64 protein-coding genes, 1 tRNA gene, 1 pseudogene and 1 riboswitch (1 of these 67 running past the window's edge) are annotated in these 53,741 nt (G+C 63.0%); of the genes and pseudogenes, 12 read left to right on the top strand and 54 right to left on the bottom strand.

Going from position 1 to position 53,741, the window contains the following annotated elements:
• Together ACE3PP_RS05935 and ACE3PP_RS05930 are read left to right on the top strand one after the other, a co-directional pair.
• Positions 1-1,434, top strand: the 3' portion of a protein-coding gene (locus ACE3PP_RS05935; RefSeq protein WP_374379118.1) for a PHA/PHB synthase family protein. The gene continues 321 nt to the left of window position 1, outside the view; 1,434 of the gene's 1,755 nt are visible here — the last part of the coding sequence; the start codon falls outside the window, past its left edge; the stop codon is at positions 1,432-1,434.
• A 155-nt stretch (positions 1,435-1,589) separates the two neighbouring features.
• Entirely contained in the window at positions 1,590-2,249 is a 660-nt protein-coding gene (locus ACE3PP_RS05930; RefSeq protein WP_374379111.1) for an aquaporin, read from the top strand.
• 62 nt (positions 2,250-2,311) lie between these two features.
• Here the strand turns inward: ACE3PP_RS05930 and ACE3PP_RS05925 are convergent, their stop codons facing one another.
• Positions 2,312-2,890: a TMEM165/GDT1 family protein gene (locus ACE3PP_RS05925; RefSeq protein WP_374379108.1), complete on the bottom strand. Its 579-nt coding sequence runs from the start codon at positions 2,888-2,890 to the stop codon at positions 2,312-2,314.
• 6 nt (positions 2,891-2,896) lie between these two features.
• A riboswitch (yybP-ykoY riboswitch) is annotated at positions 2,897-3,075 on the bottom strand.
• An 80-nt stretch (positions 3,076-3,155) separates the two neighbouring features.
• Positions 3,156-5,189, bottom strand: coding sequence for an elongation factor G (locus tag ACE3PP_RS05920; protein ID WP_374379105.1), 2,034 nt, complete (start codon positions 5,187-5,189; stop codon positions 3,156-3,158).
• Between the two features lie 280 nt (positions 5,190-5,469).
• Between ACE3PP_RS05920 and ACE3PP_RS05915 the strand changes: the two genes are divergently transcribed.
• Both ACE3PP_RS05915 and ACE3PP_RS05910 read left to right on the top strand, forming a co-directional pair.
• Entirely contained in the window at positions 5,470-6,189 is a 720-nt protein-coding gene (locus tag ACE3PP_RS05915) for a TetR/AcrR family transcriptional regulator (RefSeq protein WP_374379102.1), read from the top strand.
• Positions 6,186-7,340, top strand: a complete 1,155-nt coding sequence (locus tag ACE3PP_RS05910; protein WP_374379099.1) for a glycosyltransferase family 2 protein — start codon at positions 6,186-6,188, stop codon at positions 7,338-7,340. The genes ACE3PP_RS05915 and ACE3PP_RS05910 overlap by 4 nt, the downstream gene beginning before the upstream one ends.
• A gap of 26 nt (positions 7,341-7,366) precedes the next feature.
• Here the strand turns inward: ACE3PP_RS05910 and ACE3PP_RS05905 are convergent, their stop codons facing one another.
• Positions 7,367-7,831 carry a hypothetical protein gene (locus ACE3PP_RS05905; protein ID WP_374379096.1) on the bottom strand — a complete coding sequence of 155 codons (465 nt, stop codon included), beginning with the start codon at positions 7,829-7,831 and terminating at the stop codon, positions 7,367-7,369.
• 116 nt (positions 7,832-7,947) lie between these two features.
• Between ACE3PP_RS05905 and ACE3PP_RS05900 the strand changes: the two genes are divergently transcribed.
• A complete protein-coding gene (locus ACE3PP_RS05900; protein WP_374379094.1) occupies positions 7,948-9,198 on the top strand; it encodes a D-amino acid dehydrogenase in 1,251 nt (416 codons plus the stop codon).
• A 42-nt stretch (positions 9,199-9,240) separates the two neighbouring features.
• Here the strand turns inward: ACE3PP_RS05900 and ACE3PP_RS05895 are convergent, their stop codons facing one another.
• Positions 9,241-9,843, bottom strand: coding sequence for a hypothetical protein (locus ACE3PP_RS05895; protein ID WP_374379091.1), 603 nt, complete (start codon positions 9,841-9,843; stop codon positions 9,241-9,243).
• 3 nt (positions 9,844-9,846) lie between these two features.
• The gene (locus ACE3PP_RS05890) at positions 9,847-10,650 is read right to left on the bottom strand and encodes an Asp/Glu racemase (RefSeq protein WP_374379088.1); all 804 of its coding nucleotides are present in this window, start codon (positions 10,648-10,650) and stop codon (positions 9,847-9,849) included.
• Between the two features lie 192 nt (positions 10,651-10,842).
• Here ACE3PP_RS05890 and ACE3PP_RS05885 point away from each other — a divergent pair, with 192 nt between their 5' ends.
• Entirely contained in the window at positions 10,843-11,454 is a 612-nt protein-coding gene (locus tag ACE3PP_RS05885; RefSeq protein ID WP_374379085.1) for a hypothetical protein, read from the top strand.
• Between the two features lie 8 nt (positions 11,455-11,462).
• On the opposite strand, the gene ACE3PP_RS05880 is transcribed toward ACE3PP_RS05885, so the two are convergent.
• The gene (locus ACE3PP_RS05880; RefSeq protein ID WP_374379083.1) at positions 11,463-12,344 is read right to left on the bottom strand and encodes an AEC family transporter; all 882 of its coding nucleotides are present in this window, start codon (positions 12,342-12,344) and stop codon (positions 11,463-11,465) included.
• 171 nt (positions 12,345-12,515) lie between these two features.
• On the opposite strand from ACE3PP_RS05880, the gene ACE3PP_RS05875 reads away from it, so the two are divergent.
• From ACE3PP_RS05875 to ACE3PP_RS05860, 4 genes are all read left to right on the top strand, one after another.
• Complete coding sequence (locus tag ACE3PP_RS05875; protein ID WP_374379080.1) at positions 12,516-14,120, top strand: 5-guanidino-2-oxopentanoate decarboxylase; 1,605 nt, start codon at positions 12,516-12,518, stop codon at positions 14,118-14,120.
• A 210-nt stretch (positions 14,121-14,330) separates the two neighbouring features.
• Entirely contained in the window at positions 14,331-14,603 is a 273-nt protein-coding gene (locus tag ACE3PP_RS05870) for a hypothetical protein (RefSeq protein WP_374379077.1), read from the top strand.
• 271 nt (positions 14,604-14,874) lie between these two features.
• A complete protein-coding gene (locus ACE3PP_RS05865; protein WP_374379074.1) occupies positions 14,875-15,399 on the top strand; it encodes a tetratricopeptide repeat protein in 525 nt (174 codons plus the stop codon).
• Positions 15,400-15,462: 63 nt separating this feature from the next.
• The gene (locus ACE3PP_RS05860; protein ID WP_374379071.1) at positions 15,463-15,813 is read left to right on the top strand and encodes a cupin domain-containing protein; all 351 of its coding nucleotides are present in this window, start codon (positions 15,463-15,465) and stop codon (positions 15,811-15,813) included.
• 339 nt (positions 15,814-16,152) lie between these two features.
• Here the strand turns inward: ACE3PP_RS05860 and ACE3PP_RS05855 are convergent, their stop codons facing one another.
• The 9 genes from ACE3PP_RS05855 to ACE3PP_RS05815 form a co-directional block, all read right to left on the bottom strand.
• On the bottom strand, positions 16,153-16,725 hold the full coding sequence (locus ACE3PP_RS05855) for a tetratricopeptide repeat protein (RefSeq protein ID WP_374379069.1): 573 nt from the start codon (positions 16,723-16,725) through the stop codon (positions 16,153-16,155).
• An 8-nt stretch (positions 16,726-16,733) separates the two neighbouring features.
• The gene (locus ACE3PP_RS05850) at positions 16,734-18,008 is read right to left on the bottom strand and encodes an ArgE/DapE family deacylase (RefSeq protein ID WP_374379066.1); all 1,275 of its coding nucleotides are present in this window, start codon (positions 18,006-18,008) and stop codon (positions 16,734-16,736) included.
• A gap of 23 nt (positions 18,009-18,031) precedes the next feature.
• On the bottom strand, positions 18,032-18,637 hold the full coding sequence (locus ACE3PP_RS05845) for a 2-hydroxychromene-2-carboxylate isomerase (RefSeq protein WP_374379064.1): 606 nt from the start codon (positions 18,635-18,637) through the stop codon (positions 18,032-18,034).
• A 5-nt stretch (positions 18,638-18,642) separates the two neighbouring features.
• A complete protein-coding gene (locus ACE3PP_RS05840) occupies positions 18,643-19,323 on the bottom strand; it encodes an SDR family oxidoreductase (RefSeq protein WP_374379062.1) in 681 nt (226 codons plus the stop codon).
• A gap of 10 nt (positions 19,324-19,333) precedes the next feature.
• A complete protein-coding gene (locus ACE3PP_RS05835) occupies positions 19,334-19,714 on the bottom strand; it encodes a RidA family protein (RefSeq protein ID WP_374379060.1) in 381 nt (126 codons plus the stop codon).
• Positions 19,715-19,733: 19 nt separating this feature from the next.
• The gene (locus ACE3PP_RS05830) at positions 19,734-20,897 is read right to left on the bottom strand and encodes an isovaleryl-CoA dehydrogenase (RefSeq protein ID WP_374379057.1); all 1,164 of its coding nucleotides are present in this window, start codon (positions 20,895-20,897) and stop codon (positions 19,734-19,736) included.
• A 42-nt stretch (positions 20,898-20,939) separates the two neighbouring features.
• A complete protein-coding gene (gene mgtE, locus ACE3PP_RS05825; RefSeq protein ID WP_374379054.1) occupies positions 20,940-22,364 on the bottom strand; it encodes a magnesium transporter in 1,425 nt (474 codons plus the stop codon).
• Positions 22,351-24,678 (bottom strand): NADP-dependent malic enzyme, encoded by a 2,328-nt coding sequence (locus tag ACE3PP_RS05820; protein WP_374379051.1) that lies wholly within the window; start codon positions 24,676-24,678, stop codon positions 22,351-22,353. The genes mgtE and ACE3PP_RS05820 overlap by 14 nt, the downstream gene beginning before the upstream one ends.
• A gap of 154 nt (positions 24,679-24,832) precedes the next feature.
• Positions 24,833-24,917 (bottom strand) — tRNA-Leu (locus ACE3PP_RS05815).
• Positions 24,918-25,041: 124 nt separating this feature from the next.
• Between ACE3PP_RS05815 and lipB the strand changes: the two genes are divergently transcribed.
• Both lipB and ACE3PP_RS05805 read left to right on the top strand, forming a co-directional pair.
• A complete protein-coding gene (gene lipB, locus ACE3PP_RS05810) occupies positions 25,042-25,686 on the top strand; it encodes a lipoyl(octanoyl) transferase LipB (protein ID WP_374379048.1) in 645 nt (214 codons plus the stop codon).
• Between the two features lie 138 nt (positions 25,687-25,824).
• Entirely contained in the window at positions 25,825-26,103 is a 279-nt protein-coding gene (locus ACE3PP_RS05805; RefSeq protein ID WP_374379045.1) for a DUF6455 family protein, read from the top strand.
• On the opposite strand, the gene ACE3PP_RS05800 is transcribed toward ACE3PP_RS05805, so the two are convergent.
• The 39 genes and pseudogenes from ACE3PP_RS05800 to tuf form a co-directional block, all read right to left on the bottom strand.
• Complete coding sequence (locus tag ACE3PP_RS05800) at positions 26,100-26,876, bottom strand: SDR family oxidoreductase (RefSeq protein WP_374379042.1); 777 nt, start codon at positions 26,874-26,876, stop codon at positions 26,100-26,102. The two genes, ACE3PP_RS05805 and ACE3PP_RS05800, sit on opposite strands and share 4 nt — an antisense overlap.
• 22 nt (positions 26,877-26,898) lie before the next feature.
• Positions 26,899-27,183 (bottom strand): acylphosphatase, encoded by a 285-nt coding sequence (locus tag ACE3PP_RS05795; protein ID WP_374379039.1) that lies wholly within the window; start codon positions 27,181-27,183, stop codon positions 26,899-26,901.
• On the bottom strand, positions 27,183-29,168 hold the full coding sequence (locus ACE3PP_RS05790) for an acetyl-CoA carboxylase biotin carboxylase subunit (RefSeq protein ID WP_374379036.1): 1,986 nt from the start codon (positions 29,166-29,168) through the stop codon (positions 27,183-27,185). The genes ACE3PP_RS05795 and ACE3PP_RS05790 overlap by 1 nt, the downstream gene beginning before the upstream one ends.
• Before the next feature lie 25 nt (positions 29,169-29,193).
• Entirely contained in the window at positions 29,194-30,726 is a 1,533-nt protein-coding gene (locus ACE3PP_RS05785) for an acyl-CoA carboxylase subunit beta (RefSeq protein ID WP_374379034.1), read from the bottom strand.
• A 173-nt stretch (positions 30,727-30,899) separates the two neighbouring features.
• A complete protein-coding gene (locus tag ACE3PP_RS05780; RefSeq protein ID WP_374379031.1) occupies positions 30,900-31,613 on the bottom strand; it encodes an ATP12 family chaperone protein in 714 nt (237 codons plus the stop codon).
• 2 nt (positions 31,614-31,615) lie between these two features.
• Positions 31,616-33,688, bottom strand: a complete 2,073-nt coding sequence (locus ACE3PP_RS05775; protein ID WP_374379028.1) for an AsmA family protein — start codon at positions 33,686-33,688, stop codon at positions 31,616-31,618.
• Between the two features lie 34 nt (positions 33,689-33,722).
• Positions 33,723-34,412 (bottom strand): HAD-IA family hydrolase, encoded by a 690-nt coding sequence (locus ACE3PP_RS05770; protein ID WP_374379025.1) that lies wholly within the window; start codon positions 34,410-34,412, stop codon positions 33,723-33,725.
• Between the two features lies 1 nt (position 34,413).
• A complete protein-coding gene (locus ACE3PP_RS05765; protein WP_374379023.1) occupies positions 34,414-35,427 on the bottom strand; it encodes an RluA family pseudouridine synthase in 1,014 nt (337 codons plus the stop codon).
• 25 nt (positions 35,428-35,452) lie between these two features.
• On the bottom strand, positions 35,453-36,109 hold the full coding sequence (locus tag ACE3PP_RS05760) for a cysteine hydrolase family protein (RefSeq protein WP_374379020.1): 657 nt from the start codon (positions 36,107-36,109) through the stop codon (positions 35,453-35,455).
• A 304-nt stretch (positions 36,110-36,413) separates the two neighbouring features.
• Positions 36,414-37,745 carry a replication-associated recombination protein A gene (locus ACE3PP_RS05755; RefSeq protein ID WP_374379017.1) on the bottom strand — a complete coding sequence of 444 codons (1,332 nt, stop codon included), beginning with the start codon at positions 37,743-37,745 and terminating at the stop codon, positions 36,414-36,416.
• 16 nt (positions 37,746-37,761) lie between these two features.
• Positions 37,762-39,168 (bottom strand): Do family serine endopeptidase, encoded by a 1,407-nt coding sequence (locus ACE3PP_RS05750; protein WP_374379015.1) that lies wholly within the window; start codon positions 39,166-39,168, stop codon positions 37,762-37,764.
• 118 nt (positions 39,169-39,286) lie between these two features.
• Positions 39,287-39,706 carry a 50S ribosomal protein L17 gene (gene rplQ, locus ACE3PP_RS05745; RefSeq protein ID WP_374379012.1) on the bottom strand — a complete coding sequence of 140 codons (420 nt, stop codon included), beginning with the start codon at positions 39,704-39,706 and terminating at the stop codon, positions 39,287-39,289.
• Positions 39,707-39,887: 181 nt separating this feature from the next.
• Positions 39,888-40,901 (bottom strand): DNA-directed RNA polymerase subunit alpha, encoded by a 1,014-nt coding sequence (locus tag ACE3PP_RS05740; protein ID WP_374379009.1) that lies wholly within the window; start codon positions 40,899-40,901, stop codon positions 39,888-39,890.
• Between the two features lie 162 nt (positions 40,902-41,063).
• Entirely contained in the window at positions 41,064-41,465 is a 402-nt protein-coding gene (rpsK, locus tag ACE3PP_RS05735; RefSeq protein ID WP_374379006.1) for a 30S ribosomal protein S11, read from the bottom strand.
• Between the two features lie 18 nt (positions 41,466-41,483).
• A complete protein-coding gene (rpsM, locus tag ACE3PP_RS05730; protein ID WP_374379003.1) occupies positions 41,484-41,861 on the bottom strand; it encodes a 30S ribosomal protein S13 in 378 nt (125 codons plus the stop codon).
• A 180-nt stretch (positions 41,862-42,041) separates the two neighbouring features.
• Positions 42,042-42,698: an adenylate kinase gene (locus ACE3PP_RS05725; RefSeq protein ID WP_374379000.1), complete on the bottom strand. Its 657-nt coding sequence runs from the start codon at positions 42,696-42,698 to the stop codon at positions 42,042-42,044.
• Positions 42,695-44,044: a preprotein translocase subunit SecY gene (secY, locus tag ACE3PP_RS05720; protein ID WP_374378997.1), complete on the bottom strand. Its 1,350-nt coding sequence runs from the start codon at positions 44,042-44,044 to the stop codon at positions 42,695-42,697. The genes ACE3PP_RS05725 and secY overlap by 4 nt, the downstream gene beginning before the upstream one ends.
• Positions 44,045-44,183: 139 nt before the next feature.
• Positions 44,184-44,675, bottom strand: coding sequence for a 50S ribosomal protein L15 (rplO, locus tag ACE3PP_RS05715; protein ID WP_374378994.1), 492 nt, complete (start codon positions 44,673-44,675; stop codon positions 44,184-44,186).
• A gap of 12 nt (positions 44,676-44,687) precedes the next feature.
• Entirely contained in the window at positions 44,688-44,873 is a 186-nt protein-coding gene (gene rpmD, locus ACE3PP_RS05710; protein WP_374378992.1) for a 50S ribosomal protein L30, read from the bottom strand.
• A gap of 15 nt (positions 44,874-44,888) precedes the next feature.
• On the bottom strand, positions 44,889-45,458 hold the full coding sequence (rpsE, locus tag ACE3PP_RS05705) for a 30S ribosomal protein S5 (protein ID WP_374378989.1): 570 nt from the start codon (positions 45,456-45,458) through the stop codon (positions 44,889-44,891).
• Positions 45,459-45,475: 17 nt separating this feature from the next.
• Positions 45,476-45,838 (bottom strand): 50S ribosomal protein L18, encoded by a 363-nt coding sequence (gene rplR, locus ACE3PP_RS05700; protein ID WP_374378986.1) that lies wholly within the window; start codon positions 45,836-45,838, stop codon positions 45,476-45,478.
• A 9-nt stretch (positions 45,839-45,847) separates the two neighbouring features.
• Positions 45,848-46,381: a 50S ribosomal protein L6 gene (gene rplF / locus ACE3PP_RS05695; RefSeq protein ID WP_374378983.1), complete on the bottom strand. Its 534-nt coding sequence runs from the start codon at positions 46,379-46,381 to the stop codon at positions 45,848-45,850.
• Positions 46,382-46,399: 18 nt separating this feature from the next.
• Entirely contained in the window at positions 46,400-46,795 is a 396-nt protein-coding gene (gene rpsH, locus ACE3PP_RS05690) for a 30S ribosomal protein S8 (RefSeq protein WP_374314197.1), read from the bottom strand.
• Between the two features lie 13 nt (positions 46,796-46,808).
• Positions 46,809-47,114 carry a 30S ribosomal protein S14 gene (rpsN, locus tag ACE3PP_RS05685; protein ID WP_133611794.1) on the bottom strand — a complete coding sequence of 102 codons (306 nt, stop codon included), beginning with the start codon at positions 47,112-47,114 and terminating at the stop codon, positions 46,809-46,811.
• Between the two features lie 20 nt (positions 47,115-47,134).
• Positions 47,135-47,680, bottom strand: a complete 546-nt coding sequence (gene rplE, locus ACE3PP_RS05680; RefSeq protein WP_374378980.1) for a 50S ribosomal protein L5 — start codon at positions 47,678-47,680, stop codon at positions 47,135-47,137.
• Positions 47,681-47,694: 14 nt separating this feature from the next.
• Entirely contained in the window at positions 47,695-48,012 is a 318-nt protein-coding gene (gene rplX / locus ACE3PP_RS05675; RefSeq protein ID WP_374378977.1) for a 50S ribosomal protein L24, read from the bottom strand.
• A gap of 23 nt (positions 48,013-48,035) precedes the next feature.
• Entirely contained in the window at positions 48,036-48,404 is a 369-nt protein-coding gene (gene rplN, locus ACE3PP_RS05670; protein ID WP_320502893.1) for a 50S ribosomal protein L14, read from the bottom strand.
• 40 nt (positions 48,405-48,444) lie between these two features.
• A complete protein-coding gene (gene rpsQ / locus ACE3PP_RS05665) occupies positions 48,445-48,690 on the bottom strand; it encodes a 30S ribosomal protein S17 (protein ID WP_374378973.1) in 246 nt (81 codons plus the stop codon).
• A gap of 11 nt (positions 48,691-48,701) precedes the next feature.
• Positions 48,702-48,899: a 50S ribosomal protein L29 gene (gene rpmC / locus ACE3PP_RS05660; protein ID WP_374378970.1), complete on the bottom strand. Its 198-nt coding sequence runs from the start codon at positions 48,897-48,899 to the stop codon at positions 48,702-48,704.
• An 18-nt stretch (positions 48,900-48,917) separates the two neighbouring features.
• Positions 48,918-49,334 (bottom strand): 50S ribosomal protein L16, encoded by a 417-nt coding sequence (gene rplP / locus ACE3PP_RS05655; protein ID WP_374378967.1) that lies wholly within the window; start codon positions 49,332-49,334, stop codon positions 48,918-48,920.
• A gap of 22 nt (positions 49,335-49,356) precedes the next feature.
• Positions 49,357-50,073: a 30S ribosomal protein S3 gene (rpsC, locus tag ACE3PP_RS05650; RefSeq protein ID WP_374378964.1), complete on the bottom strand. Its 717-nt coding sequence runs from the start codon at positions 50,071-50,073 to the stop codon at positions 49,357-49,359.
• Positions 50,073-50,465, bottom strand: a complete 393-nt coding sequence (gene rplV, locus ACE3PP_RS05645) for a 50S ribosomal protein L22 (RefSeq protein WP_374378961.1) — start codon at positions 50,463-50,465, stop codon at positions 50,073-50,075. Before rplV ends, rpsC begins: the two co-directional genes overlap by 1 nt.
• Before the next feature lie 3 nt (positions 50,466-50,468).
• Entirely contained in the window at positions 50,469-50,747 is a 279-nt protein-coding gene (gene rpsS / locus ACE3PP_RS05640; protein WP_374378959.1) for a 30S ribosomal protein S19, read from the bottom strand.
• 15 nt (positions 50,748-50,762) lie between these two features.
• Entirely contained in the window at positions 50,763-51,587 is an 825-nt protein-coding gene (rplB, locus tag ACE3PP_RS05635) for a 50S ribosomal protein L2 (protein WP_374378956.1), read from the bottom strand.
• A 3-nt stretch (positions 51,588-51,590) separates the two neighbouring features.
• Positions 51,591-51,869: a 50S ribosomal protein L23 gene (locus ACE3PP_RS05630; RefSeq protein WP_374379115.1), complete on the bottom strand. Its 279-nt coding sequence runs from the start codon at positions 51,867-51,869 to the stop codon at positions 51,591-51,593.
• Positions 51,870-51,919: 50 nt separating this feature from the next.
• Positions 51,920-52,549 (bottom strand): 50S ribosomal protein L4, encoded by a 630-nt coding sequence (gene rplD, locus ACE3PP_RS05625; protein WP_374378953.1) that lies wholly within the window; start codon positions 52,547-52,549, stop codon positions 51,920-51,922.
• Positions 52,550-52,560: 11 nt separating this feature from the next.
• The gene (rplC, locus tag ACE3PP_RS05620) at positions 52,561-53,253 is read right to left on the bottom strand and encodes a 50S ribosomal protein L3 (protein WP_374378950.1); all 693 of its coding nucleotides are present in this window, start codon (positions 53,251-53,253) and stop codon (positions 52,561-52,563) included.
• Between the two features lie 14 nt (positions 53,254-53,267).
• Positions 53,268-53,582, bottom strand: a complete 315-nt coding sequence (gene rpsJ, locus ACE3PP_RS05615) for a 30S ribosomal protein S10 (protein WP_298681953.1) — start codon at positions 53,580-53,582, stop codon at positions 53,268-53,270.
• A gap of 27 nt (positions 53,583-53,609) precedes the next feature.
• Positions 53,610-53,741, bottom strand: a pseudogene (gene tuf, locus ACE3PP_RS05610) (elongation factor Tu); the annotation flags it as partial.

Raw genomic sequence — 53,741 nt, 5'->3', positions numbered from 1 at the left:
ATCAAGCAATCCTATCTGCTGACCGCGCGCTGGTTGCAGAACACGGTGCGCACGGTCGACGGGCTCGACGACAAGACTGCGAAGAAGGTCGATTTCTACACGCGCCAATTCGTCGATGCGATGGCGCCCAGCAATTTCGTGATGACCAATCCCGAAGTGCTGCGCACCACGATCGAAAGCGGCGGCGAAAATCTGGTGAAGGGCCTCGAGAACCTGCTGCAGGATCTTGAGCGCGGCAACGGCAAGCTCAAGATCTCGATGACCGATGCCCAGGCCTTCGAGATCGGCAGGAACATCGCCGTGCAGCCGGGCAAGGTCGTCTTCCAGAACGATCTCATCCAGCTCATCCACTACACGCCGACCACAGCGAAAGTGGCGAAGCGCCCGCTTCTCGTCATTCCGCCCTGGATCAACAAGTTCTATATCCTCGATCTGAAACCGCAGAATTCCTTCGTCAAATGGGCGGTCGATCAGGGCCACAGCCTCTACATGATTTCCTGGGTCAATCCGGACGAGCGCCTCGCCCAGAAGACCTTCAGCGATTACATGCTGGAAGGACCGCTTGCCGCCATCGATGCCATCCTCAAGGACACCGGCGAGAAAGACGTCAACGTCATCGGCTATTGCCTGGGCGGCACGCTGCTCGCCTCGACGCTCGCTTATCTCGAGGCGAAGAAGAAATCGCACCTCATCGCCAGCGCCACTTTCTTCACCACGATGATCGACTTTGCCGATGCGGGCGAGCTTTCCGTCTTCATCGACGAGGAACAGCTGACGGCACTTGAGACCAAGATGAACGAACGCGGCTATCTGGAGGGGGCCGAGATGGCGGCCACCTTCAACATGCTGCGCGCCAACGATCTCATCTGGTCCTTCGTCATCAATAATTATCTCCTGGGCAAGGAGCCCTTCCCCTTCGACCTGCTTTACTGGAATTCCGATTCCACGCGCATGCCGGCGGCGATGCACAGCTTCTACCTGCGGAACATGTACCAGAAGAACGATCTCATCAAACCGGGCGGTGTCGAACTCGACGGCGTCAAGATCGACCTCACCACGATCAAGCAGCCGACTTTCGTGCTGGCAACGCGCGAGGACCATATCGCGCCCTGGATCGCCGCCTATGCGGCAACGCAGACCTATGCCGGCGACGTGACCTTCGTCCTCGCCGCCTCCGGGCATATTGCCGGCGTCGTCAATCCACCTGCTGCGGGCAAATATTGCCATTGGGTCGGCACGCAGAAGAACTATCCGAAAAAGCCGGAAGACTGGCTTGCCGGTGCCCAGCAACATGCCGGTTCCTGGTGGCCGGTCTGGGAAAAGTGGATCGCTGCCCATGCGGACGGCGAGGTGCCGGCGCGCGAGCCCGGTGCCGGCAAGTTGAAAGCGATCGAGGACGCTCCCGGCTCCTATGTGAAGGTCAAGGCGCAATAGACGCCGGCCGCTGATCGCCCGGAATACCGCGTCATTCCCGGACCGTTTCCCGGGGGTGACGATTTATCAGAACCCAGCTCTCCCCGACTCGCATCTTCTGATAGAATCCCCTCCCATCGCTAAAGCTTCGCGATCACAGCTCCAGGGGATGTGTCATGAACAAGCTTGTTGCGGAATTCATCGGAACGCTGTCACTCGTCCTGTTCGGCTGCGGCGCCGCCGTCTTGGGCGGCGAGCATGTCGGTCAGCTCGGCATCGCACTTGCGTTTGGATTTGCCATCGTCGCGATGGCCTACGGCATCGGTCCGATCTCCGGTTGTCACGTCAATCCGGCGGTCAGCCTCGGCGTCTTCATTGCCGGCCGCATGAATGCAAAAGACATGGTGCAGTACTGGATCGCCCAAATTCTCGGCGCCATCGCCGGCGCCTTCATCCTGATGGTCATCGCCGGCGGCACGGCAAACGGCCTCGGCCAGAACGGGTGGGGTCCGGGCTATCTCGGTGAATACGGCCTTGTGCAGGCACTGGTGTTCGAGATCGTCATGACGGCGCTTTTCGTCATCGTGATTCTCGGCGCGACCGGCCCCAAGGCGAATGCCGGATTTGCGGGCCTCGCCATCGGCATCACGCTGGCCGTCATCCACATCGTCGGCATCCAAGTGACCGGTGTTTCGGTCAACCCGGCGCGCAGCATCGGGCCCGCCCTTCTTGTCGGCGGTCAGGCACTGGCGCAGCTCTGGCTCTTCATCGTGGCGCCGGCCATCGGCGCCGTCATCGGCGGGACGCTCTACAAGCTCGATGTGTTGAAGGCATAAGCAGACCAGCCGGCCCTCTCCCCCTTGCACAGTGAGAGGGCCGGCTGGGAGTCCTTCGTCGGCTAGAATCCGAACCCTTTTCCGGCGCCCAGCAACGTCATCACGCCGAGAAGCGCAAAGAGGGCGGCCGCCGTGATGTGCACCGGCTTCATCGGAATCTTCTTGGCGAGCTTGTCGCCGACGAACACCGCCGGCACGTCGGCGATCAGCATGCCGAGCGTGGTGCCCGCCACGACCAGCAGGGGCGACGTGTAATGCGCTGCCATCGCGACCGTCGCCACCTGCGTCTTGTCTCCCATTTCAGCCAGGAAGAAGGTCACGAGCGTCGCCCCGAAGACGCCGAAGCGCGAGGCAATCTTCGCTTCCTCTTCTTCGATCTTGTCGGGGATGAGCGTCCAGCCCGCCATGCCGAGGAACGAGAGCCCCAGCACCCAGCGCAAGACATCCGGCCCCAGGACCGTTGTGATCCAGGTACCGAGCGCGCCGGCAATGCCGTGATTGAACAAGGTGGCGACGAGAATGCCGGCGATGATCGGCACGGGGCGCTTGAAGCGCGCGGCAAGGAGAAAGGCGAGCAACTGCGTCTTGTCGCCGATTTCGGCGAGCGTCACAATTCCGGTCGATACGAGAAAGGCTTCCATCTGGGTAGCTCCGGCCGGCAGTAAAGACGAATGACCATAAGCGCGTCCCCGGCCATTCGGAGGCACTCATGGTCAAAGGTCTTGCCAAGCTTGGAACTGCCAGCGCCATGGCCTATCGGCCAAGTGTGTTGACGCGGGCCTCTTCGATCAGTGTCGAAGAGCGGCTACTCCCCAATGACGGGCGGGTTCTAGCAGAGGCCGCCCGCTGCAGCAATAGCCGCCGATTCCCATTCCTGTCCGGCTGCGACTGAGAACGGTTCTTAGTTCACGCAGCACCCTTCTGCAGCAATCCCTGCCGTTGCTCGATCACCTTTTCGGCGAGGCGCCCGGAAAGCTCCTGCAGATGGTCGAAGCGGCAGGCGAAATGGCCGATCCCCAGCGTCAATGACCTGAGCTCGATGATCATGTCATGGAGTTCCGATTGCGGCACCAGCGCCTCGACCACTTCCCACCCGGTCCAATCCTCCTTGGCCTGGAAGTTGAGGATCTGCCCGCGCCGGCCCGTGACCAGATTATGGACGCGCGCCGTGAACTCAGCCGGCGCCGACACTTCGACCATGAAAATCGGTTCCAGCAGAACCGGTCCGCATTGCGGCAGGGATTCCTGCATCGCCTGCCGCGCCACCGTCTTGAATGCCATGTCCGACGAATCGACCGCGTGATACTGGCCGTCGAACAACGCCACGGCGACGTCGACGACCGGGAAGCCGAGTGGCCCACGCACGAGCGCTTCGCGCGCGCCATCCTCGACCGACCCGATGAACTGGCGCGGCACGGCACCCCCCACCACACGGTCATGGAATTCGAAACCCGTGCCCCGCTCCAGCGGCCAGATCTCGATATGGATATCGGCGAACTGGCCGTGCCCGCCGGATTGGCGTTTGAAGCGGCTGTGCTGCTTGACGCCGTGCCGGATCGTTTCCTTGTACGAGACTTGGGGGCGCCGATGCTTGGTCGGCAGACCGAACCGGCTCTTCAACCGGTCGGCGGCGATGGCGAGGTGGATCTCGCCTTGACCCGACAGCAACAGTTCATGCGTATCCTTGTCATGGGTGAAGGAAAGCGACGGGTCTTCCTCGATGAGTTTGGTGAGTGCCGCGGTGAGCTTCACCTCATCGGCCCGGTTCTCGACATCGATCGCCAGGGCAAAGAGCGGGTCGAGCGGTGCGGGCCAGGTGAAATCGGGATTCTTCTTCCCCGAAGCCGTCAGCAGGTCGCCGGTCTTCACTTCTTCCATGCGCGCCAGCGCCACCACTTCGCCGGTCTTCGCCTCGCTCACCTTGTCGAAGCCGTTGCCCTTCGGCTTCAAGACACCGGCAACGCGCGCACCGTTGAGCACCGAGCCTTCCGCGATTTTGCCGCCGAAGACGCGCGCCAGCGACAGTTTGCCGGCATGGGGCTGATGATAGGTCTTGAAGACCAGGGTCGAGGCATCGAACCCGGAAATGCCGAGCCGCTGGGCCGCTGCCTCGGGTCCCGGCACCTCATGTCGCAGCGCCTTCAGCAATCGCCGCACGCCGCCATCCTTTTCCGCCTCGCCGAGCAACACCGGCACGATGAGGTCGGCTGCCAGATCCTTGGCGAATTGCTGATAGATCTCTTCCCTGGGCGGTGCCACGTCGGAGAGAATCTCTTCCATCAGATGGTCGTCGAAATCGGCGAGCGATTCCAGCATGCGCGTGCGCGCTTCCTGTTCGCGCGGCAGGACTTCCTCAGGCATCTGGATCAGGTCGGATTCCTGTCCCGGATGGTATTTGTAGGCACGCTCGCTTACCAGATCGACATAGCCGGTGACGTCGCCGCCATCGGCGCCTGCGCCGCGGATCGGCACCTGGCGCAGCACCAGCGGCCGGCTGGAAACGCCTTGCAGCGCATCCAGCACCTCGCGCACGCGGTGCGTGCCCACGTCCATCTTATTGATGAACAGCAGGTGCGGGATCTGATGGTCGTCGAGGAATTTCAGGATCGGCGCCAGCATCAGCGCCTTGTCGATGAGCGGTTCGGCGACGACGATGGCGACATCGGCCGCCAGCAGCGCGTTGCGCGTTTCCTGCGCCAGCTCGACCGAGCCCGGGCAATCGAGGAAACACCAGCGCTCGCCGAGAAACTCTGCGGTGGCGGCGGTCACTTCGACCGACATCTTGCGCGCCCGCGCTTCCGCCGAACTGTCCGAAACCGTATTGCCTTCCTTGGCTGAACCCTTGCGCGATATGGCGCCGGTGACGAAGAGGAGACTTTCGAGAAGAGCGGTCTTGCCGCTCAAGTAGGGACCGACGATGGCGGCGCAACGTGGCGCCATCGGTTCTCTGCCGTTCGGGGTTCCAGTATTTTGCGGGACTGTCGCCATCATGACCTCCTTTGCTGCGGGGAAATTGAGCCTGAGAGGTCCGGTCTTCTTCGAGGGCCGGTAGAGCTTCAGTCTTCGCCTCCCCCGCATCGCTGGCAAGGATAAAAGCTGCGGCAAATCCGCTTCAATTTCTTTGCAACGCAATATGAAGGTGAGCCTTGCTGACGCTTGGCAAGCGGCGGCAGTTCGGGCAAGCTCGTGAACAATTGTTCACAGCTGCTTTGGGGAAAGCATGGCGCGCGGACTGGCCACCCGGAACCGGATCAAGGAAGCTGCCCTCGAACTCTTCGTCACCAAGGGCATCATCGGCACATCGGTACGCGATATCGCGGCGGCGGCGGAAATCGCCGAAGGCGGGCTCTATCGCCATTATGCGTCCAAGGAGGATCTCGCCTGGAAGCTCTTCTCCGAGAATTACGCGACCCTCGCCAAGGAACTTGCCGACCTCGCGAAGGCGAAAAGCAAGTTTGCGGATCGCCTTGCCACCATGATCCATCGTTTCGCCCGCTTCTTCGATGAAGAACCCCTGCTCTTCCGTTTCCTGCTGTTGAGCCAGCACCAGGAACTGCCGAAACTGAAATCGAAGGCGCAATCACCGGTCCAGGTCCTGCATCGCTTCATCTCCGACGCGCAAAAGAATGGCGAGATCGAGATTGCCAATCCGGATCTCGTCACGGCGCAGATCCTGGGCCTGTTGCTGCAGCCCGCCACCTTCATGGTCTACGGCCTTCTCGCCCCGGGTATGCAGCGCATCGAGGCGGAAACGCTGGCCGCGTGTTTGAAGGTGGTCTCCTCCCCCTCTCCCTTCAAGGGGAGGGCCGGGGTGGGGGTGGCCACCAGCGCCGCTCTGCGTAAATCATCACCCCCACCCACCCTCCCCCTGAAGGGAGAGGAGTTCGACCGAGTTGGCGCCAAGCGCCGAGCGCCTTCCCGTGCCCGGAGTGCGTCATGACCAGTGCCTGCGAACTCACCATCCTGATGCCGTGCCTCAACGAGGCGGAGACGCTGGCTGTCTGCATCCGCAAGGCGCGGAAGTTCCTGGCCGATTACGGCGTCTCCGGCGAAGTGCTCATCGCCGACAATGGCAGCACCGACGGCTCGCAGGAAATTGCGCGCAGTGAAGGTGCGCGCGTCGCCGACATTCCGGTCAAGGGCTATGGTGCTGCCCTCATCGGCGGGATCGAGGCGGCGGCCGGGCGTTTCGTCATCATGGGCGATTCCGACGATTCCTACGACTTCTCCAATCTGATGCCGTTCGTCGAGCGGCTGCGGGCCGGCGCCGATCTCGTCATGGGCAATCGCTTCAAGGGCGGCATCAAGCCCGGCGCCATGCCGCCGCTCCATCGCTATCTTGGCAATCCGGTGCTGACCGGCATCGGCAAGATCCTGTTCAACAGCCCGCTCGGCGATTTCCATTGCGGCCTGCGCGGCTTCTCGCGTGAGGCGATCCGCGCCCTCGATCTCCGCACCACGGGCATGGAGTTCGCCAGCGAGATGATCGTCAAAGCGACCTTGAACGGCCTCAAGATCGCCGAAGTGCCGACCACCCTGTCGCCCGACGGTCGCTCGCGCCCACCGCATCTGCGCAGCTGGCGCGACGGCTGGCGGCATTTGCGCTTCCTGCTGATGTTGAGCCCGGAATGGCTCTTCTTCTATCCCGGCCTCATCATCGGCTTCTGCGGCTTCCTCATGCTGGTGGCGCTGACCCTCGGCCCGCTGCGCATCGCCAACGTGACCTTCGACATCAACACGCTGCTCTTGGCCGGTATCGCCGTCATCGTCGGTGCCCAGGCGGTGGGCCTCGCCGTCCTCGCCAAGCAGTTCTGCATCGCCAACCGGCTGCTGCCGCCAAGTGCCCGCTTCCGGTCGCTCGCGGACCGCTTGTCACTGGAATTGCTGTTGGTGATCGGCGGGCTGCTGACCGTGGCCGGCCTCATCGGCATCGTTGTCGCCGTCTTGACCTGGCGGGAAGCGGGTTTCGGCAATCTCGATACGGCCAGCATGATGCGCCTGCTGGTCCCGGCCTCGACCTCACTCTGTGTCGGCCTGCAACTGGCCTTCACGGCTTTCTTCAAGGGCGTCCTGGGCCTCGCGCACCGCTGAGAGGCCCAGCCCTGCTCACAACAGCGTCAAGGCAGCGGGCAGACCAGATTCTGCTTCGCCTGATCGACATCATAGGCATAGCGCGGCCGGTTGACGCAGGTCGCCGTATATGACGCGGCAAGATCGTTGTAATCGCCCACCGCCTCATTGAGGGCGGGCCGCGTGTCGGACTGGATCAGATCGCGCAGGGCCGCCGATTGCGCCATGCTGTTCTTCAGCAATTCCTGACCGATGACGTCATTGGGGTCCAGCGTCTTGCGCCGGTCGGCGATCTGCGCATCCAGCGCATTGAGCTGCGCCTGCCGCTCATCCAGCATGGCGCGCCGGGTCGCGATCTCCTTGCGCGCGGCCTCCAGCTGCGGTTCCTGGCACAGGCAGGTCTTCAATTCCTCGACCGACAGAGCCGGGCCACTGGTGGCATTCTGGGCGAGGGCTGCGCCACTGGTCATGACGAGGGCGGCGAGGAGGGATGCTGCAAATCGATAGGTCATTCCAAGAGTTCCATCTTTTCTTCTGATTCTCAGACCTTATGCTCTAGCGCCGCTTTGTGGCAATGTTGCGACCACACAAGAAACCGACAATCCGACAATCGACAGGGTGGGGCTGAATGCGAATCATCGTTCTGGGCGCGGGCCTTCTGGGCGTTACCGCGGCCTATTATCTCGCCAAGGAGGGGCATGAGGTCACGGTCATCGACCGCCGGCCCGAGCCCGCGCGCGAAACCAGCTTTGCCAATGCCGGTCTGGTGACGCCGGGCCATGCCAGTTCCTGGGCCAGCCCCAAGGCGCCGCTCATCCTGCTGAAATCGCTGTGGCGCAACGACACGTCGCTGCGCTACCGCCTGCGCCTCGACCCGCGCATGTGGCTGTGGAGCCTGCAGTTTCTCAGGAATTGCACGTTGGCGCGCAACCGCCATGCGACGCGGGTCAAGATGAAGCTCTGCGTCTACAGCCAGGCCGAGACCTTGCGCGTCGGGCGCGAGGAAGGGCTTGAGTGGGACCGCACCGCCAAGGGCGCCATCTATCTCTACAGCGATCCCGCCGCCTACCGGGCCGGCAAGGAGAATATGCGTTTCCTGATGGATCAGGGCGTCGAGATGAACTTTCTCGATCCGGATCAATTGGTGGCGCTGGAACCCGGCCTGAAATACGCCAAGGACAAGCTGGCGGGCGGCATGCACACGCCAGGCGATGAATCGGGCGATGCGCGGAAATTCACGCTGGGCCTCGCCGAACGTTGCAAGGCGCTGGGCGTCACTTTCCGCTTTGCCGAGACCATCGAACGCATCGATATTCAGGGCAACCGCGTCACCGGCATCGCGACTGACAAGGGCAGTTTGAGCGGCGATCAATACGTCATGGCCCTCGGCTCCTATGCGCCGCTGCTCTCTCGCAAGATCGGCTTCAACCTGCCGATTTTCCCGGTGAAGGGCTATTCGGTGACGCTGCCCGTCGCCGATCCCGCCGACGCCCCCACCATCGGCGGCGTGCATGAAGAGCATCTCGTCGCCTTCTCGCGCTTGGGCGACCGGTTGCGCCTCACTGCCACCGCCGATTTCGCCGGCTACGATACCGAATTCGAACCGGGGAATTTCGCCCACATGCTGCGGGTGGCGCGGGAGCTTTTCCCGAAAGCCGCCCTCTATGACCGGCCGGATTATTGGGCGTGCCTCCGCCCCATGACCCCCGACGGCCCGCCGATCATGGGTCCCTCGCCGGTCTCCAACCTCTGGCTCAATGCCGGTCACGGTCACATGGGCTGGACGATGGCCTGCGGCTCGTCCCGGATCCTCACCGACCAGATGATGGGCCGGAAGCCGGAGATCGACGCCGAACCCTTCCTTTTCACCCGATATTGACCGCCGAAAAGGGCCCCGAAACGCCCTTTCGGGCCACCCTTTTCACCCCTTTTTCGCGATCCGCAGATGGACCAGAGCGTCGACCGGCAGGCGGCGCTGCTTGCCCCCACCGATCGGCGAGCGGACCGGCATCACGATGACTTTCTCGACCGAGGCGCCGGTCAAAACGTAGCCGTGGCGGGTCAGGACCTCGCGCAGCGGCCACAGGACATCACCATCCGCGACGGTCGTGGCAAAAGGCACCTTGCGATCACCTGAGATGAGGCGCGCCACGTAAGTGTTGTTGTTGCCGTCGCCCCGCGCCTTCCCCACCGCACCGTCCCAACGGCCGCCAGGCCGGTCGTCTTGCGCCGCGAGCTTCAATATCTTTTCGGCGATCCACGGATAATCCTGATAGCGGCCGAGGAAGATCAGTGCCAATTCGTCATGCGCAGCGATGCCGGCCTCAAGCGCCGCTGCAACATCATCGGCACGAACATCGCACGCGTTGGCAGTTTCCGAAAAGCGAAGGTGGAGGGAATAAACATCCGGCTCATATTGCGCCGTCACCTGACAAGCAACGTCAGGTTTGACGAGGATTTCCTGTGCAATGGCGGCACCGCTGACAGCAATTGTAAGCGCACACCCCAGCAACAGCGCCCGCATGCATCAAATCCGGAACAGGCGGCCCCAGCCTTCGATGGGTTCGGTGATGCCGGCAAGGCGCAGGGCGTGCCAGGCCATGGCGTGGTTGGAGGAAGTGACGGGCTTGCCGAGTTCGCGTTCGAGGCTCTCGGCGATTTCGGCGACGCGCAAGCTGGTGCAGGAAACGAAGACGCCATCGACGGACGGATGCCGGCCGAGCTCAAGGGCGGCGTTGTAGATCGAGCGGGTGGAGATGCGCGCGACCTCGTTATCGTCCTCGTGGTTGAAGGAGCCGATCACCGGCACTTCCAGCCCTTGCGCCTCGATATAGGTCTTGAAGCGCACATTGACGCTGTCGATATAGGGGGTGAGCAGCGCGATGCGCTTGGCGCCCAGCGCTTTCAAACCCTGGATGCCGCCAGTGATCGGCGTCGTGCATTTGGCTTCGGGCCGCGTCTCGTGGATGCGCTTGAAGACGTTCTGCTCGCCGATGACGACCGAGGCCGAGGTGCAGCCATAGCCGATAACGTCGAGCGGGATGCCGGGGAGGATCACGTCCGCCGCCGCCGAGAGGCCGGCTTCCATCGCGGCAAGGGTGGTCGGGTTTATTTCCGCCGCATTGCGGATGCGCGTGCCATAGAGGGCGACGCCCGGCATGGTGAATATCTTGCGGAACTCGTATTCGAGTGTGTGGTCGGTGGCGAGGACGATGAGGCCGATCCGCGCCCGTGCCGCGACCCCGCCGTCAAGTTCGAAGGGCAGATGCTTGCGGTTGACCAGCAGCCCATCCTGGGTTTCAGCCTCAACGCGCGCCTGAACGGGGGACATGCCGGCAAACTCCCTTCCATTTTAGGGCGATGAGCCATGCCAAACCGGCATGGGAGACGCCCACGGTCGAGTTTATGATGACCTTTGCCGGCAACTAAAGCAATTCCCGCTTGTTGTGCTGGTTGCCTGCTTTCCGCTATGTGAGACGGGAAGGAACCGGCAGTCGGCCGGACCGATACAAGGATTCGCGCGATGCCTTTTGCCACCTGGCGCCCTGCCCTGCTTTCGCTGCCCCTGGCCGCGGCACTCGCTATCGCCGCCGTGCCGGGCGTGGGCCGCGCGCAGTCCGACGAGAAGGTCGTGAGTTCGGCCACCATCAATGCCGTCTCCTATGAGCCCATACCGCCGGGAGCGGTGCTGGAGACCCAGCCCGAAACGCAGAGCCAGATGGATGACGATGCCTGGCGCCGGGCGGACAGCGACCTCAGCGGCCGCGGCTATACGATCGGCAGCGAGGGAAATCTGGTCCTGACCGTGGCGACGCAGCTGACCTCGCGCCTCAGCGCCGACCAATCGGTGGGCGAGGTCAATGCCAAGAAGACCGACCCCAAGAACGCCGCCCTCTTCAGCACCGAGGGCAATACGCTGCTCAACCCGCGCGATCCGGTCAACACGACCGACCGCGCCTTCCGCATCAACATCACCGTCTATGACCGGTCGACCGGCCATTACATCTGGCGCGGGTCCGCCGAGCGCGCGGATGCCAGCATCGATCCGGCGACGGCCATGCGCGAAATGCTGCCGGCCCTATTGGACCGTCTTGGCGAAACGGCCAAGGACGTGACCGTTCCCCTGGAGCAATAGAGACTGCCCTAGAGGATGAAATAGAGCAGCAGCGGCAGGGTCACGAAAGACAAGGCCGTCGTGATGACAACCATCGAGGCGACGTCGGCCGGTTCGCGGTTATAGTACTGCGCGAAGAGATAGTTGAAGACGGCCACCGGCATCGTGCTCTGGATGACCAGCACGCCGGTCGCCAGGGGCGAGGCGCCGATGAAATGGCCGACGCCGAAACCGACCAGCGCCCCGCCGCCCAACCGCACCAGCGACAGCAGCAGATTGCGCGGCAGCCGCGTCACGCGCAATTGCGCCAGCGACACGCCGAGCGCCAGCAGCATCAGCGGAATGGTGACGCCGCTCAGCAATTGCAGCGTGTTGCCGACATAGGCCGGCAGTTTCCAGCCGAAGGACAGCACCACCAGCGCGAAGATGATGGCGTAGATGAGCGGCATGCGCAGCAGGCGCCGCACGCTGAAACTGCCGGAGGCGAGCGACATGCCGATGGTGAATTGCGCCGTGATCGAAATCGCGAAGAAGACGACGGCAAAGGCCAAGCCTTCATTGCCGAAGGCAAAGAGCGCCAGCGGCAGGCCCATATTGCCGGTGTTGGGGAAGATGAGCGCCGGCAGATAGGAATGGCTGGGGAGCTTCATCGCCTTGAGCGTGACAAGCCCCAAGACAAGGAAGCCCGCGAAACAGAGCGCGGTGAGGCCGGCCATCTCGATCAAGGCCGAGGTTTCGACATGGATGCGCGTCAAGGCATCGGCCGCCAGTGCCGGCGTGCCGATATTGGTGACAAGCTGCGTCACGAAGCGGTTGTCGAACGGATTGCCGGATTTGGCCCAGATGAAACCGATGGCCGGCACCACCAGCACCGGCAGGATGATGGCGGCAAGTTGCTGCAGCAGATCCATGAAACGCACCTCTGCCGAATGTTCTAGCGCCCGGCCTCTATTGCTGCACAGAGCTTTGATGGGCTAGAGTTCCGCCACTTTTGCAGGGCCCCATGAGTGTAATGCAGGGTCCGCCCAAAATTTGACCAGCCTAAGAAAATCAACCAAATCAAACTCGTCGCAGGGGAACACATGAACGCGCATTCGAAGGGCAACCAGATCGGCGGTCACGCAGCCGTCGCTTTGCTGGAAACCTATGGTGTCGACACCGTCTTCGGCATTCCGGGTGTCCATACGCTGGATCTTTATCGGGGCCTGGCCGATCGCAAGATGCGGCATATCGGTGTGCGTCACGAACAGGGCGCCGGTTTCATGGCCGACGGCTATGCGCGCGCATCTGGTCGGCCCGGCGTCGCCTGCCTTATCACCGGCCCCGGTTTGATGAACGCGGCGACACCTATCGGCCAGGCTTTTTCCGATTCCGTTCCCATGCTGGTCATCTGCAGCGTCAATGCGAGCGGCGATCTGGGCAAGGGTCGCGGTCGCCTGCATGAGATCACCGACCAGCGCGCGGCGATCGCGCCGCTGACCGGCTTTGCCCGCACGGTGAAGAATGCGGCCGAATTGCCCGGCGCCGTCGCCGACGCCTTCAAATTGTTCGAGACGGGGCGACCGCGCCCGGTGGTGCTCGAATTCCCGCTGGACATGCTGGCAGCGGGCGCCGATGTCGCCCATGCCAAACGCGAGAAAGCGTCGCGCCCCGTGGCGAAGGCGGAGGACATCAAGGCAGCGGCTGCCTTGCTCGACGGTGCCAAGGCGCCGCTGCTCATCGTCGGCGGCGGCACGGTCGATTGCGCGGCCGAGGTGAAGGAATTTGTCGAGAAGTCGGGCATCCTCTGCGTCACGACGACGGCGGGGAAAGGCGTCCTTCCCGACAGCCATCCGCAATCGCTGGGGTCGACCCTGCTCCTCCCCACCACGCAGAAGATGCTGGCCGATGCCGACGTGATCCTGGCGGTCGGCACGGAAATGGCCGAGACGGATTCCTGGGTCGACCTGCTGACCATCAACGGCAAACTGATCCGCATCGATCTCGACGCCGCCACGATGGCCCGGGACTATACGCCGGCCGTCGGCCTGCTGGCGGATGCCGGCCCGACGCTCGCCGCCCTCACGGCCGCCATCAAGGGTGGACGGAAGCCGGACCTCGCCACCGCCGACGCCCACCGCCGCGCGGTGCGCAAGGACCTGTCACCGCTGCAGCAGAAGCATGTGAAGGTGCTGGACGCCATGCGGGCGGCCCTGCCGGCGGACGCCATCGTCGTCACCGACATGACGCAGATCGCCTATACCGCCAATTTCACCTTTCCCTGCGAACTGCCCCGCTGCTGGTTCCACCCCTGCGGGTTCGGGACCCTGGGCTATGCCGTGCCGGCGGCGATCGGTGCCAAGATCGCCTGCCCCGACCGCCCGGTCATCGCGGTCGCCGGCGATGGCGGCTTCATGTTCACGGTCCAGGATCTGGGCACGGCGGTCGAGCAATCGCTGCCGATCCCCATCATCGTCTGGAACAATGACGCGTTCGGGCAGATCGCCAAGGACATGATCGCGCTCGACATCCCCGAGCTGGGGGTGAAGCCCAAGAATCCCGACTATCAGGCGCTGGCCCGCGCCTTCCACGCCCGCGCCGTGCGGCCGGGGAGCCTTGCCGAGATGCAGGAGGCGATCAAGGCCGCCTTCAAGGCGGACGGGCCGACGCTCATCGAGATCCATGAGGGGTCGGATTTCCTGAAATGACGGTTGCGGGGGCCCTGGCCTAGGCGCCCGGCAAATCTTGCCGCCGCACCCGGCCCTGGCGGCACGTTAAGTACTTGTTATGACTCAGTCTCTTTAATCCACACCACGCCTCGACGGTTTTTCGGCCGGGACCCCCAAGATGCTGTCATGAACCCGTCATGGCACGGGGTTTGCTGGTATCCGGCCGATCTACCGTTCAAGGAGATGGCTATGGAGATCGCAGTGGCTCAGACCAAGGGGACGTCTTCGCCCCCCGTCACCGACGAAGAACAGCGCAAGCTGTGCTTCGACATGTTCAATGATTTCTGGGAAGACGCCTTCAACAAGGGCGTTCCGTTCGACACGATCGGGACCATGTCGATCTCGGCCGCGCTGTTTGCCCTGGTGGCGAAGCACGGCAAGGAGACGACGGCCGAATTCGTGCGCGACCTGGTTGCCAGCATCGAAACCGACGAATTCACCCGCCAGCGCAAGGCGAACTGACCTTCCGCCGGCCCTTTGCGGCCGGCTGGCGGCCATTCGCCCCACCTGTCACGGCATCATTCGTGGGTTGAACAGGCGAGCCTTCCGGCTTGGCCTGCGGTGATCGGTATTGCCAAATCGCCAGAGAGCCAGCCCGGCAGCGCCTGCTTGCCGTGATCGGCTTCGCGAGATCGGCTTTGGCTGTGACCCCGGTCACGCAATACTGGGTTTGGCACCGGGGGCGCTTGGCCACAGGTTGCGCCGCGCGCCAAGATCGGCAATTCTCCGCCCCATGTCCTGGAACCGATTCACCGCCCCCATGCTCGCGGCCGCGATCAGCGCCGCCACGCTCTTTCTCGCCCCCACTTTCGCTTCTGCCTCGCCGGAAGATCTCCAGCAGGTCATGAAGATGGAGCTCGAGGGCGACAAGGTCGGCGCCTATCTGAAGCTGAAGGAACTGGCGCCGCAGGGAGACCCGATCGCGCAATACAAGCTCGCCGGCTATTACCAATATGGCTGGGCGAGCCCCGCCAATTTCGGGCTGGCGCGACAATGGTACGGCCGTGCCGCCAAACAGGGCTCCCCCGACGCCATGCTGGGCCTCGCCATCATGGATGCGATGGGCCAGGGCGGGCCGGTCAACAAGAAATCCGCCTTCGTCTGGCTGACCATCGCGTCGCAGCAATTGAAGGACCCGAAGGAAATCAAGAACGTCAACGGCCTCAGGGACAAGTACAAGGCAGAGATGTCGAGCGCCGATCTCAACGCGGCACTCGCCGAAGCGATGGCCTTCCAGCCCGTCCTGGAACATCCCTGATACCGGAGCCTTCCTGATTCCAGCCGACTTCAATCGATTCAATCGCACCCAGGAGTACCCAAGATGATCAAGCGCCTTGCCAACACCGCCGGCCTTCCCTCGGCGGCCCTCGAAGATTGGGGCAAGGTCGCGGAACCGCTCGGTGAACCGGTCGCGCAATTGCGCGGCGTCTCGCCGACCGAGAAGGGCAAAGAACCTGATTTCGGCATCTGGGAATGCTCGCCCGGGAAATGGAACCGCCAGATCCGCAAGGCGGAATTCGCTCACTTCATCAGCGGCCGCGCCACCTTCCATGCCAAGAATGGCCAGGTGATCGAGATCAACGCCGGCGACGCGCTCTATTTCCCCGCCGAAAGCCTCGGCGTATGGGAGATCCACGAGACGGTGCGCAAGACCTACATCCTGCTGCCGTAAGGCAGGACGTATTCCTTCGATTGTCATGGTCCGCGCAGGCGGACCATCCACGAGTTTGCGGGCGGCTGACGAAAGCAACTCGTGGATCCTCCGCCGCAGCCAACCAATGTCGGCATTCGCCGACGTCGGGAGGATGACAATGAATCATCTAGTCACGTCACCTCTTCTCCACCCCGCACCAATCGGCCATGAAGAGGGCGATGCCTTGCGTGATCTTCTTCAAGGATGAGAGCGAGACGCGTTCGTCGAAGCCGTAAATGTCTTCCGAGAGCGGGCCATAGACGAGGGCCGGCGTGTCGGCGTAATGCGGGATTCATGTGCTCCAATCCCAGCACGGGACTATTTGCATTTCTTTTGGATGATGCCGCTCAGGCTTGCTTGCTTGTCATTCTGACCAAAGCGCGCTCTGTGTGCCTCCCCCAAGGACCTGGCAAGGTCGCAGCCACCGCTTTGCGCAAAAACAGCAACTGCCCCCAAATATGCAGCTTGATTATTTGGATCAAGCGAGATTGCCCGGACATAATCTACGCCTGCGATAGCGTAGCTGGCTGACGCCAGGGCATCGTCAAGGGCATTGTTCTTCTGCTGCGCTTCTAGTGCGAGGGCAGCTTCAGAATTCGCAAGCATGAAATATGCTTCAGCGTTGTCCGCATCCTGTTTGACAACCTCGTCGAAGTATATCTTTGCGGCGCTTGGATTGTCTTTTGACAAGTTTGCGGCGCCAGCTGCCATCAATGTGCCGACGCGTTGCACATCTCCCATCTGCTGCCGATCCATTAACGACATGCATTCATCCAGCGTCAGCGCTCCGCATGGTCCAGAATCTGCCTTAGTCGTACGCGCCGGCACCTGAGAGGCACAGGCTGTCAGCATGAACACCAGCACCTGCGCCAGAAGAGACTTTAGCAGCATTCCCGCCCTCACCTCTTCTCGACACCGCACCAATCGGCCATGAAGAGGGCGATGCCCTGCGTGATCTTCTTCAAGGATGAGAGCGAGACGCGTTCGTCGAAACCGTGAATGTCTTCCGAGAGCGGGCCATAGACGAGAGCCGGCGTGTCGGCATAGAGGCCGAAGAATCGCGCATCGGTCGTGGCCGTCGTTGCGATCTTGGGGAGCTCCGCATTGAAGGCCAAGCGGTGTGCGCCTTCGAGGCAGGCGATGGCGGCATCGCCGTTCTTCAGCACATAGGGTTCGGCCTGGAAGCCGTGATAGACCACCTGCGGCGGGTTGTTGGCGAGGTAGGAATGGCCGGCGGCCGCAGCGCGCACCGTATCCTCGACTTCCTGCCGCACGCGGGCAAGTTCCATCCCCGGAAAGAACGAGATGCGCATGTCGAAGGTGCACCAGGCGGGGACGCTTGAGGTCCAATCGCCGCCTTCGATCTTGGAGACGACGAAATTGATCGGGTGCTTGTGCTCGCCCCAGATTTCGTGGCGGTCTTTGTTCCAGCGCTCCTCCAGCGTGTGCAGCGCCTGGATGATAGGATAGGCGGCTTCGATGGCGTTGGAGCCGGTGCCGGCGTAAGCCACATGCACGGGTTTCCCCCGGAGCTTTACCTGGAACCACATGACGCCGAGCTGCGCCTTCAGCACCGCATCGCCCATCGGTTCCGGGATGATCGCCGCCTCGGCCCGGTAGCCGCGCTGCAGGCAAGCAAGTGCACCATTGCCGGTGCATTCCTCCTCGACGACCGATTGCAGATGGACGGGGGCGGCGGGGCGCAGACCCAGCCGGTCGAGCGCATCGAAGGCGGCGAGGCAGGCATAGAGGCCGGCCTTCATGTCGCCCGAGCCGCGGCCATAAAGCCAATCACCTTCGACATGCGGCTGGAACGGCGGGCGCGACCAGAGATCGTGCGGCCCCGTGGGCACCACATCGATATGGCCGTTGAGGATGAGCGAGCGGCCCTTCGCCTCGCGCGGGCGGTGCGTCCCCACCACGTTGAAGGCATTGTCATAGGAGATGGCGACCGGCGAGAAGCCCGGCAGATGCTCGATATCGGCGACGTTGATCTTCCAGTGATCGACCGCGAGGTTGCGCGCACGATAGCGTTCGGCCATGAAATCCTGCGCCGTTGCCTCCTGGCCGCGCAGAGACGGAAGTGCGGTCAAGGCCGCCGTTTCCGTCACCTGGGCATCGAAGCCGGCATTGACGGCGCCGATGATGTCGGCAGCGAGCGATTGGTCGAGCATGGTCTTTTCCTGTCCTGTGATTTCTACCAGCCGCCGGTGGCGAGCCAGTCCTTGAGGTCGGGGATGCGGTCATTGCCCCAGAACATCTCGCCGTCGACGACGAAGAAGGGGGAACCGAAAATGTTGCGGGCGATGGCGCCGTCGGTCTCGTCCTTGAGGCGCTGCTTCACGCCTCCGTCCTCGATGCCGGCGGCGACGGCGGCAGGGTCGAGACCGGCTTTCTCGGCGACATCCAGCACGCTCTCGCGGGTGCTGATATTGATGCCCTGGGCAAAGGCCGCATCGAACAAGGCGAGGGCCAGTTTCTTGGCGTCCTGGGGTGCTTGCGCTTCCAGCGCATAGAAGGCGCGGGCAGCGGCGATCGTCGCCATCGGGAAATCCGCAGGAAAGCAGAAGGGCAGCTTGAGGCGCCGGGCCGTGCGGAGGAGATCGTGCTTGTGATAGGGGCCGCGCAAGGGCTGGCTCACCAGCGGCGTCTGCCCGGTCGCCTTGAAGACGGCACCCAGCAGAATGGGGCGCCAAAGAACTTTGCGCCCGAAGGCTTCACCCACTTCCTCGATCCGGTGCGCGGCGAGATAGCCGTAGGGCGAGGAAAAGTCGAAGAAGAATTCGATGGGTCCGGCGGTCATGATTGTCACCAGGGGATCGTGTCGCCATTGTAATTGAAGAAGCCGCCGGACTTCGCGGCATCGAGCCCACCAATTACTTGAATGATCCCGGCGGCACTGTCCTGGACCGCGAGCGGCGCACTCTTGCCGCCCATGTCGGTCTTCACCCAGCCGGGGCTGATCGCCGCGGTGAGGATGCCCTTGGCCGACAGATCGTTGCCCAGATTCTTCATCACCATATTGAGCGCCGCCTTGGAGCTTCTGTAGGCATAGGAGCCGCCGTTGGCGCCGCTGGCGATCGAACCCATGCCGGAAGTGATGGCGACCATCTTCTTCTGCTTCGATTTCTTGACCAGCGGCCAGAAGCTCTCGGCCATCAGCAGCGGGCCCAGCGCATTGACCTGCATGACGGCGAGGAACTCCTTCGTCTCCGCCTTGCCGAAGCCGACGCGGCGCCCGAGGATGCCGGCATTGTTGAGAAGCACGTCGATGCCGCGCCATTTCAGCGCCGCAGTGAGCTTGGCGATCGAAGCAGGCTTGGCGACGTCGAGCGTCTTCACCTCGACCTTGCCCGTGAGCGCCTTGAGATCGCCCGCCTCCTTCGGCTTGCGGCAGCAGGCGATGACATCCCAGCCGGCGGCGGCATATTGCCGGGCCAGTTCCAGGCCGATCCCGCGATTGGCACCAGTGATGAGAACGGTCGCCATGGCTGCCCCCTTACTGGCGCTTGGCGGTGACTTCGATCTCGATCTTCATCTTCGCATCCACGAGGCCGCAGATGATGGCGGTCGAGGCCGGGCGCACGTCGCCGAAATACTGGCCGAAGACGGGGGCCACCTTCTCCCAATCGGCCGGGTTGACGATGATGTAGCGGGCCCGCACCACGTCCTTGAGGCTGGACCCCGCCTGCTTCAGCGCCGCGTCTATATTGCGGAAGGTCTGGTGGGTCTGCTCGACCACGTCCTCGGAGATGCTCATCTTGGCATAGTCGAAGCCGGTGGTGCCGGAAACGAAGATCCAGTCGCCATCAACCACGGCGCGGGAATAGCCGGCGACCTTTTCGAAGGCGGAACCGGAAGAAATCAATTGGCGGGGCATTTCACTTTCCTTGCTTCTGTCAGGCGGTTTCTTCGAACAATTCACGGCCGATCAGCATGCGGCGGATCTCCGACGTACCGGCGCCGATCTCATAGAGCTTGGCGTCGCGCAGCAGGCGGCCGGCCGGATAATCGTTGATATAGCCGTTGCCGCCAAGGGACTGAATCGCGTCGAGCGCCAGCTTCGTCGCCTTTTCTGCCGAAAAGAGGATGGCACCGGCCGCATCCTTGCGCGAGGTCCGACCCTTGTCGCAGGCCTTCGCCACCGCATAGACATAGGCGCGGGCGGCGTTCATCTCGGTATACATGTCGGCGATCTTGGCCTGCATCAGCTGGAAGGTGCCGATGGCTTGTCCGAACTGCCGGCGTGTGTGGACGTAGGGGATAACGAGGTCGAGGGCCGCCTGCATGATGCCGAGCGGCCCGCCGGAAAGCACCGCGCGCTCGTAATCGAGGCCGCTCATGAGGACGCGGACGCCGCCGTTGAGCGTGCCCAGCAGCCGTTCCTCGGGCAGGAAACAATCGGCGAAGACCAACTCGCCCGTGTTGGAACCGCGCATGCCCAACTTGTCGAGCTTCCGGGCACAGGAGAAGCCCTTGTCGCCCTTCTCGACGATGAAGGCACTGATGCCGCGGGGGCCAGCCGCGATATCGGTCTTGGCGTAGACGATGAGCGTGTCGGCATCCGGCCCATTGGTGATCCACATCTTGGCACCGTTGAGCACGAAGCCGCCCGGAACGGCATCGGCCTTGAGCCGCATCGAGACGACATCCGAACCGGCTTCGGGCTCGCTCATGGCGAGGGCGCCCACCTTGCTGCCGTCGATGAGGCCGGGCAGGTACTTCTGCTTCTGCGCGGCGTTGCCGTTGCGCCGAATCTGGTTGACGCAGAGATTGCTGTGGGCGCCATAGGAAAGGCCCACGGAGGCCGAGGCCCGGCTGATCTCCTCCATCGCGATGACATGCTCGAGATAGCCCATGCCGGCGCCGCCATATTCAGGCTCGACCGTGATGCCGAGAAGGCCCATCGCGCCGAACTTGCGCCAGAGGTCGGCCGGGAAATCATTGTCGCGGTCGATCGCATCGGCGCGCGGCGCAATCTCCGCGGCGGCGAAGGCCGCCACACTTTCCCGCAAAGCGTCCGCCGTTTCGCCGAGATCGAAATCGAGAGTCGCGAAAGTCATGACACCACCTCGCTCTGACGTGGGCGGCATCCTGCCACCCAATCAGGTCAGGAACAAGGTGGCGAGGCCAAGGAACGCGAAGAAGCCGAGGCAGTCGGTGGTGGTGGTGAGGAACGGCCCTGCCCCTGTTGCCGGATCGAGGCCGATCCGGTCCATGACGAGGGGGATGACGGTGCCGGCAAATCCCGCCCAGACCATGTTGAAGATCATGGCGCCGCCCAGCACGAAACCCAAACCGACATGACCAAACCAATAGCCGCCGACGGCGCCGAGGATGATGGCGAAGACCACGGCATTCATGAGGCCCACCGCCAATTCCTTGGAGATGAGGCGCATGATGTTGGAATTGGGCGTGATGTCGCGGGTCGCCAGCGCCCGCACCGTCACCGTGATGACCTGCACGCCAGCATTGCCGCCCATCGCCGCCGTGATCGGCATGAGGACGGCCAAGGCCGGATAGTGACCGATCGTCCCTTCGAAGCGCGAGATGACGAAGCTGGCGATGAGCGTGTTGATGAGCGTTACCACCAGCCAGCGCACGCGCAAGAAAGCGGTCTTGTAAGCGGGGGCATGGAAATCGGTATCCGACACGCCGACGATGTTGAGGAGGTCTTCTTCCGCCTCCTCATCGATGACGCGGACCACGTCATCGACTGTGATGACACCGATGAGGCGTCCGTCGCCATCCACCACGGGTGCCGAGACGCGGGCATATTGGCGGAAAATATAGGCGACCGCTTCCTGATCGGTGTCGGCGGGGACGAGATGCAGCTCCTCGTCCATGATGTCGGTCATCTTGGTGTCGCGTTCCGACCGGATGGCGCGCGACAGCGGCACGGAACCCACCGGCTTCTGGCTGCCGTCGACGATATAGAGATCGTAGAAATCGTCCGGCAGATCCTCAGATTTGCGCAGGTAATCGATCGTTTCGCCGACATTCCACTGATCGCTGATGGCGACCAGTTCGCGCTGCATCAGGCGGCCTGCGCTGTCTTCCGGGAAGGTGAGGCCCTGCTCGATATAGACGCGCTCCTCGGCCGGCAGGCTGTCGAGCACCTGCTGCTGCGTGTCGGCATCGAGATCTTCGAGAAGGTCGACGGCGTCGTCGGTGTCGAGCTCGGTGACGACTTCGGCGAGTTCCGCCGGTGCCATCTGCTCGACCACTTCCTCGCGCAGCGCCTCGTCGAGGTGCGAGATGGTCTCGGCCTCGAGCGCATGGCGGGTGATGTCGAGGAAGAGTTTGCGCTGCTCGGGTTCGAGATGTTCGATGAGATCGGCGACATCGGCCGGGTGCAGCGGCTCGATGAGCGATTCGACAACGGGAATATCACCGGCGCTCAAGGCCGCGTTGATATTCTCCAGCAATTCTTCGGACGGGCCGTAAAGCTCTTCCTCGTCGACCGTCTCGACGATGGTCGGCCGGTCTTCCTCTTCCGGGGCTGGCTTCTTCTCCTCAGGGCCGGCCATGACTTGCCGCCTCGCGGGACTTCTTGTCCTGGGCCTCGACGGCGGCGACGGCGCTCATGTTGATGAGGCCGCGCACGGAAATGCTTTGCGACACGATATGGGCGGGGAGATTGGTCCCGAGCAGGATCGGCCCGATCGAGAGCCCCTCGCCCAACAACCGCAGCAGGTTGAGCGTGATGTTGGCGGCATCGAGATTGGGCATGACCAGGAGATTGGCGCGGCCCTTGAGGCGCGACGACGGAAAGAGGCGCTCGCGGATCGCTTCGGAGACGGCGGAATCGCCCTTCATCTCGCCTTCGACCTCCAATTCCGGGTCACGCTGCAGGATGAGGCCGAGCGCCCGGCGCATCTTGCGCGCGGATTCGGAATCGGAACTGCCGAAATTGGAATGCGAGAGGAGCGCCGCCTTGGGCGCGATGCCGAAGCGGCGCAGCCAGGCCGCCGACATGACGGCACTTTCCGCCACTTCCTCATCGGTCGGATTGTGCGTCACCTCGGTATCGGTGATGAAGAAGGTGCCGGAGGTGAGCAGCACGGCGGTCAGGGTCGAATAGGCTTTGACGCCGGCCTTGCGGCCGATCACTTCGTTGACGTACCCCAGATGGCGCTCGAACCGGCCGACCGTGCCGCAGATGAGCGCGTCGGCTTCACCCCGGCGCACCATCAGCGAGGCGATGAGCGTGTTGCGCGTGCGCACCAGCGTGCGCGCGGAATCCGGGGTGACGCCGCGCCGTTCGGTCAGCGACAGATAGAAGTTCCAATAATCGTTATAGCGGGGATCGCCTTCCGGATCGCAGAGTTCGAAATCGCGGCCCTCCGTGAGGCGCAGGCCGATCTTCTCGATGCGCCGCTCGACCACGGCACGGCGGCCGACCAGGATGGGATAGGCCAAGCGCTCATCGACCACCGATTGCACGGCCCGCAACACGCGTTCTTCTTCGCCTTCGGCATAGACCAGGCGGCGCTTGTCGGCACGCGCCCGCTCGAAGACCGGCTTCATGACGAGGCCTGAGCGGAACACGAACTGCTCGAGCCCGGCGCGATAGGCATCCCAATCCGTGATCGGGCGGGTGGCGACACCGCTGTCCATCGCCGCGCGCGCCACGGCCGGCGCCAGTTCGACGATGAGGCGCGGATCGAATGGCTTCGGGATCAGGAATTCCGGACCGAACTGCATCTCAAGCCCGCCATAGGCCGAGGCCACGATATCGCTGCTTTCGGCGCGGGCGAGCTTGGCGATCGCATAGACACAGGCGACCTTCATCGCCTCGTTAATCTGGGTCGCCCCCACATCGAGCGCGCCGCGGAAGATGAAGGGGAAACAGAGGACGTTGTTGACCTGGTTGGGATAGTCGGACCGGCCCGTGGCGATGACCGCTTCCGGCCGCACGGCTTTTACTTCCTCGGGCAGAATTTCCGGCGTCGGGTTGGCGAGCGCGAAGATGATGGGCCGTTCGCCCATCTCGGCCACCATTTCCGGCTTCAGCACGCGCGGGGCGGAGAGACCCAGGAAGACGTCGGCGCCTTTGATCGCGTCGGCCAGCGTCCGCGCATCGGTCTTGCGCGCATACCTGGCCTTGCGCGGGTCCATGAGTTCGGTGCGGCCCGCATAGGCGACACCGACGATATCGGTCACGGTGATGTTGGCGGGCGACAGGCCCAGCGCCACCAGGAGATCGAGGCAGGCCAAGGCCGCAGCACCGGCGCCTGACGTCACCAGCTTCACATCGCCGATCTTCTTGCCGACAACTTCAAGTGCGTTGATGAGGGCGGCTGCGACGACGATGGCCGTGCCATGCTGGTCGTCATGCATGACCGGGATCTTCATCCGCTCCTTGAGCTTGCCTTCGACCTCGAAACATTCGGGCGCCTTGATGTCTTCAAGGTTGATGCCGCCGAAGGTCGGTTCGAGAGCCGCGATGATGTTGACCAGCTTCTCGGGATCGGTCTCGTTGATCTCGATATCGAAGACGTCGATATCGGCGAATTTCTTGAAGAGGACGGCCTTCCCCTCCATCACGGGCTTCGCGGCCAGGGGACCGATGGCGCCGAGGCCCAGCACGGCGGTACCGTTCGTCACGACCGCAATGAGATTGCCGCGGCTGGTATAGTCGGCGGCGAGGCCCGGCTCGGCGGCGATCGCTTCGGAAGCGGCGGCGACACCCGGCGAATAAGCGAGTGCCAGGTCGCGCTGGTTGGCGAGCGGCTTGGTGGCGGCAATGGCGATCTTACCGGGCTTGGGGTTCCGGTGATAATCGAGGGCCCCTGCTCTGATGCTGTCGTCCGCCGCCATGCCCGCCCTCAAAAATGCCATTCAGCGCGCCCGTTTGGGCCGCCATTCGTTAATGGGCGAGGATTATAGCCAAGGGCTATCGCGATGCCACCCAAAGAGGATGGAAATCCCGCTTTTTTGAGTTTCGATTCAGGAAGATAGCGGCGCGAGGCAGAAGCCTCGGCCAGAAACATGATGGTGCGGTCGAGAAGACTCGAACTTCCACGGGTTGCCCCACAGCGACCTCAACGCTGCGCGTCTACCAATTCCGCCACGACCGCACTAATCATGGGGCGAAGGATCACGAGAACCCTTGCCAGACAGCGCGGCGGGGAATAGCAAATCGGCACGCAGTGATCAAGCAAACAAAAAACCCAAAGATTCAAAGGGCTTGCCGTGGAGAATTTGGCAAAAGTCGCGTGGCGGATCAGTGATTTGCCCGTTCCCTACCCGGAAGCGGTCGAATTCATGGAAAAACGCGCCGCAGAGATTCGCGCCGGAACGGCGCCGGAGACGATCTGGCTGGTCGAACATCCGCCCCTTTACACCGCCGGCACCAGTGCCAAGGCGGGCGATCTCCTCAGCCCCGACCGATTTCCGGTCTTCGAGAGCGGTCGCGGCGGCCAGTTCACCTATCACGGCCCGGGGCAGCGCGTCGTCTATGTGATGCTCAACGTCAAAGAGCGCGGCGCCGATGTCCGCCGCTTCGTCCATGACCTTGAGGAATGGGTCATTCGCACGCTCGCCCGCTTCAACGTGACGGCGGAACGGCGCGAGGGGCGCGTCGGCCTCTGGGTCGCCGACGGGAAGCGCGAGGACAAGATCGCTGCCATCGGCATCCGTCTCAGGCACTGGGTGAGCTTTCACGGCATCAGCATCAATGTCGATCCGGACCTCGACCATTTCAGCGGCATCGTCCCTTGCGGCATCAGCGACAGTGCCGTGACCCCCTTCGGCGTCACCTCGCTCGCGAAGCTCGGACAGATGGTGACGATGCCGGAGGTCGACATGGCGCTCAAGGCAGCGTTTGCGGAAGTGTTTGGGGACTAAAAGTCGGCCGAATCGGCGCGGCGCTTCGTCGCGGCGCCTTTGCGCCGCATCGGCAGCGGGTGGGACCAGGCGCACACTTTGCGACCCCTGTTCAAAGGGACCCCGATCAATGAGGGGAGGCAATGGTGGAGGCGCAAAATGGAAACCCGAAAAATCCCATCCGGGCGCATATCGTCGGGCGGTTCGCTCGGCGCCTTGCTGGTGCTGCTTGACCTCACCCCGGAGACGGTCGCCGCGAAATGCGGGGCGGAGCGGCTGCGCGGGGCGATGGGCAATTGCCTTGGCTGCCGCACGCACGGCGCCTGTGCCAGCTGGATGGCCGGCGCGCGCAGCAGCGAAGACGCCTGGCACAGCTTCTGCCCCAACACCATGACCCTGGTCGAAAGCCTGCGGCGGCGGAAGAAAAAGCGCCCCTAGATCCCGCAGCGGCTCGACCCGCCATCGACCCGGAAGAAGCCGCCGGTCGTGTAGGAGGATTGCCGCGCGCAGAGGAAAGCGACCATCGCGCCGAATTCCGCCGGTTCGCCATAGCGGCCGAGCGGGATGCCGCTGGCACCTTCCGCCTGGATCTCGCTGAGGGCCTTGCCGCTGCGCTTGGCGGCGGCGGCATCGAGCGAATGGGTGCGTTCGGTCGCAAACGACCCCGGCGCCACCGTATTCACCGTGACGCCCTGCGCCGCCACTTCGTCGCTGAGCGATTTCAGATAGCCCTGCAGGCCGGCGCGAAGCGCATTGGAATAGACGAGGCCCGGGATCGGTTCCTGCACGCTGGTGGAGGCGATGGAGACGATGCGGCCCCAGCGGCGCGCCGCCATGCCTTTGACGAGATGCGCGGCAAGCTCGATCTGATTGAGGAACATCGCCTCGAATTGCTGCGACCAGACGGACCGGTCGACGGTGCCGGCCTTGATGGGCGGTGGCGGCGGTGAATTGAGGACGAGGATGTCGTAACCGAGTTGATCGCCGAGAATGGAGGCAAGATCGCCCGCCCGGGTAAGATCGGCGACGAGGGACGTGGCGACCCCGCCCGCCCCGGCAATTTCGGCGACCCTTTCCTGGAGCTTCGCAGCATTCCTGGCCAACAGGGTGACACTGACGCCTTCCGCAGCAAGCGCCGCCGCCGAGGCTGCTCCCAGCCCTTGGCTTGCTCCCAGGACAAGCGCGCGTTTGCCAGCAATTCCCAGATCCATTTCCCGCCCTCCGACGCTGATTTCAAGCGTCGGATGTTTGCGCGAATCCCTGCGGCACGTCCCCTGCGAATTCCTCGACCACCACATTCGCGACACGCGCGGCTTTGGGTCCCTGGCTGCAGGCCGCGATCATGTCGATGACCAAGTCTTCAGGACCGGCAAAGAGTGCCTCGACCGACCCGTCGAGCCGATTGCGCACCCAGCCATTGAGGCCGCGCGCCGCCGCCTGCTCGACCGTCCAGGCCCGGTACCAGACACCCTGGACCGTGCCGGTGATGCGGCACAGCTTGGCCGTTGCCTCGGCCATCAGGCGAACTCCACGATCACCTGATCGACGGCGAGGCTGTCGCCCGCCTTGGCGGCGATCTTGGCGACCGTGCCGTCGCGCTCAGCCTTGAGGATGTTCATCATCTTCATGGCTTCGACCACGCACAGTTCTTCGCCGGCCTTCACTTCCTGGCCTTCCTTCACGGCGAGCGAGACCAGGAGGCCCGGCATCGGCGAGAGGAGGAACTTCGACATGTCGGGCGGCTGCTTGACCAGCATATGCTTGTCGAGCTCGGCCGCGCGCGGCGTCAGCACCAGGATATTGGCCTGGGCGCCGGCATAGGTCAGGCGATAGCCGACGCCGACCCGGTCGATCTGCACCGTGATGCTGCGACCGTCGATGCGGCCGCGCCACAGCACGTCGCCGAGCTTCCAGTCGCTGACCAGCTCATGGCTCTTTTTGTCGGCGATCACGGCAAAACCCGCCGCCGTCTCGGCCACCGTCGCCTCGTGCTTTTCCGACCCCAGCTTCACAATCCACTTGCCGGCAACGGCGCTGCCATTGGCCTGGAAATGGGGCGCGCGTTCATGAGCGCGCAGCTCATAGCGATGATGGATGATGGCCGCGACGGCCACCAGATCGGACCGCGCCTCGGCCTTCAGCTCGACACCGTGGAACCCGTCGGGGAATTCCTCGGCAATGAAGCCGGTGGTGAGGCGCCCGGCTGCAAAGCGCTCATGCGCCATGAGCGCCGAGAGGAACGGCATGTTGTGGTTGAGGCCGCGGATATAGAAGGCATCCAGCGCCTCGCGCATCGCCTGGGTGGCCGCCTTGCGGTCGGCGCCATAACCGACCAGCTTGGCGATCATCGGATCGTAGAACATGCTGATCTCGGCGCCTTCATAGACGCCGGAATCGACACGGACCGAACTGCCGTTCACCGGCTCGCGGTAGCGCACCAGACGACCGGTCGACGGCAGGAAGTTGCGCAAGGGATCTTCGGCATAGACGCGGGCTTCGATCGCCCAGCCCTTGAGCTTCACGTCGGCCTGCTTGAAACCAAGCTTCTCGCCGGCGGCAACACGGATCATCTGTTCGACCAGATCGAGGCCCGTCACCATTTCCGTGACCGGATGTTCGACCTGCAGGCGCGTGTTCATCTCAAGGAAATAGAAATTGCGCTTGCCGTCGACGATGAACTCGACCGTGCCGGCCGATTTGTATTTGACGGCCTTCGCCAAAGCCACCGCCTGTTCGCCCATGGCGGCGCGGGTCTTTTCGTCGAGGAAGGGCGACGGTGCCTCTTCGATCACCTTCTGGTGGCGGCGCTGGATCGAACATTCGCGCTCGCCGAGGTACAGGCAGTTGCCGTGGCCGTCCGCCAGGACCTGGATTTCGATATGGCGCGGCTCTTCGATGAACTTCTCGATGAAGATTCGGTCGTCGCCAAAACTTGCCTTGGCTTCCGCTGTCGCCGAGCGGAAACCGTCTTTCGTCTCGGCGTCGTTATAGGCGACCCGCATGCCCTTGCCGCCACCGCCGGCGGAGGCCTTCACCATCACCGGATAGCCGATTTCGCGCGCGATCTTCACCGCATGGTCGGCATCCTTGATGACGTCGAGGAAGCCCGGCACCATGTTGACGCCGGCTTCCTTGGCGAGCTTCTTCGACTCGATCTTGTCGCCCATCGCGTGGATGGCGTGGGGGTCTGGGCCGATGAAGGCAATCTTTGCCTTCTTCAGCGCCTCGGCGAACTTCATGTTCTCCGACAGGAAGCCATAACCGGGATGGACCGCCTCGGCGCCGGTCGCCTTGCAGGCGTCGACGATTTTTTCGATGACGAGGTAGCTGTCGCGCGCGGCCGCCGGGCCGATCGCCACAGCCTCATCCGCCATGCGCACATGGAGGGCGTCGGCATCGGCCTCGGAATAGACGGCCACGGTCTTGATGCCCATGAGCTTGGCGGTCTTGATGACGCGGCAGGCGATCTCACCGCGATTGGCAATCAGGATTTTCTTGAACATGCGTCTCTTCTCCCGCCCCGACTTATCAAAGCGGGATGTTGTCGTGCTTCTTCCAGGGATTCTCGATCTTCTTGTCCCTGAGCATGGCAAGCGAGCGGCAGATCCGCTTGCGCGTCGAATGCGGCATGATGACGTCGTCGATAAAGCCGCGCGCACCCGCGACGAAGGGCGTCGCGAATTTCTGCCGGTATTCCTCGGTCCGCTCCGCGATCTTGGCCGCGTCGCCGATATCGGCGCGGAAGATGATCTCGACGGCGCCCTTGGGGCCCATCACGGCGATTTCCGCCGTCGGCCAGGCGAAGTTGACGTCACCCCTGAGATGCTTCGAGCTCATGACGTCATAGGCGCCGCCATAGGCCTTCCTTGTGATGACCGTGACCTTCGGCACTGTCGCCTCGCCATAGGCGAAGAGCAGCTTGGCGCCGTGCTTGATGATGGCGCCGTGCTCCTGCGTGGTGCCGGGCAGGAAGCCCGGAACGTCGACGAAGGTGACGATGGGAATGTCGAAGCAATCGCAGAAGCGCACGAAGCGCGCCGCCTTGCGGCTGGAATCGATGTCGAGGCAGCCGGCCAGCACCATCGGCTGGTTGGCGACGATGCCCACCGTCTCGCCACCCATACGGGCAAAGCCCGTCAGGATGTTGCGCGCATAATTGGGCTGCAGTTCGAAGAAGTCGCCCTCATCCACCACTTTGGTGATGAGTTCCTTCATGTCATAGGGCTTGTTCGGATTGGACGGGATCAGCGTGTCGAGCGACATCTCGTCCCGGTCGATCGGGTCGGGAGACGGACGCTGCGGCGCCTTCGAACGGTTCGAAGCCGGCAGCATGTCGACGAAGCGGCGTACTTCAAGCAGCGCCTCCACATCGTTCTCGAAGGCCAAATCGGCAACGCCCGATTTCTGGCTGTGCGTCAGGGCGCCGCCCAGCTGTTCGAAAGTCACGGTCTCATGCGTCACGGTCTTCACCACGTCGGGACCGGTGACGAACATGTAGGAACTGTCCTTCACCATGAAGATGAAATCGGTCATGGCCGGCGAATAGACGGCACCGCCGGCGCAGGGGCCCATGATGACGCTGATCTGCGGCACGACGCCCGAGGCCATGATGTTGCGCTGGAACACTTCGGCATAACCGGCGAGCGAGGCCACACCTTCCTGGATGCGGGCGCCGCCGGAATCGTTGATGCCGATGACGGGGGCGCCGACGCGCATCGCCTGCTCCATCACCTTGCAGATCTTCTCGGCATGGGCTTCGGAGAGCGAGCCGCCGAAGACGGTGAAATCCTGGCTGAAGACGAAGACGAGGCGGCCGTTGATGGTGCCGTAGCCGGTGACGACGCCGTCACCGGGGACGCGCTGCGAGCCCATGCCGAAATCGTGGCAGCGATGCTCGACGAACATGTCCCATTCCTCGAAGGAATCCGGGTCGAGCAGCAATTCGATGCGTTCGCGCGCCGTGAGGCGCCCTTTGGAATGCTGCGCCTCGACGCGCTTCTTGCCGCCACCGGCACGCGCGGCCGCGCGCTTTTCCTCGAGCTGTTTCAGGATGTCCTGCATCGGCTCTTTCCCCTGATCTCAATGGGTCCCGAACGAAAGCGATCGCCCCACGTTTTTTCCGCAGGTGCGAAAAGCGCAGTCTGGATAGCACGAAGCTTTACCGAACCCAAGCCAGAAGCGGCTGCCTTTTGACGGGAAAAGCGCCGCCTTGGCGCCGCTCATCCTGACTAAGCCTAATCCTGACTAAGGAGGTCAAGCAGTCGGCGGGCGGCGACCAGATCGGCCAGCTGGCCGAGGCGCCGCTCCACCGCGTCGCTATCCTCGCCCCAGCGCTCGGCCTGGTGTAACTCGTCGATCTGGGCGGCATGGGCTGCCTGTTCCGGCGTGATTTCACCTTCCGCCAGGGCGAGGCCGATCACCAGCGAGCCGGAGGCATGCACCGCCGTCGCCAAGGCCGCCACGGCAAAGTCCTGATGCCCTTCCACCACCTTTGTAAGCGCTTCCATCGTTGCTGGCGGCTGCGCCACATGGACGATGCCGCTGGTCGTCAGCAGCGTAACGTCGTAGCGCCGGCGCAGCCAATCGAGCAGCGGGTCCCAAGCCTGCGCCTCCTTCTCAACCAGCGCGTCCGGCTCGTCGGCCCGGTAGCAGACCAGATCGGTCGCCGCATAGCCCACCAGTTCGGCGATGATTTTCGCCCGCTCATTCGCGACACGGTCGATTGCGGTCGATGCCAGTTGCATGAGCGGCATGCTGGCGGGCTTCACTTGGTCGGCCTGCGCATCCCATTCGGCGGCGATGGCCTGGGCGAGAGCGCGGCCGGGCAGTTCAAACGCATTCTTGGCAGGCGAGCGCAGCACCTTGCCATCCAGGGCGACGCACCAGCCGGCAGCGCCTTTTTCCGTATCGACCGACTTATAGAACCGGCGTGGCGCCGCACCCTGCATGATCAATTCCCAAAGAGATTGTTGATTCCGTCGCCGATCGATTCGAGCGCCTTGCCCGTTTCCTTCCCCAGCTTCTTGGCGCCGTCGCCGACACCTTCGATGACTTGGCCGGCACCCTCGCCCACACCTTCCAGCACCTGACCGGAGCCCTCGATGATCTTCTGGCCCGGTGTCGCCGACTTTTCCGCCTTCACGCCGGCATCGAGCGCCGAACGGCACGGATTGGGACCAAGGTCCTTCGACTCGCCCAACCCCGTGACAGCGGCCAGCGCACCGAAGGTCGCGAAATTCGCGGCCCTTGTCGCAAACCCCGCCGTATTCTCGACGGTGCCCACAGCGTCCGGCGTGACGCTGGGTTTGGAAAGCGGCCCCGTTACATTCATCGGCACGGCGAGGTTGGCGAGGTTGACCTGCTTCGACTGCGTGTCGAGATGCAGGTCGAGCCGCTCGTTCCTGAGATCGATATTGCCCTGGCCCAGAACCGTGGCGCCGGGCGTGTCGAGAACCAGGCCCTTCGACTGGGCGATGCCGCTCTTGATATCGAAGCGCGTCACCAGGCAATTGACCTGCGACGCATCGCCGCTGCCACCCACCGAGATGACGCTGAAGAGGTTGGCAAAGAACAGCTTCACGAAGCTGTTCTCCAGCCGCCCGCTACCGGTCTCGAACATCACATTACCGTCGGCGCCGGCCATGAGGCTGCGCAGCGAGCTGGCCGGTCCGGCAATCTCGACCTCGAGATTGGCTTTCTTGGCCTGCAGCACGCCGGCAAGGCCCATCGTCTCAAGAAGCGGCACCGCCGCCACTTCGTCGGCGCGGATGCGTGCCACCAGCGGCGGCGGCACCTGCAGCGTGTCGAGCGTGCCGCCGGCCGAGAAGCGGCCATCGACCAGATTGCCGGTGACGTTGGTGAGCGTCAGCTTGCCGTCGCGCAGGTGCAGCTCGATGCTGGCATTCTTCAACGGATAAGGACCGTGGGCGAATTCCTGCGCGGTCCAGGTGACATCGGCATCGAGCATGTCGAGTTGCGGCACATCCCAGGGTTCGGCCGAAAAAGCGCGGCCATCCTTGGGTCCCTTGTCGGGGCCTGAGAGAACCGGTTCCAGCCCGAAATCCTTGCTGTTGAGATGCGTTGACGCCAAGCGCAGGCCGATCAAGGGCCGCTTCTCGCCGAGGCTGTATTCAAGGTCGCCCGCAAAATCGCTGTCACCGACGCGGCCGCTGGCCGTGGCGAGCTTGTACTGCCCCTTCTCGCCGGTAAGGTGCCCGGCCAGGCGATAAGGCCCCTTGCCCGGCAGCTTGAAATCGCCAAACGCCACTTCCGTGTCGGAAGCGAGCGACAGGTCGACATCGATCCCCTCGAACTGCGCCGGGTCGGCGATCTGTCCATCGACACTGAAGCCGACCGCGCCCACGGAACCTTTGAGATTGAGCGGAAACGGCCCTTGCGAGAATTGCCTCAGCGCGCCAATCTCGCCATCGGCACTCAACGTCTCACCGCCCATCGCGGCCTTCAAAGCCAGCTGGATCGGTGCACCGGGAGCCGCCGTCTTGGCGTTCAAACTGTCGATATCGACCTCGCGGCCGACACCGCTCTCGCCGTCGCGATAACGGATCTTCAGGCGCTCGATCTGCACCTCGCCGACATGCGGCAATGGCGCGGAACTGCCTTGCCCGCCGGCGGCACCCATGACCCAATTGCCGACGCCATCCTTGTTGGTCTCCAGCAGCACATCCGCATCGCTCAGCGTGATGCGGTTGATGATGATCTCGTTGGAAATGAGCGGCAGCAATTCGATTTCGGCGCTGAGGCGGTCGAATTTCAGCATGGTGGGCTCGCTGCCCCAATCGGCATTGCGGAACGTCACCTGGCTCACGGTCAGCACGGGTTTCAGCGAAATGCCGAGTTCAACATTGCCGGCCAAGACCAGGTCGCGCCCGGTCGCAGCCTTCACCTGCTGGGCGATCAGATCCTTGTAGGCATTGAAGTCGGTCGATTTGACGATGGCGACGAGCGTTGCGGCCAGCGCCACCACCAGCATCACCAGACCGGCCAGGATCGTCTTCAACCGCATGGAATCGTTCCTTCCGCTTGGGTCGGGGTGGATTTTAGCGGGTGGCGGAAAGGCTTTGCAAACAGGGGATGAGCTCGGCCGGGTGCGAGAGCACCGCATGGGCGCCGGCCTGGGTCAGTTCCTCGGCCGGGTGATAGCCCCAATCGACCCCGATCGCGGTCGCCCCGGCGGCGCGGGCCATTTCGATATCGAAGCTGGTGTCACCGATCATGACCGTTTCCGCCAGATCGCAGCCGGTTTCGGCCATAGCGCGGTGAATCATGTCCGGATGCGGCTTGGAAATCGCCCGGTCGGCCGTCTGCAGCGTGTGGAAACGGTCGCGGAGACCGTGATGGGTGAGCGTATGCTCCAGCCCGACCAGATTCTTCCCCGTCGCCACCCCAAGGAAGATTTCGGGGTGATCGAGGGCCAAAATCGCCTCCCGAATCCCCCCGAAAAGGGGTTCCGAGAGCTCCCTTTTCGACCGCAATTCTCGGACGATGACGCGGTAGCCCTCGGCCAGATCGTTAACGACGGCCTCGCTCTCGGCGGGCAGAATCCGGGCAATCGCGATCTCAAGGGTGAGACCCACCTGGCGCCGAATCGCCTCGGGCGAGGGCAGATCGCGCCCGGCTTGGGCAAAGACTTGCTGCATCGCGGCGACGATATTGTGCTGGCTGTCGACCAGCGTGCCGTCGCAATCGAAGAGGATCAGGCGATAGCGCCCGGCGGGCAGCGGACCCATCTCAGAGATCTAGGCCGGCGAACGGATCATGGTCCGGCTCGTCGGCGAATTCGAAGAACTTCCACGTCTTCTGCATGTGCGGCGGCAGCGGTGCCGTCACATTGATCGTGCCCCGCACCGGATGGGGAATGCGGATCGAGCGGGCGTGGAGATGCAGCTGATTGTCCAATGACTCGCGAGCAAAATAGGCCTTGGCGCCGGCATATTTGCCATCGCCCAGGATCGGCGTCCCGAGCGCCACGCAATGGGCGCGGAGCTGGTGCGTGCGGCCGGTGAGCGGCATCAGCGCCAGCCAGGCCGCCTTGTCATGGGCCCGTTCGACCACGGCGAAATAGGTGACGGCCTTCTTGCCGTCTTCTTCGTCGATCTGCACGCGTTCGGCCGCGCGCCTGCCGACGGCGGCAACGCTCTGCTTGGCCAAGGGCGCGTCGATCTTGCCTTCGTTGAGCTTCGGGGCACCCACCGTCACGGCCCAGTAGATCTTGCGGGTCGTCTTCTGCTTGAAGGCGTCGGTGAGCTTGCGCGCCGCCGCCTGGTTGCGCGCCAGCACGAGGCAGCCCGACGTGTCGCGGTCGAGCCGGTGCACCAGGCGCGGCCGTTCCTGCGCGTCGAACTGCAGCGCATCCAGCATGGCGTCGATATTGGTGTCGAGCCCCGTTCCGCCTTGGACGGCGAGGCCGGCCGGCTTGTTGATGACGATGACGTCGGCATCCTTGAAGAGGACCGATTTGCGCAGCGCCTCGGCATCCTTTTCGCTGATGGGCTTCGGGCCCTTCGGCAGATCGAGATCGGGGCGCGGTTCGTTGGCGTCGCCCAAAGGCGGCACGCGCACCACCATGCCGGCTTCGAGACGGTCAGCCGCCTTTGCACGCTTGCCGTCGAGGCGGATTTCGCCCTTGCGCAGCAGCTTTTCCAGCCGCCCGTGGGTGAGGTGCGGGAACTTCTTCTTGAACCAGCGATCGAGGCGCTGATCACCGTCCGAGGCGGTGATGGTGAATTGCTTGACGCCACTCATGAGGAATGGCCGAGAGTTTGTTTCATCAGGCAGCTTGCCGGCTGCGCGACAGCCAATCGAGCAATTGGTCGGTTGCCATCAGATAGACACCGATCTGCGCCAGCTCGTTGAGGCCGCTTTCGGTGGCGCCGGAAATGGCATCGGTCGCCAGCACCATGCGGAAATCGCGATTGGCGGCGGCATAGACGGAGGATCGCGGCGAGGTCGAGAAATCGGTCCCGCAAATGACGATGGTGCTGATGCCGAGCGCCTTCAGATGTTCCTCGACCGGCGTCTGGAAGAAGGCGGAAAGGCGCGGCTTGTAGCCGATCCATTCCTTCGGGCCCACTTCCTGGAGCTTGCCGTCGAGCAGCAGTTCGGGCTCGATGCGTTGCGCCACTTCGGGCTTCAATTCGTCAATGAGCTCGCAGCCCAGCGTGCCCGGCATGACGATGCGCTGGCCGGCTTCGATCTGCGCGCGGTGGCAAAGATCGACATTGGAGCCGTTGCACCGGTAGAGGCGCACCATATGCACGATGGGCGCACCCAGCTGCCTGAAGGCCTGGGTCAAGCGCTGCATCTGCGGCACAGCGGCCATCGAACCGGACACGGCGGCCGGGCCATTGGGCAGAATGAAATCGCGCTGGGCGTCGATGGTAATCAGAGCTACTCGATCGCGTTCGGGCGATAGATAATCTTGCATTCCGACAACTCGCCTTATTGCAGCGGATTGGCCGCCACCACCCCGAATGCCCGCGCGGCTTGCCTTATGGCTTGCTGCCGATCACGGTGCATCCCCCATTGGGATTGCCCTTAGAAGAGCTTTATGCGCGGACCCTAACCAAGGCCTCTGTGACCGACAAGCCCTTCATCTTGCATGGCGACGCCGCCCCCCATGCAAACCTTCGCCCTTGCCTTTTGGCACGAATTGCGCGCGGGGGTTTTACACCGGGCCGCTGCCATCCGTACCTTGCCACTAGACCGGATGGTTCAGGTGGCTGCGAACCTCAGTCTTCATCGTCTTCGGTTTTGCCGCCCCCCTGCCGATCGGCCTGCTGCCGCTTGGCGCGCAGCTTTTCCCAATATTCCTGGCGCTTGAGCAAGTCGCGTTCAAAACCGCGCTCGACCGGGCGATAGAATTTCTCGCGCCGCATGCCGTCAGGAAAGTAATTCTGACCTGAAAATCCCTCTTCAGCGTCGTGATCGTATTCGTAGCCGGCGCTGTAGCCCAATTGCTGCATCAGCTTGGTGGGCGCATTGAGGATATGCTTGGGCGGCATTAACGATCCGTTGGCCTTCGCCGCCCGGCGCACCGCCTTATAGGCTTTGTAGGCCGCGTTCGATTTGGGCGCCGTCCCCAGATAGATGACGACCTGGGCGAGGGCCAACTCCCCTTCGGGCGAGCCGAGGCGTTTATAAGTATCCCAGCCGGCAAGCGCCTGGGTAAGCGCCTGCGGGTCGGCAAGGCCCACATCCTCGACCGCGAAACGAACCATGCGGCGGGCGATATAGAGCGGGTCCTCGCCACCGTCCAGCATGCGGGCAAACCAATAGAGTGCCGCATCCGTGTCTGACCCGCGCAACGATTTGTGAAGTGCCGAGATGAGATTGTAATGCCCCTCCTGCGCCTTGTCGTAGAGGGGCGCCCGGCGCTGAACGGCCTTCCCGAGCCCGGCAAGATCCAGCTCCACATCCGGCGGCAAGCGGAACAGCTCCTCGGCGAGATTGAGGAGATAGCGGCCGTCGCCATCCGCCATATCGAGAAGGGCCGCGCGCGCTTCCGGATTGAGCGGCAAGCGATAGCCCATCAAATTTTCCGCCCGCGCCAGCAACAGCTCTTCGGCGGCGGCATCGAGACGGTTGAGCACGAAGACCTGCGCCCGGGAGAGCAAGGCAGCGTTGAGTTCAAAGGACGGATTTTCGGTCGTCGCACCAACCAGTACGATGGTCCCGTCCTCGACGTAAGGGAGAAACCCGTCCTGCTGGGCGCGATTGAAGCGGTGGATTTCGTCGATGAAAAGGAGCGTCCCCTGCCCCATGCGCCGCCGTTCGCGGGCTGCTTCGAAGACCTTGCGCAGGTCGGCGACACCGGAAAAGACCGCCGAGAGAAGCTCGAAATGCAGATCGACGCCGTCGGCCAACAGCTTGGCAAGCGTCGTCTTGCCGCAACCCGGCGGCCCCCACAGGATCATCGACGAAACCTGGCCGGCTGCCAGCATGCGCGTGATCGGGCCGTTGGGGCCGATCAGATGGTCCTGGCCGACAATGTCGCTGATCTGCTGGGGGCGCAGTCGGTCGGCGAGTGGCCGGGGTGCTTGGGATTCGAAGAGACCGCTCAAGGCACCCCGCCCTTCCTCAATCGAGATCGAAGGTCTTGACCTTGCCCCCGCGATTGACCGCGATGGACCAGGGCGCCGGCGTGTTCGACATGATATCGGCCAGATCGGCGGCCGACTTGATGTCGCGATCATTGACCTTGACGATGATGTCGCCCGCTTCGAAACCGACGCGGTCGGCAATGCTGTTGCGCTTCAGCTTGGCGATGGCGACGCCATCCCAGGCACTGATGTTGAGTTCGTCGGCGCTGGCCGGCGACAGATTGATGATCAAGGCGCCCGACAGAGGCTGGCGGCCGGCGAGCAGGACTTCATTGGTCGGCTTTTCCGGCGGGGCGACGAGGTCGATGGAAAGATCGACCGACGCCCCCTTGCGCAGAATGTTGAGCTTGGCCTGTTCGCCGACCGGCAAGGTCGCCAAACGGAAACGCAATCCTTCGGGATCGTCGACGGTACGGCCATTGACGCCGACCACGATATCGCCAGGCTTGAGGCCAGCCTGTTCCGCCGGTCCGTCGGGATAGAGCTGCTGCACGACGACACCGCCCGGATGCGGCAGACCAAGGCTCTGCGCGATGTCGTTGGTGACTTCCTCCCCCGCAGCGCCGATCCAGGGGCGCACCAACTTGCCGCCATCGCCCTCGGCCTTCACGACCGCGGCCACCATGTTGCTGGGGATGGCAAAGCCGATGCCGACCGAGCCGCCGGTCTTGGAAAAGATCGCTGTCGGGATACCGATCAGCTTGCCGTCGGTGGAAATGAGGGCGCCGCCGGAATTGCCGGGATTGATGGCGGCATCCGTCTGGATGAAGTAGCCGAAATCGCCGATGCCGGTATTCGTGCGCGCGACACCAGAAACGATGCCCGATGTCACCGTCTGGCCGACGCCGAAGGGGTTGCCGATCGCCAGCACCAGATCGCCCACGTCGAGATCGTCCGAATCGCGCAGCGACAGGGTGGGAAGGACAGCCCCCTTGGTATCGACCCGCAGCAGTGCCAGATCCAGCCGTTCTTCGGCCGCCACGACCTTGGCCGGGAATTCGCGCTTGTCGTTGAGCACGACGCGGATTTGATCGGCGCCGTTGATGACATGGTTGTTGGTGACGATCAGTCCGTCCGGCCGGAGGATGACACCGGAGCCGAGCGACCCCTGGACGCGTTCCTTCGGCTGGCCGGATTTGAACTGGTCGCCGAAGAACTGCCGGAAGAAGGGATCGTCGAAGAAGGGGGAGGCTACCTGCCGTTCCTTCACCACCGTCCTTGTATAGATGTTGACGACCGCCGGTGCCGCCGCCTTGACCAGCGGCGCGAAGGTAAGGTCGATCTGCCCCTGGCTGGTCGGCACGGTCTCCTGGGCGACGGCAGGCGCCACCAAGAGCGAGAGGGTGACGAATGAGCTGGCAAGGATGGCTGCAGCGCTTTTCATGATGCGGCGAACACTCTTTCTGGCGATCCCGACACGGTCGCGACCCTGATCAGATGATAGCAAAAAGGGCGACCGACAAGGCCGCCCTTTTCCGCAATTCAACCTGTGACCGGTGGCTTTACGCCGCTTCGGCCTCGGCCTTTTCCTGCTTCGGGCCCGAATCCTGGCCCTTGGCGCTGACATCGCGATCGACGAACTCGATCACGGCCATCGGCGCCATGTCGCCGTGGCGGAAACCCGCCTTCAGAATGCGGGTGTAGCCGCCGGCGCGGCTCTTGTAGCGGGTGGCCAGGGTGGTGAGGAGCTTTTCGACCAGCTTTTCGTCCTGCAGCTGGGCGATGAGCTGACGGCGGGCGGCGAGGCCACCCTTCTTGCCGACGGTCACCAGACGCTCGACAACCGGACGCAGGTCCTTCGCCTTAGGCAGGGTCGTGGTGATCTGCTCGTGCTTGATCAAAGCCTGCGAGAGATTCATGAACAGCGCCTTGCGGTGGCTGCTGGTACGGTTGAGCTTACGGCCCTTCATACCGTGACGCATGGTTTGGCTCCTTCACTTCTGGCCTGCGGCTGGTGCCGGCGATCTTCGATCGGCGGCGCTCGCAGATCCGATGGCAATCCCAATTCCGGCGCAAAGTATTTTACTTCAGGCGCGGCTGGGGCGGGTCACCATGACCCAGTTACATGGGCCGACCGCGTGTCGGCCCATGCTTATTCAAAACTCAATACGGCTCGTCGAGGCGGCGGGCCAGGTCTTCGATATTCTCTGGCGGCCAGTTCGGGATTTCCATGCCGAGATGGAGACCCATCTGGGCGAGGACTTCCTTGATCTCATTGAGCGACTTGCGGCCGAAGTTCGGCGTACGCAGCATCTCGGCCTCGGTCTTCTGAACGAGATCGCCGATATAGACGATGTTGTCGTTCTTGAGGCAGTTCGCCGAACGCACCGACAGTTCCAACTCGTCGACCTTGCGGAGCAGGTTGCGGTTGAACGGCGGCTCGGACGCGGTGACTTCGGCAACGGCGGCGGTCGGCTCTTCGAAGTTGATGAAGAGCTGCAGCTGGTCCTGGAGGATGCGGGCGGCGATCGCCAGCGAATCTTCCGGGGTCACGGCGCCGTTGGTTTCGATCGACAGCGACAGGCGGTCATAGTCGGTGACCTGGCCGACGCGGCTGTTGTCGATCTTGTAGGAGACCTTCTTCACCGGCGAGAAGATGGCATCGACCGGGATGAGGCCGATCGGCGCGTCTTCCGGACGGTTGTTGGCGGCCGGGACATAGCCCTTGCCGGCTTCGACCGTGAATTCCATCGACAGGTTGGCGCCCTGATCGAGGGTGCAGAGCACGAGATCCGGATTGAGGACCTCGATGTCGTGACCCGTTTCGATCTGGCCGGCCTTCACTTCGCCCGGGCCCTGGGCTTTGAGGCGCATGCGCTTCGGACCGTCGCCGCCCATGCGAAGCCCAATCTGCTTCACGTTGAGGACGATGTCGGTCACGTCTTCGCGGACACCCGGAATCGAGCTGAACTCATGAAGGACGCCGTCGACGTGGATCGCGGTCACGGCCGCACCCTGGAGCGACGAGAGCAGCACGCGGCGCAGCGCGTTGCCGAGCGTCAGGCCGAAGCCGCGCTCAAGAGGTTCCATGACGAGGGTGCCGGCGCGCTTGCCGTCGAAGCCGGGGTCGAACTTCTTGTTCGCCTTGATCAGCTCAGTCCAGTTCTTCTGAATCACGGGGTCGTATCCTTTCTCAAATCCGGCCCTGAACCATTCTGTCGTAAAGGCGCCGGCGATCCGATGAAGCGGTAGCTTAGAAACGCATGTGGCGGGAAGCATGGCTTCCCGCACACGTCGCTTTGGTACCGGCGCCTTTAAGCGCCGAAACCTGATTTGGTCTTAGACGCGGCGACGCTTCGGCGGGCGGCAGCCATTGTGCGGGATCGGCGTCACGTCGCGGATCGAGGTGATGGTGAAGCCGGCGGCCTGCAGGGCGCGCAGCGCGCTCTCGCGGCCCGAACCCGGACCCTTCACTTCGACCTCGAGGGTCTTCACGCCATGCTCCATCGCCTTCTTCGCGGCGACGTCGGCAGCGACCTGGGCGGCATACGGGGTCGACTTACGCGAACCCTTGAAGCCCTGCGCGCCGGACGAGGCCCAGGCAACCGTGTTGCCCTGGTCGTCGGTGATGGTGATCATGGTGTTGTTGAACGACGCGTTCACGTGGGCGATGCCCGACGTGATGTTCTTACGCTCGCGCTTACGAACGCGACCCGCCTGGGCGGCTGCTGCTTTGGCCATTTTCCGTCGATCCTTTAATTACTTCGTCGCCTGCTTCTTGCCGGCGATGGCAACCGCCTTGCCCTTGCGGGTGCGGGCATTGGTGTGGGTGCGCTGGCCGCGGACCGGCAGGCCCTTGCGATGACGCAGGCCGCGATAGCAGCCGAGGTCCATCAAGCGCTTAATGTTGATCGCCACCTGGCGACGCAGATCGCCTTCGACCATGTAATCCTGGTCGATGGTTTCACGGATCTTACCGACTTCGGCGTCGGTCAGCTGATGGACGCGGCGTTCGGCGGGGATGCCCACCTTCGCGCAGATCTCGCCAGCCTTCTTCGGGCCAATACCGGTGATGTAGGTCAATGCGATGAGCACCCGCTTTTGCGTCGGAATGTTCACGCCAGCAATACGCGCCACGTCGGCTCTCCTTAAATCATACGATCAACGCCAATCCCTCGATTGACGCAAGTCGAAACGCCCGAACCCCAGGGTTCAGCCGGGTGGGTCGAGAAGCGGCGCATTATATGGTGAAATGCCCGCTCGTCAACCGTCCGACCGCATTTGCGGCGATTCTATTTCTTTAACGATTTCAAGGAATTAACCCTTGATCTTCGTTAAGACCTGCTCGATCTGGGTGGTAACAACATCCAGTTCGGCCATGCCGTCCACCTGATGCAACAGTCCCTTCCCCTTGTAATAGGGGAGAATCGGGGCCGTTTGCTGGCGATAGGCGACCAACCTGGCTTTGACGGTTTCGGCATTGTCATCCTTGCGGCGGGTGAACTCGGTCCCACCGCAGGAATCACAAACGCCGGCAACTTTCGGCTTTTGGAACTTGTCGTGATAGCCAGCACCGCATTTGGCGCAGGCATAGCGACCGGAGATGCGCTCAACCAGCGCATTCTCGTCGACCGCGAGTTCGATGACGCCATCGATCTTCGCCTTGTGGCGCGTCAGCATGGCGTCGAGGGCTTCGGCCTGGGCCTCGGTCCGCGGGAAGCCGTCGAGGACGAAACCGTCCTTGCAATCGGGTTGTTCAATCCGCGTCTCGATCATGCCGATGACGATGGCGTCGGGAACCAGCTGGCCCGCTTCCATCAGCTTCTTGGCTTCAAGGCCCAAGGGCGAACCAGACGCCACTTCGGCCCGCAGCATGTCGCCGGTCGACAGCTGGACCAGATGATGACGATCGTACAGCCTTTTGGCCTGGGTCCCCTTTCCCGCGCCCGGCGGGCCCAACAATATCAGCTTCATCCCCGCCGCCCCTTCAGCTTGGACTTCTTCAACAGACCTTCATACTGGTGCGCCAGCAGATGCGAATGGATCTGGGCGACCGTGTCCATAGTGACGGACACGACAATGAGCAGGCTGGTGCCGCCGAAATAGAACGGCATGGCGTAATTGGCGATGAGGATTTCCGGCAGCGCGCAGATGACCGCGAGATAGGCGGCGCCCAGCACGGTAAGGCGCGTCAGCACGTAATCGAAATAGTCGGCCGTGTTCTTGCCGGGGCGGATGCCGGGCAGGAAGCCGCCATGCTTCTTCAGATTCTCGGCCGTGTCTTCCGGGTTGAAGACGATCGCCGTGTAGAAGAAGGCAAAGAAGACGATGAGGAGGATGTAGGAAACGATATAGAGCGGCTTGCCGTGGCCGAAATAGGCCATCGCTTCCTGCAGCCAGCCCGGCGTATCGGCGCCCGTGCCGTAGAAGCCGGCAACGGTGAGCGGGAGGAGCAGGATCGACGAGGCGAAGATCGGCGGAATGACGCCGGACGCGTTGAGCTTCATCGGCAAGTGCGAGGATTCGCCACCGAACATGCGGTTGCCGACCTGGCGCTTTGGGTATTGAACGATGAGACGGCGCTGCGCGCGCTCGAAGAAGACGATGCCGGTGATGACGGCAACCGCGATCACGGCGAAGAGGAGCACGGTGAGACCCGAGATCGACCCGGCCCAGAGCTGCTCGAGCAGCTGGCCGAGCGATGTGGGCAGGCGCGAAACGATGCCGGCGAAGATGATGAGCGAGATGCCGTTGCCGATGCCGCGCGCCGTGATCTGCTCGCCGAGCCACATCAGGAACATGGTACCGCCGGTCAGGGTGAAGACCGTGACGAGGACGAACATCATGCCGGGATTGATGACGGCACTGCCCGACGGGCCGGCCATGTTCTGCAAGCCGTTGGCCATGCCGAAGGCCTGGACCATGGCGAGAATGACGGTGCCGTAGCGGGTGTACTGGTTGATCTTCTTGCGGCCCGATTCGCCTTCCTTCTTCCACGCCTCAAGCTGGGGCGAGACGGAGGTGAGGAGCTGCATGATGATCGAGGCCGAGATGTACGGCATGATGCCGAGGGCGAACACCGTCATGCGGCTGATGGCGCCGCCGGCGAACATGTCGACCATGCCGAGCACGCCGCCCGAATGCTGCTGGAAGATGGCGGCAAAGGCCGCCGAATCGATACCCGGAAGCGGGATATAGGCGCCGATACGGGCGACGACGAGGGCGCCGAGCGTGAACCAGATGCGCGCCTTGAGCTCTTCGGCCTTGGCGAAGGCACCGAAATTGATATTGGCGGCAAGTTGTTCAGCAGCGGAGGCCATACTTTACCTATCGGCGCGTCGGTACTGGGAAATCTGGGACCGGAAGATCCGGAACTTAAGATGTCCGGAAACCGGAAAGTCTGGGGAAGATATAGGGATCGGGCCCCCGACTTTCATCGGGAGCCCGAACTTTGTTCCTTTAGGCCTTGGCTTCTTCGACCTTGGGCTTCTTCGGCGCCTTCACGGTCACCTTGCCGCCGGCCTTTTCCACCGCGGCGATCGCCGACTTGGTGGCGCCGACGACGGTGATGTCGATCTTCGCCTTCAGTTCGCCCTTGCCGAGGAGGCGGACGCCGTCACGGACGCGGCCGATGAGGCCGGCGGCCTTCAGGGCCTTGCCGTTGATCGGCTTCGAGGCGTCGAGACGCTTCGCTTCGATCGCATCCTGGAGCGCGCCAATATTCACTTCCGAGAAATCGAGACGGAAGATGTTGTTGAAGCCGCGCTTCGGCAGGCGACGATAGAGCGGCATCTGGCCGCCTTCGAAACCATTGATCGCCACACCCGAACGACCGTGCTGGCCCTTGCCGCCGACGCCGGCGGTCTTGCCCTTGGTCGAACCGATACCGCGGCCGACGCGGATGCGCTTCTTGCGCGCACCCGGATTATCGGAAAGCTGATGAAGCTTCATCGTTTCTGTTCCTTACTTCACCGGCTCGACCAGCAGCAGGTGCTGGACCTTGCGGATCATGCCGCGGATCGAGGGCGTGTCCTCGACCACCTTCGAGCGGTTAATCTTGTTGAGCCCCAGGGCCTTCAGCGTGTCCTGCTGGTCGAACTTGCGACCGATGGTGCTGCCGACCTGGGTGATCTTGACTTTGCCAGCCATATTACATTCCCCCCGTTATTCGCGGGCTTCGGCGGCGGCGTCCTTGCGACCAATCACGTCGCTCACCTTCTTACCGCGGCGAGCAGCCACGGAACGGGGCGAGGAGCAGTGAGTGAGCGCGTCGAACGCGGCGCGGATCATGTTGTGCGGGTTCGAGGTGCCGACCGACTTGGCGACGACGTCATTGACGCCGAGCGCTTCGAAGATGGCACGGACCGGACCACCGGCGATGATGCCGGTACCGGCATCGGCGGCACGCAGCACGACGCGGCCGGCGCCGAAATGGCCGGTAACGTCATGATGGAGCGTGCGGCCTTCGCGGAGAGCCACGCGGATCATGCCGCGCTTGGCATGTTCGGTCGCCTTGCGGATGGCTTCCGGCACTTCTCGCGCCTTGCCCGACCCGTGGCCGACGCGGCCCTTGCCGTCGCCGACGACGACGATAGCGGCAAAGCCGAAGCGCTTACCACCCTTCACCACCTTGGCAACGCGGTTGATGCCGACGAGCTTTTCGATGAGCTCGACCTCGGTCTCCCGCTCACGGCGCTCGCGGTCGCGACGCTCGCTCTTTGCTGGTTTGGCCATGATTTCAGGTCCCTTCCTTAGAACGCCAGCCCGCCTTCGCGGGCAGCGTCGGCCAGGGCCTTGACCCGACCGTGATAGATGTAACCGCCGCGATCAAACACGACTTCCTTGATGCCCTTCGAGACGGCACGTTCGGCGATGAGCTTACCCACGGCCTTGGCGGCATCGATGTTGGCACCGGTCTTGAGCTTGCCTTTAAGCTCCTTGTCGACCGTCGAGGCGGCGGCAAGCGTGTTGCCGTTCACGTCGTCGATGATCTGAACGTAGATGTGCAGGCTCGAACGGAACACCGACAAACGCGGGCGACCGATCGACTTATTCCGGAGCGAGGTCCGGACGCGCGCCCTGCGGCGCTCGAAAAGTTCTTTCGCTTTCGACATGTCCAGTCCTTACTTCTTCTTGCCTTCCTTGCGCAGGATGGTCTCGTCCGAATACTTGATGCCCTTGCCCTTGTAGGGCTCCGGCTTGCGGTATGCGCGGATTTCCGAGGCCACCTGGCCGACCTTCTGCTTGTCGAACCCGGTAATCGAGATCGACGTCGGCTTTTCGCACTTCACCGTGATGCCTTCCGGGATCGGATAGCTCACGTCGTGGCTGTAGCCGAGGTTGAGTTGCAGGTTCTTGCCCTGGACGGCAGCGCGATAACCGGTGCCGTTGATCTCGAGATTCTTGGTGAAGCCTTTGGAGACGCCTTCGACCATGTTCTTGAGATTGGCGCGGGTTGCGCCCCAGCTCATACGAGCCTGCTTCGTTTCGGTGATGGGCTTCACCCACACCTTGTCGCCTTCGACCTTCACCTCGACATGAGCCGAGATGGGGAGCTTCAGCGTGCCGAGCTTGCCCTTGACGGTGGCCTGGCCACCGGCGAGGTCGATGCTGACACCCTGCGGCAGGGCGACGGGATTTTTACCAACGCGAGACATGACTGTTCATCTCCTCGCTTAGAACACCCGGCACAGCACTTCGCCACCCACGTTTTGGGTGCGCGCTTCGCTGTCCGAGAGGACGCCACGGGGCGTCGAGAGAATGGAGATGCCGAGGCCATTGTAGTAGCGCGGCAGGTCCGAGATACGCGAGTAGACCCGGCGACCCGGGGTCGACACGCGGGCGATCTCCTGAATCACGGGCTGACCCTCGTGATACTTGAGCTCGACCGTGATCTCGCCGCCGGGCTTCGAGCCGTCGACGCTGTAGTTGCGGATATAGCCTTCACGCTTCAGCACATCGAGCACGTTGGCGCGAAGACGCGAAGCGGGGCTGGTCACTGCCGACATCCGGGCCTTCTGGCCGTTGCGGATGCGCGTCAGGAGATCTCCCAAGGGATCGTTCATTGCCATGATCTCTTGCTCCTTACCAGCTCGACTTGACCATGCCAGGAATCTGGCCGGTCGAAGCGAGCTCGCGCAACGCAATGCGCGAAAGCTTGAATTTGCGATACGTCGCGCGGGGACGACCGGTCAGCTCGCAGCGATTGCGAATGCGGACCTTCGACGAGTTGCGCGGCAGTTCGGCGAGCTTGAGGCGCGCAGCGAAGCGCTCTTCCATCGGCAGCGCCTCGTTATCGGCAACGGCCTTCAGGCGGGCGCGGCGGGCAGCGTACTGCTTCGCCATCTTCTCGCGCTTCTTGTTCTTTTCGACAGAGCTTGTCTTAGCCATTTCTATTCCTCCGGCCCGGCTTAATTGATGAAGGGCATCTGGAAGCCCTTCAGCAACGCCTTGGCCTCAGCATCGGTCTTGGCGCTTGTGACGATAATGATGTCCATACCGCGGACCGCGTCGACCTTGTCATAGTCGATTTCCGGGAACACCAACTGCTCCTTGAGACCGAGGGCGTAGTTGCCGCGGCCGTCGAAGCTCTTGCCGTTGACGCCGCGGAAGTCGCGGACGCGCGGCAGCGCAATGGTGATCAGGCGATCGAGGAATTCGTACATGTGCTGGCGACGAAGCGTCACCTTGGTACCGATCGACATGCCTTCGCGCAGCTTGTAGGTCGCAATCGACTTGCGCGCCTTGGTCACCACCGGCTTCTGGCCGGAGATGGCGGCGAGTTCCTCGACGGCCACGTTGATCTTCTTGCTGTCGGCAGTCGCCTCACCAACGCCCATGTTGATGACGATCTTTTCGATCTTCGGCACTTCCATGACGTTCTTATAGGCGAACTCTTTCATGAGCGCCGGACGAACGACGGTGTCGTAGTGATCTTGCAAACGGGTGCGAGCCATTTCCTAGCGCTCCCTTAACGGATCTTTTCGCCCGAACCGCGCGCGAAGAGAACCTTCTCATCGCCTTCGGTCCGGTAGCCGACACGGGTCGGCTTCTGCGTCTTCGGGTCAACATGCGAGATGTTGGAGACGTGGATCGCCGCCTCCTTCTCGATGATGCCGCCCGGGGTCTGCATGGTCTGCTTCTGGTGACGCTTCACCAGGTTGACGCCACGCACTTTGACGCGGTTTTCGGTGGGAAGGACCTCGATGATCTCGCCGGTCTTGCCCTTGTCGCGACCGGTGATCACAACCACCTTGTCGCCCTTCTTGACTTTAAGCTTCGTTGCCATTTTCAGCACCTTGCCTCTCGCGCTCACAACACTTCGGGAGCGAGCGAGATGATCTTCATGAACTTCTTGCCACGGAGCTCGCGAGTCACCGGGCCGAAGATGCGGGTGCCGATGGGCTCACCCTGCTTGTTGATGAGGACCGCGGCATTGCGGTCGAAACGAATGGCGCTGCCATCGGCGCGGCGGATTTCCTTGGCGGTGCGCACGATGACGGCGCGATGGACATCGCCCTTCTTCACCTTGCCGCGCGGAATGGCTTCTTTGATCGACACGACGATGACGTCGCCGACCTCGGCTGTACGGCGATGTGAGCCGCCCAGCACTTTGATGCACTGCACCCTGCGCGCGCCGGAATTATCGGCAACATCCAGGTTCGTTTGCATCTGGATCATGGTTCGAGATCCTTCTCGTTACAATTACGCTAGTTGGGCCTTAAGCCTGGGCGGTGGCAGCGTCGACCACTTCCCAATGCTTGGTCTTCGACAAGGGGCGGCATTCCTGGATAAACACCACGTCGCCGACCTTGCACTTGTTTTCCGCGTCATGCGCCGCATAGCGCTTCGAACGGCGGATGAACTTCTTGTAGACCGGGTGCATGATGCGACGCTCGACCAGAACGGTGACGGTCTTGTCGGTCTTGTCGCTGACCACGGTACCTTGCAGAACGCGCTTGGGCATTCTCTCTCTCCTTACGCCTTCGCCAGCGCCTTCTGGCGCAGCGAAGTTTCGATACGGGCGATGTCACGACGAACAACGCGCACACGCGCGGTGTTCTCGAGCTGGCCCGACGCGCGCTGGAAGCGCAGGTTGAAGGCCTCTTTCTTCAGGGTGACGAGGTCAGCCTTGAGCTGGTCCTCGGTCTTCAGGGCGACGTCTTTCGCCTTCATGATCAAGTACCTCGTTCCTTATTCTTCGCCGAGACGGCTGACGAGGCGCGTCTTGATCGGCAACTTGGCGGAGGCAAGCGTGAACGCCTCTTCCGCCAATGACTTCTGCACGCCGTCGATCTCGAACATGATGCGGCCCGGCTTCACGCGGCAGACCCAGTATTCGGGGCTGCCCTTACCGGAACCCATGCGCACTTCGGCGGGCTTGCGGCTCACCGGCACGTCCGGGAAAATGCGGATCCACACCTTGCCGACACGCTTCATGTGACGCGTGATGGCGCGGCGGGCCGCTTCGATCTGGCGGGCCGTGATACGGCCGGGCTCCATCGCCTTCATGCCATAGGCACCGAAGTCGAGCGAGAAGCCGCCCTTCGCCACACCCTTCACGCGGCCTTTGTGGGCCTTGCGGAATTTCGTTCGCTTAGGAGAAAGCATCTTCCTATTCCTTTACGCTCGCTCAGGACCGGCGCTCGGCGCCGGCACCCTGGTGGCCGGAGCCGCCGGTTGCCTGGTGCTCCTGAGCACGCTTGTCCATGGCCATTGGGTCATGGGCCATGATCTCACCCTTGAACACCCAGACTTTGACGCCGCAGGTGCCGTAGGTGGTCTTCGCCGTACCCTCGCCGAAATCGATCTCGGCGCGCAGGGTGTGCAGCGGAACGCGGCCTTCGCGGTACCATTCGAGGCGGGCGATTTCAGCGCCACCCAGACGGCCCGAGCAGTTGATACGGATGCCGAGTGCACCGAGACGCATCGCCGACTGCACCGCGCGCTTCATGGCGCGGCGGAACGCGACGCGGCGCTCCAGCTGCTGGGCGATGTTGTCGGCGATCAGCTTGGCATCGATTTCCGGCTTGCGGATTTCGACGATGTTCAGGCTGACCTCGGAACCGGTCATCTTGGAGAGATCGCCGCGCAGCTTTTCGATGTCGGCGCCCTTCTTGCCGATCACGACGCCCGGACGGGCGGTGTGGATCGTGACGCGGGCCTTCTTGGCCGGACGTTCGATGACGACGCGGGCGACACCGGCCTGATTCAGGCGGTCGGTCAGGTACTTCTTGAGGCGCAGATCCTCATGAAGCAGCTGGGCGTAATCCTTATCGGCGAACCAGCGCGAATCCCAGGTGCGGTTGATACCGACGCGCAGACCGATCGGGTTGACTTTCTGACCCATTACTTTGCCTCCTCGGCTGCTTCGGCGCGCTCACGCACGACCACGGTCAGGTTGCTCCAGAGCTTCACGACGCGCACGCCACGGCCGCGGGCGCGGGCATGGAAGCGCTTCAGACGGAAGCTGTTACCGACATATGCCTCAGCCACGAACAACCGATCGACGTCGAGCGAATGGTTGTTTTCCGCGTTGGCGATCGCCGCCTGCAGCACCTTCTTGACGTCCTGAGCCGCACGCTTCTTGGAGAAGGTGAGGGCCGCCAGGGCCGGCTGGGCGTCGAGGCCGCGGATCATTTGCGCAACAAGGTTAAGCTTGCGCGGCGTGGTCTGCACGACCGAGGCAACAGCCTTCGCCTCGGTGTCCTTCAGCGCGCGTGCTTTCTTCTGTTTGCTCATCTCTTAGGCCCTCTTTGCCTTCTTGTCGGCGGCATGGCCAGGGAAGTTCCGGGTCGGCGAGAATTCGCCGAACTTGTGGCCGATCATGTTCTCGGTGACGAGAACCGGCAGGAACTTCTGGCCGTTATAGACGCCGAAGGTGAGGCCGACGAACTGCGGCAAGATGGTCGAGCGACGCGACCATGTCTTGATCACCTCGTTGCGGCCCGACGTACGCGACGCCTCTGCCTTCTTCAGCAGATAGCCGTCGATGAACGGACCTTTCCAAACGGAGCGAGTCATATTCTGTCGCCCTCCTTACTTCTTCGCTGCGTGACGGCGGCGCAGGATCTGGCCATCCGTCTTCTTGTTGTGACGCGTCTTCTTGCCCTTGGTCGGCTTGCCCCAGGGGGTAACCCAGGCGCGACCACCGTTGGTACGACCACCGTGCGGGTGATCGACCGGGTTCATCACGATACCGCGCGTGGTCGGGCGGTAGCCGAGATGACGGGCGCGACCGGCCTTGCCGATCGAAGTATTCTGCTGATCCGGGTTGGAGACCGCACCGATGGTCGCCATGCACTCCGACTTCACCATACGGACTTCGCCCGAGGGCATGCGCAGCAGCGCATTGCCCTGGTCGCGGCCGACGAGCTGCAGGAAGGTGCCGGCGGAACGGGCCATCTGGCCACCCTTGCCGGGCTTCAGCTCGACATTGTGGATGATGGTACCGACCGGGATCGACTTCAGCGGCATCGCATTGCCGGGCTTCACGTCGACGCGCTCACCGGAGACGACCTGGTCGCCTGCCTTCAAGCGCTGCGGAGCCAGGATATAGGCCAATTCGCCGTCCTGATACTTGATGAGCGCGATGAACGCCGTGCGGTTCGGATCGTACTCCAAACGCTCGACCGTCGCGGCGACGTCGAACTTGTTGCGCTTGAAATCGACGATGCGATAGCGGCGCTTGTGACCGCCACCCGTACGGAACGCCGTGATGCGACCGTAATTGTTGCGACCACCCGACTTCTTCAGGCCCTCGGTGAGAGCCTTCACCGGATCGCCCTTGTGGAGCTCGGTGCGGTCGACCAGCACCAGCTGGCGGCGACCCGCGGAGGTCGGCTTGAATGTCTTCAAAGCCATGGCTTAGATCCCCGTCGTCACGTCGATCTTGTGGCCCTCGGCGAGAGTCACGATCGCTTTCTTGAAATCCGGACGCTTACCGGCACGGCCGCGCCACAGCTTGGACTTGCCTTCGACACGCACGGTGTTGACGGCATCGACCTTCACCTTGAAGACGCCTTCGACCGCAGCCTTGATTTCCGGCTTGCTAGCATCGAGGGGCACCCGGAAGGTGACCTGGTTATGCTCCGACCCCATGGTCGACTTTTCGGTCACGTGCGGACGACGAATGATCTCAAGCATCGCTGCCTGGGAGAGATTCGGCTTGGGCGTGACCATCTTCCGTGCGCGGCTCATTTCAGGCGCTCCACCAGATGTTGCACGGCGTCCTTGGTGAGAACCAGGGTGTCGCGGCGCAGGATGTCATACACGTTGGCGCCCTGCTGCGGCAGTACGTCGACATGCGGGATGTTGCGCGCGGCGCGGGCAAAACCCTCGGTGACGGCCGGACCTTCGATGAGAAGAACTGACTTCCAGCCGAGCGCGTTGAATTTCTCAACCACGTCCTTGGTCTTGGCGTCGGAACCGACGCTGTCGAGGACGATGAGCTTGCCTTCCTTGGCCTTGGCCGAGAGAGCCGTCTTCAGGCCGAGCGTACGGACCTTCTTCGGCAGATCGTGGGCGTGGGAGCGCACGACGGGGCCGAAAATGGTCGCACCGCCGCGGAACTGCGGCGAACGCAGCGAACCCTGACGGGCCCGGCCGGTGCCCTTCTGGGCATACGGCTTCTTTGTGGTGCCGGAGACGTCGCCGATTTCCTTGGTCTTGTGGTTGCCGGAGCGGCGCTTGGCCAGCTGCCAGTTCACCACGCGGGCGAGGATATCCTTGCGAACCGCCCGACCGAAGATGTCGTTGAACGTTGCGTCGTCCAACTCGATCTCGCCCTTCGGCTTGTTGTTGATGTCGATGACCTTGAGTTTCATGATTTCCTCACTCACTCCGCCGCTTCGGCCTTGCCCTTGAGGGCGGCCGGGAACGGCGCCTCCTTGGGCAGCGGCCGCTTCTTGGCGTCTTTAATGAGGACGTAGGAGCCCTCGTGGCCCGGAACGTTGCCCTTCACCATGACGATGCCGAGCGCGGGATCGGTGCCGACGACCTTGAGGTTCTGCGTGGTGACACGCTCGTCGCCCATGTGGCCGGCCATCTTCTTACCTTTGAAGGTACGGCCCGGATCCTGACGCTGACCGGTCGAACCAAGGCTACGGTGCGAGACCGAGACGCCGTGGGTCGCACGCAGACCGCCGAAGTTCCAGCGCTTCATGCCGCCGGCAAAACCCTTGCCGATGGTCGTGCCGGTTACGTCGACGAACTGACCGGCAACGAAATGCTCGGCCGAAAGTTCGGCGCCGACTTCCAAAAGCGCGTCCTTCGTCACGCGGAATTCCGCGATCTTCTGCTTCGGCTCGACCTTCGCCTTCGCGAAGTGCCCACGCTGGGCTTTCGAGACGTTCTTTACCTTCGCCTTGTCCAGGCCGAGCTGAACGGCGTTGTAGCCGTTCGACTCTTCCGTACGGACCGCGATGACCTGGCAACCAGCGACCTTCAACAAGGTCACGGGCACGTGCGCGCCATCTTCGGCGAAGACGCGGGTCATGCCCAGCTTCTGGGCAATGAGGCCGGTTCGCATAGGTGCCCCTCCTCTTAATTCTTCAACTTGATCTCGACGTCCACGCCGGCGGCGAGGTCGAGCTTCATCAGCGCGTCCACCGTCTGCGGGGTCGGATCGACGATATCGAGCAACCGCTTATGGGTGCGGATCTCGAACTGTTCGCGGCTCTTCTTGTCGACGTGCGGCGAACGGTTGACGGTGAAACGCTCAATGCGCGTCGGCAGCGGAATGGGACCGCGGACCTGGGCACCGGTACGCTTCGCCGTGGAGACGATCTCGTTGGTCGACTGGTCGAGCACACGATGATCGAACGCCTTCAGGCGGATGCGGATATTTTGGCTTTCCATCTTCTGGATCCTTTGGCCTTAAGGGCCTTACTCGACGATCTTGGCGACGACGCCGGCGCCGACGGTGCGGCCACCTTCGCGGATCGCGAAGCGCAGGCCTTCATCCATGGCGATCGGGGCGATCAGGTTGACCACCATCGAGATGTTGTCGCCCGGCAT

The organism is Dongia sp., from assembly GCF_041910485.1.
Taxonomy (GTDB): Bacteria; Pseudomonadota; Alphaproteobacteria; order Dongiales; family Dongiaceae; genus Dongia.
The sequence above is the reverse complement of the archived record's forward strand: the minus strand, read 5'-3'. Positions and strand labels throughout refer to the sequence as shown.

Bases quoted from the DNA above. Each gene is read 5' to 3' on its own strand.
- rpsN (WP_133611794.1), bottom strand. From the start codon at position 47,114: ATGGCTAAGACAAGCTCTGTCGAAAAGAACAAGAAGCGCGAGAAGATG.
- ACE3PP_RS05850 (WP_374379066.1), bottom strand. From the start codon at position 18,008: ATGCTCGACCAATCGCTCGCTGCCGACATCATCGGCGCCGTCAATGCC.
- rpsQ (WP_374378973.1), bottom strand. From the start codon at position 48,690: ATGCCCAAGCGCGTTCTGCAAGGTACCGTGGTCAGCGACAAGACCGAC.
- ACE3PP_RS05725 (WP_374379000.1), bottom strand. From the start codon at position 42,698: ATGAAGCTGATATTGTTGGGCCCGCCGGGCGCGGGAAAGGGGACCCAG.
- rpsC (WP_374378964.1), bottom strand. From the start codon at position 50,073: ATGGGTCAGAAAGTCAACCCGATCGGTCTGCGCGTCGGTATCAACCGC.
- ACE3PP_RS05930 (WP_374379111.1), top strand. From the start codon at position 1,590: ATGAACAAGCTTGTTGCGGAATTCATCGGAACGCTGTCACTCGTCCTG.
- ACE3PP_RS05845 (WP_374379064.1), bottom strand. From the start codon at position 18,637: ATGACCGCCGGACCCATCGAATTCTTCTTCGACTTTTCCTCGCCCTAC.
- ACE3PP_RS05770 (WP_374379025.1), bottom strand. From the start codon at position 34,412: ATGGGTCCGCTGCCCGCCGGGCGCTATCGCCTGATCCTCTTCGATTGC.
- rpsH (WP_374314197.1), bottom strand. From the start codon at position 46,795: ATGGCAATGAACGATCCCTTGGGAGATCTCCTGACGCGCATCCGCAAC.
- rplC (WP_374378950.1), bottom strand. From the start codon at position 53,253: ATGCGAACCGGCCTCATTGCCCAGAAGCTGGGCATGACCCGCGTCTTC.
- rplD (WP_374378953.1), bottom strand. From the start codon at position 52,549: ATGAAACTCAAGGTCATCGACATCAACAACAAGCCGAAGGGCGAGATC.
- ACE3PP_RS05925 (WP_374379108.1), bottom strand. From the start codon at position 2,890: ATGGAAGCCTTTCTCGTATCGACCGGAATTGTGACGCTCGCCGAAATC.
- rplV (WP_374378961.1), bottom strand. From the start codon at position 50,465: ATGAGCAAACAGAAGAAAGCACGCGCGCTGAAGGACACCGAGGCGAAG.
- rplR (WP_374378986.1), bottom strand. From the start codon at position 45,838: ATGTCGAAAGCGAAAGAACTTTTCGAGCGCCGCAGGGCGCGCGTCCGG.
- rplF (WP_374378983.1), bottom strand. From the start codon at position 46,381: ATGTCTCGCGTTGGTAAAAATCCCGTCGCCCTGCCGCAGGGTGTCAGC.
- secY (WP_374378997.1), bottom strand. From the start codon at position 44,044: ATGGCCTCCGCTGCTGAACAACTTGCCGCCAATATCAATTTCGGTGCC.
- rpsK (WP_374379006.1), bottom strand. From the start codon at position 41,465: ATGGCCAAAGCAGCAGCCGCCCAGGCGGGTCGCGTTCGTAAGCGCGAG.
- ACE3PP_RS05830 (WP_374379057.1), bottom strand. From the start codon at position 20,897: ATGACTTTCGCGACTCTCGATTTCGATCTCGGCGAAACGGCGGACGCT.
- ACE3PP_RS05905 (WP_374379096.1), bottom strand. From the start codon at position 7,831: ATGACCTATCGATTTGCAGCATCCCTCCTCGCCGCCCTCGTCATGACC.
- ACE3PP_RS05780 (WP_374379031.1), bottom strand. From the start codon at position 31,613: ATGCAGGGTGCGGCGCCACGCCGGTTCTATAAGTCGGTCGATACGGAA.
- ACE3PP_RS05630 (WP_374379115.1), bottom strand. From the start codon at position 51,869: ATGCTTGAGATCATTCGTCGTCCGCACGTGACCGAAAAGTCGACCATG.
- rplE (WP_374378980.1), bottom strand. From the start codon at position 47,680: ATGGCTCGCACCCGTTTGCAAGATCACTACGACACCGTCGTTCGTCCG.
- ACE3PP_RS05785 (WP_374379034.1), bottom strand. From the start codon at position 30,726: ATGCAGGACATCCTGAAACAGCTCGAGGAAAAGCGCGCGGCCGCGCGT.
- ACE3PP_RS05900 (WP_374379094.1), top strand. From the start codon at position 7,948: ATGCGAATCATCGTTCTGGGCGCGGGCCTTCTGGGCGTTACCGCGGCC.
- ACE3PP_RS05890 (WP_374379088.1), bottom strand. From the start codon at position 10,650: ATGTCCCCCGTTCAGGCGCGCGTTGAGGCTGAAACCCAGGATGGGCTG.
- ACE3PP_RS05865 (WP_374379074.1), top strand. From the start codon at position 14,875: ATGTCCTGGAACCGATTCACCGCCCCCATGCTCGCGGCCGCGATCAGC.
- ACE3PP_RS05880 (WP_374379083.1), bottom strand. From the start codon at position 12,344: ATGGATCTGCTGCAGCAACTTGCCGCCATCATCCTGCCGGTGCTGGTG.
- ACE3PP_RS05855 (WP_374379069.1), bottom strand. From the start codon at position 16,725: ATGCTGCTAAAGTCTCTTCTGGCGCAGGTGCTGGTGTTCATGCTGACA.
- ACE3PP_RS05805 (WP_374379045.1), top strand. From the start codon at position 25,825: ATGGAAACCCGAAAAATCCCATCCGGGCGCATATCGTCGGGCGGTTCG.
- rplO (WP_374378994.1), bottom strand. From the start codon at position 44,675: ATGAAGCTTCATCAGCTTTCCGATAATCCGGGTGCGCGCAAGAAGCGC.
- ACE3PP_RS05765 (WP_374379023.1), bottom strand. From the start codon at position 35,427: ATGAGTGGCGTCAAGCAATTCACCATCACCGCCTCGGACGGTGATCAG.
- rpmD (WP_374378992.1), bottom strand. From the start codon at position 44,873: ATGGCTGGCAAAGTCAAGATCACCCAGGTCGGCAGCACCATCGGTCGC.
- rpmC (WP_374378970.1), bottom strand. From the start codon at position 48,899: ATGAAGGCGAAAGACGTCGCCCTGAAGACCGAGGACCAGCTCAAGGCT.
- ACE3PP_RS05840 (WP_374379062.1), bottom strand. From the start codon at position 19,323: ATGGCGACCGTTCTCATCACTGGTGCCAATCGCGGGATCGGCCTGGAA.
- ACE3PP_RS05750 (WP_374379015.1), bottom strand. From the start codon at position 39,168: ATGAAAAGCGCTGCAGCCATCCTTGCCAGCTCATTCGTCACCCTCTCG.
- ACE3PP_RS05760 (WP_374379020.1), bottom strand. From the start codon at position 36,109: ATGCAAGATTATCTATCGCCCGAACGCGATCGAGTAGCTCTGATTACC.
- rplX (WP_374378977.1), bottom strand. From the start codon at position 48,012: ATGGCAACGAAGCTTAAAGTCAAGAAGGGCGACAAGGTGGTTGTGATC.
- ACE3PP_RS05800 (WP_374379042.1), bottom strand. From the start codon at position 26,876: ATGGATCTGGGAATTGCTGGCAAACGCGCGCTTGTCCTGGGAGCAAGC.
- ACE3PP_RS05835 (WP_374379060.1), bottom strand. From the start codon at position 19,714: ATGCCCCGCCAATTGATTTCTTCCGGTTCCGCCTTCGAAAAGGTCGCC.
- ACE3PP_RS05915 (WP_374379102.1), top strand. From the start codon at position 5,470: ATGGCGCGCGGACTGGCCACCCGGAACCGGATCAAGGAAGCTGCCCTC.
- ACE3PP_RS05920 (WP_374379105.1), bottom strand. From the start codon at position 5,189: ATGGCGCCACGTTGCGCCGCCATCGTCGGTCCCTACTTGAGCGGCAAG.
- ACE3PP_RS05820 (WP_374379051.1), bottom strand. From the start codon at position 24,678: ATGGCATTTTTGAGGGCGGGCATGGCGGCGGACGACAGCATCAGAGCA.
- ACE3PP_RS05775 (WP_374379028.1), bottom strand. From the start codon at position 33,688: ATGCGGTTGAAGACGATCCTGGCCGGTCTGGTGATGCTGGTGGTGGCG.
- ACE3PP_RS05895 (WP_374379091.1), bottom strand. From the start codon at position 9,843: ATGCGGGCGCTGTTGCTGGGGTGTGCGCTTACAATTGCTGTCAGCGGT.
- rplN (WP_320502893.1), bottom strand. From the start codon at position 48,404: ATGATCCAGATGCAAACGAACCTGGATGTTGCCGATAATTCCGGCGCG.
- ACE3PP_RS05790 (WP_374379036.1), bottom strand. From the start codon at position 29,168: ATGTTCAAGAAAATCCTGATTGCCAATCGCGGTGAGATCGCCTGCCGC.
- rplB (WP_374378956.1), bottom strand. From the start codon at position 51,587: ATGGCTTTGAAGACATTCAAGCCGACCTCCGCGGGTCGCCGCCAGCTG.
- ACE3PP_RS05870 (WP_374379077.1), top strand. From the start codon at position 14,331: ATGGAGATCGCAGTGGCTCAGACCAAGGGGACGTCTTCGCCCCCCGTC.
- rpsE (WP_374378989.1), bottom strand. From the start codon at position 45,458: ATGGCCAAACCAGCAAAGAGCGAGCGTCGCGACCGCGAGCGCCGTGAG.
- rpsS (WP_374378959.1), bottom strand. From the start codon at position 50,747: ATGACTCGCTCCGTTTGGAAAGGTCCGTTCATCGACGGCTATCTGCTG.
- ACE3PP_RS05885 (WP_374379085.1), top strand. From the start codon at position 10,843: ATGCCTTTTGCCACCTGGCGCCCTGCCCTGCTTTCGCTGCCCCTGGCC.
- ACE3PP_RS05875 (WP_374379080.1), top strand. From the start codon at position 12,516: ATGAACGCGCATTCGAAGGGCAACCAGATCGGCGGTCACGCAGCCGTC.
- rplQ (WP_374379012.1), bottom strand. From the start codon at position 39,706: ATGCGTCACGGTATGAAGGGCCGTAAGCTCAACCGTACCAGCAGCCAC.
- ACE3PP_RS05860 (WP_374379071.1), top strand. From the start codon at position 15,463: ATGATCAAGCGCCTTGCCAACACCGCCGGCCTTCCCTCGGCGGCCCTC.
- rplP (WP_374378967.1), bottom strand. From the start codon at position 49,334: ATGCTTTCTCCTAAGCGAACGAAATTCCGCAAGGCCCACAAAGGCCGC.
- ACE3PP_RS05795 (WP_374379039.1), bottom strand. From the start codon at position 27,183: ATGGCCGAGGCAACGGCCAAGCTGTGCCGCATCACCGGCACGGTCCAG.
- mgtE (WP_374379054.1), bottom strand. From the start codon at position 22,364: ATGGCCGGCCCTGAGGAGAAGAAGCCAGCCCCGGAAGAGGAAGACCGG.
- ACE3PP_RS05910 (WP_374379099.1), top strand. From the start codon at position 6,186: ATGACCAGTGCCTGCGAACTCACCATCCTGATGCCGTGCCTCAACGAG.
- rpsJ (WP_298681953.1), bottom strand. From the start codon at position 53,582: ATGGAAAGCCAAAATATCCGCATCCGCCTGAAGGCGTTCGATCATCGT.